This is a genomic window from Virgibacillus sp. LDC-1 (assembly GCF_030137545.1).
In the GTDB taxonomy this organism is placed as follows: domain Bacteria; phylum Bacillota; class Bacilli; order Bacillales; family Amphibacillaceae; genus LDC-1.
Genome location: NZ_JARUVL010000006.1, coordinates 115,344 through 162,961, shown reverse-complemented (window position 1 = coordinate 162,961; position 47,618 = coordinate 115,344). Strand labels below are relative to the sequence as shown.

At 36.7% G+C, this 47,618-nt stretch carries 52 protein-coding genes and 1 other annotated feature (1 of these 53 only partly in view); of the genes, 42 read left to right on the top strand and 10 right to left on the bottom strand.

Features of this window, described 5'->3' with window-relative positions:
• Nucleotides 1-174 precede the first annotated feature (174 nt).
• The 8 genes from sigK to sda form a co-directional block, all read right to left on the bottom strand.
• Nucleotides 175-891: an RNA polymerase sporulation sigma factor SigK gene (gene sigK, locus QBK89_RS07800; RefSeq protein WP_284140475.1), complete on the bottom strand. Its 717-nt coding sequence runs from the start codon at nucleotides 889-891 to the stop codon at nucleotides 175-177.
• Nucleotides 892-1,043: 152 nt separating this feature from the next.
• A complete protein-coding gene (gene mnhG / locus QBK89_RS07795; RefSeq protein WP_284140474.1) occupies nucleotides 1,044-1,409 on the bottom strand; it encodes a monovalent cation/H(+) antiporter subunit G in 366 nt (121 codons plus the stop codon).
• Nucleotides 1,390-1,701 (bottom strand): Na(+)/H(+) antiporter subunit F1, encoded by a 312-nt coding sequence (locus QBK89_RS07790; protein WP_284140473.1) that lies wholly within the window; start codon nucleotides 1,699-1,701, stop codon nucleotides 1,390-1,392. The genes mnhG and QBK89_RS07790 overlap by 20 nt, the downstream gene beginning before the upstream one ends.
• Nucleotides 1,698-2,174 carry a Na+/H+ antiporter subunit E gene (locus tag QBK89_RS07785; protein ID WP_284140480.1) on the bottom strand — a complete coding sequence of 159 codons (477 nt, stop codon included), beginning with the start codon at nucleotides 2,172-2,174 and terminating at the stop codon, nucleotides 1,698-1,700. Before QBK89_RS07785 ends, QBK89_RS07790 begins: the two co-directional genes overlap by 4 nt.
• A 6-nt stretch (nucleotides 2,175-2,180) precedes the next feature.
• A complete protein-coding gene (locus tag QBK89_RS07780; RefSeq protein WP_284140472.1) occupies nucleotides 2,181-3,656 on the bottom strand; it encodes a Na+/H+ antiporter subunit D in 1,476 nt (491 codons plus the stop codon).
• Entirely contained in the window at nucleotides 3,649-3,987 is a 339-nt protein-coding gene (locus tag QBK89_RS07775; protein ID WP_284140471.1) for a Na(+)/H(+) antiporter subunit C, read from the bottom strand. The genes QBK89_RS07780 and QBK89_RS07775 overlap by 8 nt, the downstream gene beginning before the upstream one ends.
• On the bottom strand, nucleotides 3,988-6,318 hold the full coding sequence (locus QBK89_RS07770; RefSeq protein ID WP_284140470.1) for a Na+/H+ antiporter subunit A: 2,331 nt from the start codon (nucleotides 6,316-6,318) through the stop codon (nucleotides 3,988-3,990). It abuts the gene before it with no gap.
• A gap of 299 nt (nucleotides 6,319-6,617) precedes the next feature.
• Nucleotides 6,618-6,779 carry a sporulation histidine kinase inhibitor Sda gene (gene sda, locus QBK89_RS07765; RefSeq protein ID WP_284140469.1) on the bottom strand — a complete coding sequence of 54 codons (162 nt, stop codon included), beginning with the start codon at nucleotides 6,777-6,779 and terminating at the stop codon, nucleotides 6,618-6,620.
• Between the two features lie 479 nt (nucleotides 6,780-7,258).
• Here sda and QBK89_RS07760 point away from each other — a divergent pair, with 479 nt between their 5' ends.
• From QBK89_RS07760 to QBK89_RS07710, 11 genes are all read left to right on the top strand, one after another.
• A complete protein-coding gene (locus tag QBK89_RS07760; RefSeq protein WP_284140468.1) occupies nucleotides 7,259-7,774 on the top strand; it encodes a YqeG family HAD IIIA-type phosphatase in 516 nt (171 codons plus the stop codon).
• A 2-nt stretch (nucleotides 7,775-7,776) separates the two neighbouring features.
• Nucleotides 7,777-8,877, top strand: coding sequence for a ribosome biogenesis GTPase YqeH (yqeH, locus tag QBK89_RS07755; RefSeq protein ID WP_284140467.1), 1,101 nt, complete (start codon nucleotides 7,777-7,779; stop codon nucleotides 8,875-8,877).
• A 10-nt stretch (nucleotides 8,878-8,887) separates the two neighbouring features.
• Nucleotides 8,888-9,736 carry a shikimate dehydrogenase gene (gene aroE, locus QBK89_RS07750; protein WP_284140466.1) on the top strand — a complete coding sequence of 283 codons (849 nt, stop codon included), beginning with the start codon at nucleotides 8,888-8,890 and terminating at the stop codon, nucleotides 9,734-9,736.
• 2 nt (nucleotides 9,737-9,738) lie between these two features.
• Nucleotides 9,739-10,029: a ribosome assembly RNA-binding protein YhbY gene (gene yhbY, locus QBK89_RS07745; protein ID WP_284140465.1), complete on the top strand. Its 291-nt coding sequence runs from the start codon at nucleotides 9,739-9,741 to the stop codon at nucleotides 10,027-10,029.
• A 40-nt stretch (nucleotides 10,030-10,069) separates the two neighbouring features.
• Nucleotides 10,070-10,642, top strand: coding sequence for a nicotinate-nucleotide adenylyltransferase (locus tag QBK89_RS07740; protein WP_284140464.1), 573 nt, complete (start codon nucleotides 10,070-10,072; stop codon nucleotides 10,640-10,642).
• Complete coding sequence (yqeK, locus tag QBK89_RS07735; protein WP_284140463.1) at nucleotides 10,629-11,201, top strand: bis(5'-nucleosyl)-tetraphosphatase (symmetrical) YqeK; 573 nt, start codon at nucleotides 10,629-10,631, stop codon at nucleotides 11,199-11,201. Before QBK89_RS07740 ends, yqeK begins: the two co-directional genes overlap by 14 nt.
• 4 nt (nucleotides 11,202-11,205) lie before the next feature.
• A complete protein-coding gene (rsfS, locus tag QBK89_RS07730; RefSeq protein ID WP_284140462.1) occupies nucleotides 11,206-11,562 on the top strand; it encodes a ribosome silencing factor in 357 nt (118 codons plus the stop codon).
• A 3-nt stretch (nucleotides 11,563-11,565) separates the two neighbouring features.
• Nucleotides 11,566-12,318: a class I SAM-dependent DNA methyltransferase gene (locus QBK89_RS07725; RefSeq protein ID WP_284140461.1), complete on the top strand. Its 753-nt coding sequence runs from the start codon at nucleotides 11,566-11,568 to the stop codon at nucleotides 12,316-12,318.
• Nucleotides 12,319-12,445: 127 nt separating this feature from the next.
• Nucleotides 12,446-13,036 (top strand): helix-hairpin-helix domain-containing protein, encoded by a 591-nt coding sequence (locus QBK89_RS07720; protein ID WP_284140460.1) that lies wholly within the window; start codon nucleotides 12,446-12,448, stop codon nucleotides 13,034-13,036.
• Between the two features lie 84 nt (nucleotides 13,037-13,120).
• Complete coding sequence (locus QBK89_RS07715; RefSeq protein ID WP_284140459.1) at nucleotides 13,121-13,693, top strand: ComE operon protein 2; 573 nt, start codon at nucleotides 13,121-13,123, stop codon at nucleotides 13,691-13,693.
• An 11-nt stretch (nucleotides 13,694-13,704) separates the two neighbouring features.
• Nucleotides 13,705-15,993, top strand: a complete 2,289-nt coding sequence (locus QBK89_RS07710; protein WP_284140458.1) for a DNA internalization-related competence protein ComEC/Rec2 — start codon at nucleotides 13,705-13,707, stop codon at nucleotides 15,991-15,993.
• A 78-nt stretch (nucleotides 15,994-16,071) separates the two neighbouring features.
• Here QBK89_RS07710 and QBK89_RS07705 read toward each other — a convergent pair whose 3' ends face one another.
• On the bottom strand, nucleotides 16,072-16,206 hold the full coding sequence (locus QBK89_RS07705; RefSeq protein ID WP_284140479.1) for a YqzM family protein: 135 nt from the start codon (nucleotides 16,204-16,206) through the stop codon (nucleotides 16,072-16,074).
• Between the two features lie 392 nt (nucleotides 16,207-16,598).
• Here QBK89_RS07705 and holA point away from each other — a divergent pair, with 392 nt between their 5' ends.
• The gene (gene holA, locus QBK89_RS07700; RefSeq protein ID WP_284140457.1) at nucleotides 16,599-17,615 is read left to right on the top strand and encodes a DNA polymerase III subunit delta; all 1,017 of its coding nucleotides are present in this window, start codon (nucleotides 16,599-16,601) and stop codon (nucleotides 17,613-17,615) included.
• 34 nt (nucleotides 17,616-17,649) lie between these two features.
• Here holA and rpsT read toward each other — a convergent pair whose 3' ends face one another.
• Nucleotides 17,650-17,916: a 30S ribosomal protein S20 gene (gene rpsT / locus QBK89_RS07695; protein WP_284140456.1), complete on the bottom strand. Its 267-nt coding sequence runs from the start codon at nucleotides 17,914-17,916 to the stop codon at nucleotides 17,650-17,652.
• Nucleotides 17,917-18,089: 173 nt separating this feature from the next.
• Here rpsT and gpr point away from each other — a divergent pair, with 173 nt between their 5' ends.
• The 30 genes from gpr to glyS all read left to right on the top strand — a co-directional run.
• Nucleotides 18,090-19,187 carry a GPR endopeptidase gene (gpr, locus tag QBK89_RS07690; protein ID WP_284140455.1) on the top strand — a complete coding sequence of 366 codons (1,098 nt, stop codon included), beginning with the start codon at nucleotides 18,090-18,092 and terminating at the stop codon, nucleotides 19,185-19,187.
• Nucleotides 19,188-19,353: 166 nt separating this feature from the next.
• Nucleotides 19,354-20,511, top strand: a complete 1,158-nt coding sequence (gene spoIIP / locus QBK89_RS07685) for a stage II sporulation protein P (protein WP_284140454.1) — start codon at nucleotides 19,354-19,356, stop codon at nucleotides 20,509-20,511.
• Nucleotides 20,512-20,524: 13 nt separating this feature from the next.
• Nucleotides 20,525-20,839, top strand: a complete 315-nt coding sequence (locus QBK89_RS07680; RefSeq protein WP_284140453.1) for a hypothetical protein — start codon at nucleotides 20,525-20,527, stop codon at nucleotides 20,837-20,839.
• Between the two features lie 388 nt (nucleotides 20,840-21,227).
• Complete coding sequence (gene lepA, locus QBK89_RS07675) at nucleotides 21,228-23,036, top strand: translation elongation factor 4 (protein WP_284140452.1); 1,809 nt, start codon at nucleotides 21,228-21,230, stop codon at nucleotides 23,034-23,036.
• A gap of 85 nt (nucleotides 23,037-23,121) precedes the next feature.
• Nucleotides 23,122-24,279, top strand: coding sequence for a radical SAM family heme chaperone HemW (gene hemW, locus QBK89_RS07670; protein WP_284140451.1), 1,158 nt, complete (start codon nucleotides 23,122-23,124; stop codon nucleotides 24,277-24,279).
• A 76-nt stretch (nucleotides 24,280-24,355) separates the two neighbouring features.
• The gene (gene hrcA, locus QBK89_RS07665; RefSeq protein WP_284140450.1) at nucleotides 24,356-25,387 is read left to right on the top strand and encodes a heat-inducible transcriptional repressor HrcA; all 1,032 of its coding nucleotides are present in this window, start codon (nucleotides 24,356-24,358) and stop codon (nucleotides 25,385-25,387) included.
• A 112-nt stretch (nucleotides 25,388-25,499) separates the two neighbouring features.
• Nucleotides 25,500-26,078, top strand: coding sequence for a nucleotide exchange factor GrpE (gene grpE / locus QBK89_RS07660; RefSeq protein ID WP_284140449.1), 579 nt, complete (start codon nucleotides 25,500-25,502; stop codon nucleotides 26,076-26,078).
• Between the two features lie 25 nt (nucleotides 26,079-26,103).
• A complete protein-coding gene (gene dnaK / locus QBK89_RS07655; RefSeq protein ID WP_284140448.1) occupies nucleotides 26,104-27,933 on the top strand; it encodes a molecular chaperone DnaK in 1,830 nt (609 codons plus the stop codon).
• 170 nt (nucleotides 27,934-28,103) lie between these two features.
• A complete protein-coding gene (gene dnaJ, locus QBK89_RS07650) occupies nucleotides 28,104-29,231 on the top strand; it encodes a molecular chaperone DnaJ (protein ID WP_284140447.1) in 1,128 nt (375 codons plus the stop codon).
• Nucleotides 29,232-29,300: 69 nt separating this feature from the next.
• On the top strand, nucleotides 29,301-30,245 hold the full coding sequence (gene prmA, locus QBK89_RS07645; RefSeq protein ID WP_284140446.1) for a 50S ribosomal protein L11 methyltransferase: 945 nt from the start codon (nucleotides 29,301-29,303) through the stop codon (nucleotides 30,243-30,245).
• Between the two features lie 9 nt (nucleotides 30,246-30,254).
• Nucleotides 30,255-31,013: a 16S rRNA (uracil(1498)-N(3))-methyltransferase gene (locus QBK89_RS07640; RefSeq protein WP_284140445.1), complete on the top strand. Its 759-nt coding sequence runs from the start codon at nucleotides 30,255-30,257 to the stop codon at nucleotides 31,011-31,013.
• Nucleotides 31,013-32,368 carry a tRNA (N(6)-L-threonylcarbamoyladenosine(37)-C(2))-methylthiotransferase MtaB gene (gene mtaB / locus QBK89_RS07635; protein ID WP_284140444.1) on the top strand — a complete coding sequence of 452 codons (1,356 nt, stop codon included), beginning with the start codon at nucleotides 31,013-31,015 and terminating at the stop codon, nucleotides 32,366-32,368. Before QBK89_RS07640 ends, mtaB begins: the two co-directional genes overlap by 1 nt.
• A gap of 173 nt (nucleotides 32,369-32,541) precedes the next feature.
• Complete coding sequence (deoC, locus tag QBK89_RS07630; protein ID WP_284140443.1) at nucleotides 32,542-33,210, top strand: deoxyribose-phosphate aldolase; 669 nt, start codon at nucleotides 32,542-32,544, stop codon at nucleotides 33,208-33,210.
• A gap of 141 nt (nucleotides 33,211-33,351) precedes the next feature.
• Nucleotides 33,352-33,528, top strand: coding sequence for a 30S ribosomal protein S21 (gene rpsU / locus QBK89_RS07625; RefSeq protein ID WP_284140442.1), 177 nt, complete (start codon nucleotides 33,352-33,354; stop codon nucleotides 33,526-33,528).
• 14 nt (nucleotides 33,529-33,542) lie between these two features.
• Nucleotides 33,543-33,989 carry a GatB/YqeY domain-containing protein gene (locus tag QBK89_RS07620; protein WP_284140441.1) on the top strand — a complete coding sequence of 149 codons (447 nt, stop codon included), beginning with the start codon at nucleotides 33,543-33,545 and terminating at the stop codon, nucleotides 33,987-33,989.
• A gap of 270 nt (nucleotides 33,990-34,259) precedes the next feature.
• Nucleotides 34,260-35,546 (top strand): NfeD family protein, encoded by a 1,287-nt coding sequence (locus QBK89_RS07615; protein ID WP_284140478.1) that lies wholly within the window; start codon nucleotides 34,260-34,262, stop codon nucleotides 35,544-35,546.
• Nucleotides 35,547-35,614: 68 nt separating this feature from the next.
• Complete coding sequence (gene floA, locus QBK89_RS07610; protein WP_284140440.1) at nucleotides 35,615-36,613, top strand: flotillin-like protein FloA; 999 nt, start codon at nucleotides 35,615-35,617, stop codon at nucleotides 36,611-36,613.
• A 30-nt stretch (nucleotides 36,614-36,643) separates the two neighbouring features.
• Nucleotides 36,644-37,183, top strand: a complete 540-nt coding sequence (locus QBK89_RS07605) for a hypothetical protein (RefSeq protein WP_284140439.1) — start codon at nucleotides 36,644-36,646, stop codon at nucleotides 37,181-37,183.
• Between the two features lie 139 nt (nucleotides 37,184-37,322).
• Nucleotides 37,323-37,604 (top strand): sporulation protein YqfC, encoded by a 282-nt coding sequence (gene yqfC / locus QBK89_RS07600; RefSeq protein WP_284140438.1) that lies wholly within the window; start codon nucleotides 37,323-37,325, stop codon nucleotides 37,602-37,604.
• A gap of 24 nt (nucleotides 37,605-37,628) precedes the next feature.
• A complete protein-coding gene (gene yqfD, locus QBK89_RS07595) occupies nucleotides 37,629-38,852 on the top strand; it encodes a sporulation protein YqfD (RefSeq protein ID WP_284140437.1) in 1,224 nt (407 codons plus the stop codon).
• Between the two features lie 23 nt (nucleotides 38,853-38,875).
• Nucleotides 38,876-39,835, top strand: a complete 960-nt coding sequence (locus QBK89_RS07590; RefSeq protein WP_284140436.1) for a PhoH family protein — start codon at nucleotides 38,876-38,878, stop codon at nucleotides 39,833-39,835.
• Nucleotides 39,836-39,880: 45 nt separating this feature from the next.
• Entirely contained in the window at nucleotides 39,881-41,248 is a 1,368-nt protein-coding gene (locus tag QBK89_RS07585; RefSeq protein WP_284140435.1) for a hypothetical protein, read from the top strand.
• Between the two features lie 2 nt (nucleotides 41,249-41,250).
• A complete protein-coding gene (locus QBK89_RS07580) occupies nucleotides 41,251-42,126 on the top strand; it encodes an HD family phosphohydrolase (RefSeq protein WP_284140434.1) in 876 nt (291 codons plus the stop codon).
• Nucleotides 42,126-42,590 (top strand): rRNA maturation RNase YbeY, encoded by a 465-nt coding sequence (gene ybeY / locus QBK89_RS07575; protein ID WP_284140433.1) that lies wholly within the window; start codon nucleotides 42,126-42,128, stop codon nucleotides 42,588-42,590. Before QBK89_RS07580 ends, ybeY begins: the two co-directional genes overlap by 1 nt.
• Complete coding sequence (locus QBK89_RS07570; protein WP_284140432.1) at nucleotides 42,580-42,948, top strand: diacylglycerol kinase family protein; 369 nt, start codon at nucleotides 42,580-42,582, stop codon at nucleotides 42,946-42,948. The genes ybeY and QBK89_RS07570 overlap by 11 nt, the downstream gene beginning before the upstream one ends.
• Before the next feature lie 188 nt (nucleotides 42,949-43,136).
• Nucleotides 43,137-44,039, top strand: coding sequence for a GTPase Era (gene era, locus QBK89_RS07565; protein WP_284140431.1), 903 nt, complete (start codon nucleotides 43,137-43,139; stop codon nucleotides 44,037-44,039).
• A 135-nt stretch (nucleotides 44,040-44,174) separates the two neighbouring features.
• The gene (locus QBK89_RS07560) at nucleotides 44,175-44,327 is read left to right on the top strand and encodes a YqzL family protein (RefSeq protein ID WP_284140430.1); all 153 of its coding nucleotides are present in this window, start codon (nucleotides 44,175-44,177) and stop codon (nucleotides 44,325-44,327) included.
• Between the two features lie 18 nt (nucleotides 44,328-44,345).
• Nucleotides 44,346-45,089 (top strand): DNA repair protein RecO, encoded by a 744-nt coding sequence (gene recO / locus QBK89_RS07555; protein ID WP_284140429.1) that lies wholly within the window; start codon nucleotides 44,346-44,348, stop codon nucleotides 45,087-45,089.
• A 54-nt stretch (nucleotides 45,090-45,143) separates the two neighbouring features.
• Nucleotides 45,144-45,317 (top strand) — a binding site (T-box leader).
• Between the two features lie 62 nt (nucleotides 45,318-45,379).
• Nucleotides 45,380-46,258 carry a glycine--tRNA ligase subunit alpha gene (gene glyQ / locus QBK89_RS07550; protein ID WP_284140428.1) on the top strand — a complete coding sequence of 293 codons (879 nt, stop codon included), beginning with the start codon at nucleotides 45,380-45,382 and terminating at the stop codon, nucleotides 46,256-46,258.
• On the top strand, nucleotides 46,259-47,618 hold the 5' portion of the coding sequence (glyS, locus tag QBK89_RS07545) for a glycine--tRNA ligase subunit beta (RefSeq protein ID WP_284140427.1). The gene runs 719 nt beyond the window's last position; 1,360 of the gene's 2,079 nt are visible here — the first part of the coding sequence; the start codon lies at nucleotides 46,259-46,261; its stop codon lies beyond the right edge, outside the window.

Below are 47,618 nucleotides of genomic sequence, written 5' to 3'. Positions count from 1 at the left end.
AAAGTGGCCATATCCAGAACTGGGCAATGGTTATGAACCAACTTCTTCTTCAAGATGAACTAAAAGATAGAGTGTTAAAGTATCTTGAGTAAATTAGAACTTACACACTTTATTTGACAAGCCCAAAACATATGAAAAACGAGCTCTTACCATTTGTAAGATGCTCGTTTTTACTTATTTTCTTTTATGTTCTTTTCTTTCATTTCGAAAATATTCATGGAACACTTTCATCAAAGCTCGCTTCTCGATACGAGAGACATAGCTTCTCGATATGTTTAATTTTTTTGCTATTTCACGCTGGGTCATTTGCTGGTAGTCATTCAACCCATAGCGATATATGATGACTTCACGTTCCCGGCTATCAAGGACAGTAAAATAGTCTTGCATTTTTTCAATTTCCAAATTTAATTGGATAAAGTCAATAACGTCTTCATTTTCCGCCTCTAAAATATCGATAAGACTTATTTCATTCCCTTCCTTATCCTGCCCAATTGGATCATGTAAGGAAACATCTTTTTTTACCTTTTTTAATGCTCTTAAATGCATCAGAATTTCATTTTCCACACAGCGTGCAGCATAGGTGGCGAGCTTTGTACCTTTTCCAACGGAATAGCTTTCAATTCCTTTAATTAATCCGATCGTGCCAATGGAAATTAAATCTTCCATTTCTTCTCCTGTATTTTCAAACTTTTTTACAATATGGGCAACCAACCTTAAATTGTGCTCAATCAATTTATTTCGTGCTGTTTCACTGCCTTCTTGCATTTCTTTAATGTATTTCGCTTCATCCTCAGAGGAGAGAGGTTGTGGAAAGGCGTGGTTTTTAACATACGAAACGAAAACGAGCGCTTCTTTAATGAGTAAGGCGAGGGCACTAAGAATTCCAGACAAACATATCCACCTCCTATAATGGTCGGCTGGGCAAAAGCCTATATATCACCATATGTGCCGTGAAGAGGTTTTGTGTCTGTCCATTAAAAGTGTACGAGTGGAATCCGACATGCATGAAAAAACGAAGTGACTAAAGATAGTCACTTCGCTTTTTATTGATTTCGTTTTATTGCATTTTCATAGGCATCATCGCGATTTTTCAATAGCGGCTTTACACCAGCGTGATGCGCAGCACGTGATATCATATGACCAGCGACAGGAGCGGTGATAAGGATAAAGATCAATGCAAGCAATAGCTTGCCGCTCACAATAGAATGCTCAACATATAAAAATAGGAAGGCCCCAATTAATATTCCTGCTAATCCTAGTGTAGAGGCTTTCGTAGCAGCATGTAATCGAGTATAAATGTCGGGAAAACGTACAATACCTAATGAGCTAGATAAAATGAAAAAGGTTCCGAGCAGTAAACTTAAGCTTATAATGATATTAACAACAATGTTAATCAATGTCTCGATCAATAATAACACCCTTTTCTAAGTATTTTGCGATTGCTACCGTCCCGAGAAAAGCTAGAATTCCTATTAACAAGATAACATCATTTAATTTCGTAGTTAATAAGTAGATTGCCATAAGGGCTGCAACTGCCATCAAATTAATGCCAATTGTATCAAGTGCCACTGCTCTATCTGCATTCGTTGGTCCCACAATAATGCGATAAACCAACAAAACTAACGATAAGGAGATACCAAAAAAACAAATGAACAATGTGATGTCGATGATTTGTTCAGTTGTTGCTAAAATAGAAGTCATCTTGTCACCTCCATAATTGCTTTTTCGAACGTATTTTTAATCGATTGAATGGATTCCTCAATATCGTCTATATCCATCGCATGGATAAAAATGGTTGAATGATCTCGTGAGATAGCAACCGATAGGGTACCTGGTGTTAATGTTATTAGGTTCGCTAGTAGGTTTATTTCCCAGTCTGTTTTTAAATCTGTTGGAAGGGCAAATATACCAGGCTCAATTTCAGGCTTTGGTGTATAAACTAATTTAACGATCTCGATATTGGATAGAAGCAATTCTTTAATAAACAACAGAATCAGCTTCAATATACTCAAAACACGATGCATATAAAATCGGCCAGGAATAAATCTTCGTAATAGGAATAAAAGAAATATCCCACATAAATATCCTGCAACAAAGCTTGCAAAAGAATAAGATTCACTCAAGAACATCCACATGAATGCAATAATAAGGTTAATTACAATTTGAAAAGTCATCATCCATTACTCCTTTAATACAGAATCGATGTAAATTTCCGGATCGAGCAAATAAACTGCAACTGAATCGATAGCCGGATAGATGAATTCTGCACCAATTCCGATAAAGATTGAGAAGAGAAGTAGAAACACAATTGGTGCGATAAAACCTTTTGTCGTTCTTTTCTCTACCAGTGGATTTTCTTCACCCCAAAAGCCTCTTATAAATATTTTCATGACAGAGTAAAGGATGAGCAGACTTGATAGCAATGCAATAATCACAATGAAAATATGATCTCCTTGAAGCGCTCCTTTTAAAAGGAGTAACTTCCCAATAAACCCACTAAAAGGAGGGATCCCAGCTAATACAAATGCCGAAATAAATAAAAGCCAACCTAATACTGGATAATGGTGAATGAGTCCACCCATCTTCCGTAAATCAGAAGTACCGGCAACATATGCGATTACGCCTACAAGCAAGAATAATGCTGTTTTAATAATCATATCATGCACTAGATAATAGACGGATCCACTTAAACCAGCTTGATTGAAAGTACCAATTCCCATCATAATAAATCCGATAGCTGGAATGATATTATAGGCGATAATTAGCTTGATGTTATTTGTGGATAGGGCACCAATAACACCGAAGATCATCGTTAGTCCTGCAATCCAAATAAAGGTTTCATGTGTTAAATCTATTTTATGGACGAAGATTAACGAAAACACTCGTAGGATCGAATAGATTCCAACCTTCGTAAGTAATGCACCAAATAATGCAGATATGACTGGATTTGGTACGATATAAGACTTTGGCATCCAGTAATAAAGTGGAAAGAGAGCAGCTTTCGTACCAAACACGAAAAACAACAGAATAGCAATAGTTGTTAAAATACCAAATTGCTCTACTTCCTGCACACGTTCAGCTATTTGAGCCATATTGACTGTACCTACAACACCGTATAGAAACGCGATGGCGGTTACAAATAAAACAGACGAGAATAAATTAATTAGTACATATTTTATCGATTCTCGAAGCTGAACCTTGTTTCCACCAAGGACAATAAGTGCGTAAGAAGCCATCAATAAGACCTCATAGAATACAAATAGATTAAATAAATCTCCTGTTAAAAATGCTCCTGATACTCCCGTAATAAGAAAGAAATAAAAAGGATAAAAATAATGTTTTTCCTTTTCAATCGAAAGGGAGTGTGGTGCATAGAACACCGCAGCGGTTGCGATGATATTAGTTGTTAGAACGAGTGTAATTGCTAACGAGTCAGCAACAAGTACGATGCCGTATGGTGCAATCCAATCTCCAGTTTCAAGCACAATCGTTCCATCCTGAAACACCTTCCATGCAATAAAGGAGACAACACCTAAGTTTACAACCGTTAAGATTTGTGTTAATGCACGAGATAAACGTACATTCGTATTCGTAAATGCAAGCAGAATTCCTGCGATTAACGGGATGATAATTGGTAGCACTGCTAAATTACTCATTTGTTTCACCCCTTAATTGTTCCATATTATCTGTGTTATTCGTTTTTGCAGTTCGGTATGCTAAAACAAGTAAGAGACTTGTTATTCCGAAGCTAATGACGATAGAGGTTAAGATCAATGCCTGTGGCAAAGGATCGGTGTAGTTAGCAACACCTTCCTCTAAAATCGGTGGCTTCCCACGCTTTAATTTTCCCATAGTTAAGATCATCAGATGCGCTCCATGTGATAGAAGCACTGTTCCGATAATAATACGCAGCATTTGCTTTTGTAATAAGTTATAAATGGCGGTAGCAAATAAAATACCGGCAAGTACAATGACAATAAACTCCATTTATTTCGCCTCCTTATCACGTAATTTAATGAGGCTGAAAATCGCAAGTGCCGCAATTCCTAATACCGTAATTTCAAATAGCGTATCTAATCCACGCATGTCGACGAGAATAACATTTACGATGTTATCTCCACCACCAAGCGAATAAGAGGTTTCAATAAAGTAATCTGAAATCGAGCTAAACCAGCTACTACTATGCGCAGAAATACCAACTAGAATTATTAAAGCACCAAAGCCAATGGAAAGGGTAGCATTCATCCATTTAGAAGCAATCGATTCCTCCCGTTTTTGTAGCTTTGGAAAATGATAAAAGCTTAGTAAAAATAAGACTACCGAAACTGTTTCAATAACGAGCTGCGTTAAGGCAAGGTCTGGTGCGCGATATATAACAAACAAAATCGCTACGCCATAACCAACGACACCTGTTATTAATATGATCGCGAGCTTATGGTTTGTAAAGATCGTAGCAATCGCAGCAATCGCGATAATAAACACAACTGCAAGCTCAATACCTGTCACATCAGCTAAATTATCATTACTTATTGTAAAGCCATCTGTTATAAACATAAAGCTTAGTGTAACAATGAATATTGTTCCAATAATGATGGCCACATAATTTTTTAATGAACCATTCATATAGAAGTTCGTGACCGTTGCAGTGTATTGATCTACCTTTTCTAACAGGCCATCGTATAGGTTGTTAAAGCTTAATTTGCCAGGGAAGAAGTTGTATATATTTTTCCAGTACCGTCGTGTGAGAAATAGGGCAAGACCAACACCAACAACAATTAATGACATTTTAAATGGTGTAATAAATCCGTGCCAAAAATAGACGTCAACAAATTCACTACTTGGATTTACTGCCGTTGCAGCATGAAGCAAAAATGATGCATTAAAGCTATTCGGGAATAGGCCAATTATAACAACTCCTGCAATAAGAAGCATTGGTGACATTAACATCCCAAATGGAGCTTCATGCGGCTTTTTCGGAAGTAGCGCCAATTTTTGTGGGCCTGTAAAAACTCCAAAAAAGAAATACATCGAATATACAAATGTGAAGATACTTCCAAACACAGCTAGATATGGAATGCTAGCAGTTAAAAGGCTAGCAATACCAGCTCCGCCATCTGGTAGTTTTACTGTTGCGTCAAAAAATAATTCTTTACTATAAAAACCATTTAAAAACGGTAATGGTACACCGGCCATTGAAAATGTTCCAAAAATGGCTAACGTAGCCGTGATTGGCATCAATGTTAATAAACCACCTAGCTTACGAATATCTCTCGTGCCTGTTTCATGGTCAATAATCCCGGCTACCATAAATAAGCTTCCTTTAAACGTGGCATGGTTTAAAATATGAAATACGGCCGCAAAAATAGCAATTTTTGTTCCAAAGCCGAGCATTGCCATAATCATTCCGAGCTGACTGATTGTAGAGAAAGCTAATATCGCTTTTAAATCTGTTTGTCGAACAGCCATATAGGATCCCCAGCAAAGCGTAATAATACCGACCGTACTTACAATGATATAAAACCATTCATATGTATGGAACAATGGGGAAAAACGCGCGATTAAAAATAAGCCTGCCTTGACCATTGTTGCTGAATGCAAATAAGCACTAACAGGAGTCGGAGCTTCCATTGCATCAGGAAGCCAAATATGAAATGGAAACTGAGCGGACTTTGTAAAAGCGCCTAACAAAATAAAAATGAGAATTAAAGGAAGATAGTTACTGTTTAAAACTAAATCAGCTTGTTCAATCATCCCTTGAATACTTGTTGTTTTCGTTACAATCGACAGAAGCACAAAGCCACCAAGCATACTTAAGCCACCGAATACGGTAATTAGCATCGATTTTAAAGCACCATATCTAGAGCGCTCTTTAAAATGCCAGTATCCAATTAATAAGAATGACGAAATGGATGTTAATTCCCAAAAGGTGTAAAGCACAAACACATTATCTGATAAGACAACCCCTAGCATAGCGGTCATAAACATTAATAAATAGACATAGAAGTGTCCTAACCGTTCGCTGCGGTCTAAGTAATAAATGGAATATAAAACAACAAGACTTCCAATTCCAGTAATTAGTAGTACAAACAATAAACTCAATCCATCTAAGTAGAAGTCAAAATTAATTCCTAATGATGGAATCCAATTATAAGTTTGCCGAGTTGGGGAAAAGTTCGTTCCAACAAATCGAACAAAATAAATAAATATACTTAAAGGGATAAGTAACACAAAAATACCTGTATGTATTCGATGCTTTATTTTACTTAAAAATGGAATAAAAAAAGCAAAGATAAATGGTAAGAGTACTGCGAAAATCATCTATTGAAAATCCTCCTTATAGTTGAAAATGACATAGCAGTTCATTCAGATCGCAAGCTAAATGAAAATGAAGGTCTTATGTGGTTGCAACAAGGGAACAACTTCTTCTAAAATTATATACTTTAATCCTATGAAAAACCATTAAAATAAAGGAAAAGCTTGCGAGGAAAATATTTGCTAAAAAAACAGTTAAATATAAGCTTATCATAATATAATTGGCGGAAAAATAAAAAACCCCCATCATTCACAAAAACGACAAGAGTTGCTGGAAGATATTTCTTATAGTGGAGTATTTGTTTTTATCTTGTAAACGACTCATACTTCGTGTTACAAGTAATTTTATGTGTAATACATCTTCTATTAATTTCTTCTATTATAAGCGCAATAAAATCAGGGCTTAAATGTAGCTCATTTGCTTTATGGTATGATTCAATTAATAATTCGTCCGACAAATGCTTCATAAATGCAGCCCTCCTATTAAAATCGTAAACAATGATAGAATCGATATATTTCGTAAAGCTAATAATAATTTAACACGATTCTCGTATCGGGACAAGACGTCAGTTATCTACATGCGATTGTAGATAACTTGTGTATATCTAAAGGTTTGCGCTATTAAAGCCTTGATATAACAGTGTGGATAATGTTGATATAGTTATCCACAATTCGAATAATGAGGGAATTTGTCGAACGTTTTTAACACGTGATTTACATTTTTACATAATTCTCCTAATCAAGTCAAAAAACTATACCCTTCTTTCATACGAGAAATTTTTTGATTGGCTAGTGAATTTTGTTTTATAATGCTAAAAGGGTAGTATCCGATTAGGATGATGTTATAATGTATAATTGCCATTACTAATTTAAAATAAACATCTGTAACGGTTTAATTCGAATAGATGCTAAATTCGTATGGAATGATAAAAATGAGGTGTATGAATTGCTAAATAAATTTCTACCAAATGAACATGTGAAAAGTATTTTTGATATTGACCCTGCTTCCTTAAAGGAGAAAGGAATAAAAGGGGTCATAACGGATTTAGACAATACGCTTGTTGCTTGGGATGTACGTGATGCAACATCAGAAGTAGTACAATGGTTTAAATTATTAAAGGATCATGGAATATCTGTTATGATCATCTCCAATAATAACCAGGACCGTGTTAAGATTTTTGCAGAACCATTAGATACACCATATGTATTCAGTGCCAGGAAACCATTGCGTCGAGCATTTGTTACTGCTGCTAAAGAAATGGGAATGAAAAAAGAGGAAATTGTAGTTGTTGGTGACCAGTTATTAACCGATGTTCTTGGTGGTAACCTAGCGGGTTTTTATACGATTCTTGTTGTCCCCATTGTGCAAACAGATGGAATGCTAACGCGTGTAAATCGAAAAATTGAACGACGTATCATGGACTATATGCGAAAAAAAGGAAAGATTACGTGGGAGGAATAAGATTGGATAACGTATATTGCATTGGATGTGGAGCAGAAATTCAAACTGCAGATCCAAATAAAGTAGGCTATACGCCGAAGTCGTCCTTAGAAAAGGAAAACATATTGTGTAAGCGTTGTTTCCGGTTAAAGCATTATAATGAAATACAAGATGTTCAAATAACTGATGATGATTTTTTGAATATGGTTAGTAGTATTCGAAACAATCATGGACTTATCGTACATATCATTGATATCTTTGATGTAAACGGAAGCTTAATTGACAGCTTACCTAGAATAGTTGGCAACAATCCGATTATTTTAGTTGGGAATAAGGTAGATTTACTTCCGAAGTCTACAAATCAAAACAAAGTAATCCAATGGCTCCGCAAAAGTGCAAAGGATGCAGGCATTCGTGTTGAGAATGTTTTTCTTATTTCCTCCAAAAAAGGGCATGGAATTGAAGAACTTAAAGAAGAAATAGAAAAGCTTCGAGAAAAACAGGATGTATATGTGGTTGGAACAACGAATGTTGGAAAGTCTACATTTATTAACCGCCTCATAAAACAAACTATCGGTGAAAGTGATGTTATCACAACCTCTTATTTCCCAGGGACAACGTTAGGCTTTATTGAAATCCCATTAGATGACAAATCTGTATTAATTGATACTCCGGGAATTGTGAATCATAAACAAATGGCCCATTATGTGTCAGAGCATGATTTAAAGGTGATAACGCCAATTAAAGAAATAAAACCGAGAGTATACCAGTTAAATGAAGGACAAACATTGTTCTTTGGAGGGTTAGCGCGTTTTGACTTTCTAAAGGGAGATAGACAATCTTTTGTTTGTTATTTTGCAAATAGCCTACAAATCCATCGTACCAAACTAGAAAATGCCGAAGAGCTTTATGCTAATCATCTCGGGGACGAACTGCTCTCTCCACCGGATACGAAAACGTTAGAAATATTACCACCATTGTCATCAAGTTCGTTTCGTATGAACGGTGAAAAGACAGATATTGTTTTTCCAGGACTAGGGTGGATTACGGTATCAGGTAAAGCGAGTGTAAATGCGCACAGTCCTAAAGGAGTATCAGTATCCGTAAGAAAAGCATTGCTATAGGGGGAATATCATGTCATTTCAATTAGGTTTAATAGGCTTTCCAATCCAGCATTCTATGTCGCCGTGGATTCATCAGCAATTTTTGCAACAAGCAGGGTTGGAAGGAAGCTATAAACGGATAGAAATACACCCTCATACTGATTTTGGCGTGGAAATTTCTCGTCTAAAAGAGCAGAAGCTTTTGCATGGCTTTAATGTAACTGTTCCGTACAAGCAAAGCATCATTCCTTATTTAGATGATATTGATCAAGATGCACAAGAAATTGGTGCAGTTAACACCGTTGTCTTAAGAAATGGACAATGGATCGGCTACAATACGGATGGTAAAGGATATGTTTCAGCATTAATTGCTAATTATCCAGAGCTTGCACAAAATAAACAGAAGCGGATTCTAGTTGTTGGTGCAGGAGGCGCAGCGCGAGGAATTTATTATGCGCTTTTATCAGAAGGATTTAGTCAAGTGGATATTGCGAATCGTACGATAAAACGGGCAAATGAAATTGCGAAATTAAACAAAGGTAAAACATCTACTTCGGTTTTGACGATAAAAGAAGCGGAAGATCGGTTAGCTGATTATGATATTATAATTCAAACAACATCAGTCGGCATGAAGCCAAATGAACAAGCCTCTCCCATACAATTGAACCATCTAAAAAGTACGGCGATTGTAAGTGATATAGTTTATCAACCATTGCTAACGAATTTTTTACAACAGGCAATAGATAAAGGCGCGCATATCCATTTAGGACATATGATGCTTTTAACCCAAGCACAACTAGCATTTCAAATTTGGACAAGAAAATCTGTTGCACTCGATAACATGAGCAAGCAACTAAAGCTTAAATTGGAAGGAAGATAAGAATGTTAACAGGAAAACAAAAACGATTTTTACGTGCAGAAGCACATCATTTAAAACCCATTTTTCAGGTTGGTAAAATAGGTGTGAATGAAAATATGGTCGAACAAATAAACGAGGCGCTTGAAAAGAGAGAGCTCATTAAAGTGAGCATTTTACAAAATTGCCTGGAAGATAAAGAAAGTGTAGCAGCACAACTTCAAGAAGGAACTGGAGCCGAAATTGTTCAAGTAATTGGAAATAATATTGTTTTATACAAGGAATCAATAGAAAATAAGCATATTAATTTACCGTGACCATGAATTGCTAAAAAGCTTTCATGAAGGAGAATATGTGATGAAGAAGCGAATTGGGATTTTAGGGGGGACATTTGATCCACCTCATATGGGGCATTTAATAATTGCGGAAACCGTAAAAGACACCATGGAATTAGACGAGGTATGGTTTATTCCCGCGAGTGAGCCACCACATAAATCGAAAGCGAATGCAACTGCTGAGGAAAGAGTTGCGATGGTTGAAATGGCGATTCATGAGAATGAAGCATTTAAAATAAATGACATCGAAGTGAATCGAAAGGGAACGTCCTATACAATTGATACGGTTAAAGCATTGCAATTACAATTCCCAGAGAATCAATTCTATTTTATTATTGGTGCAGACATGGTTGCCTATTTACCGAATTGGTATCAAATAGATGAGTTATTGGCGAATGTTACCTTCATAGGAGTGCAGCGAGAAGGATATCCGCTTGAAAGTAAATATCCGATTAAAACAGTTGATGTTCCTTTTATTCCGATATCTTCAACGATGATTCGTCAAAGGCTAAGCGAAAAAAGATCGATTCGTTATTTGGTACCACATTCGGTTTATTCTTTTATTGAGGAGCGGGGATTGTATGGAAACAAGTAAAGCATTGCGTATTGTAAAGCCGCATTTAACTTCTGCACGCTATGAACATACAGAACGCGTTATGGAAACTGCAGTTCATCTAGCCAAGCTATATGGCTCAAATGAGGAAAAAGCGGCTATTGCAGCCGTCTTTCATGATTATGCAAAGTATCGAAATCTAGATGAGATGAAGAAATGGATTTTATCATCGTACTTACCAAAGGATCTTCTTCACTATCATCATGAACTTTGGCATGGTCCTGTAGGATCATTGCTCGTCGAAAGAGAGCACGGGATTATCGATCCTGAGATAAAAGATGCGATATACTATCATACAACAGGCAGGGCTCACATGAGTACGCTTGAAAAAGTATTGTTTGTCGCAGACTATATTGAACCAGGAAGAAGCTTTTCCGGCTTGGAAGAGGTTAGGGATACGGCAAACAGAAACTTGGATAAAGCAGCATGGTTGGTTTCAAGAAACACAATTCAATTTTTAATGGGGAAAGAAAATACAATTTACCCAGATACCTTTCATGCATATAATGACCTAACAAACAAATTGAGTGGAGGTAATTAATTATATGAAAACTACGGATATGCTTAATATAGCAGCAGAAGCTTGCGATGATAAAAAAGCAGAAAATATTATCGCCTTGGATATGAAGGGAGTCTCCTTAGTTGCAGACTACTTTTTAATATGTCATGGAAATAATGAACGGCAAGTCCAAGCAATCGCAAGATCTATTAAAGAAGCGATGGAGGAAAAGGATATTCCATTAAAACGACTAGAGGGATTTGAAGAGGCGAGATGGGTGCTCGTTGATATTGGAGATATTGTATGCCATGTATTTCATAAGGATGAACGGTCTTATTACAATCTAGAGCGTCTCTGGGGTGATGCAGCCCAAGTTCAGCTAGAAATTAGTCAGGTTGATTAAGCGATGGCTTATGAACGTATGGCCAATATTTATGATCAGTTTATGAAGGATGCACCATATGACGATTGGGTATCTTTTACAGAAGAATTCATTGCTCGTTCTCCATTAAAAGTCACTTCAATTCTTGATCTAGGCTGTGGAACAGGAGAAATAGCACTTCGTTTAGCTCAAAAAGGATATGCTGTAACAGGAGTAGATTATTCAGCTGACATGCTTTCAATTGCGGAGCAAAAAGCAAACGACCAGCATTTAGATATTCATTGGGTCCATCAGGATTTACGAGCGTTAGATGGATTCACGATGGTTGATGTGGCGGTTTGCTATTGTGATGTAGTAAATTACATTACAACTACTGAAGAGTTAGAACAGGTATTTGGACGTGTTTCAAAAGCTTTGCGGCCTGGGGGATTATTTTTATTTGATGTACATTCCTTATTTCATGTTGAACATAACTTAGTAAACCAAACGTTTGCTGATATAGATGAAGAAAGCTCATATATTTGGTTTTGTTCAGAAGGTGATGAAAAAGGAAGTATGTATCATGATTTAACGTTCTTTATGCAAGATGGTAGCCAATATACTCGATTTGATGAAGCGCATTATCAGCGCACTTATTCAATGGATGTTTATACAGCTTTGCTACAACAAGCAGGTTTTGAGATTAATCAAATTACTGCGGATTTTTCATTAGAAAATAAAAAAATAGATGAAAAAGCAGCTAGATTATTTTTTATAGCTGAAAAAAGATCGGGATAATATAAAATTTCCGATCTTTTTTTAATTGCAGGGAATCTATCTATGTTTGTCGAAGAACATACTAAGCTCCCATTTCCACGTTTAATCCACGCTCTAAAAGCCACTTTTATAGAAGGATGTGTTTGTAATGCTTTCAATCGGTAAGAAACTCTTGTTTCCAATTATTATTATTGTTTTAATCCTGCTGTTTATTATCCTTACGAAGGAGGATCACGCACAACTAGCAGAACAACCTATAGATAGTAATCTTCCCTCCATTAATGATCCAGAGAAGGAAGACGCGCAATCAGTAACCGTATTAATCGATGTTAAAGGTCATGTGCAAAAGCCAGGTGTCTATGAACTAACTTCCAGTGCAAGGGTAAAGGATGTCATCGATTTAGCAGGAGGATTCACTGACAAGGCAGATCAAACTAGTATTAATTTAGCGCAAAAAGTAAACGATGAAATGGTTATTATCGTACCGGAATTAGGTTCTCCTGATGATAGCGATAACGGCGCAACTACCGGTAGTAAAGCAGGGAATAAATTAGCTATTAATCGAGCAACAAAAGAGGAAATCGAGCAATTAAATGGTATCGGTCCAAAAAAGGCAGAAGCAATTATTCAGTATCGGGAAGAGCATGGACAGTTTCGAAAGCTAGAGGATTTACTAGAGGTGTCTGGAATTGGAGAAAAAACGCTTGAAAGCATAAAGGATGCCATTCAAATTCCATAAAACATCCATTGACTGTCTAAATTAATTCCATGTAAACTAGCTTCAATGATGTTTTTTAAATTTTATACATATGAGGTGATTTTTTTGGAAAGGATTTCTTGGGATCAATATTTTATGGCACAAAGTCATTTGCTTGCTTTACGAAGCACGTGTACACGTTTAATGGTCGGAGCTACCATTGTTCGCGATAAACGTATTATTGCAGGCGGATATAATGGTAGTGTTTCTGGTAGTGTGCATTGTATTGATGATGGATGCTACGTTATTGATGGACATTGCGTCCGTACGATTCACGCAGAAGCGAATGCATTATTACAATGCGCGAAATTTGGTGTTCCTTCTGAAAATGCCGATATGTATGTAACGCATTTTCCATGCTTGCAATGCTGTAAGCAAATTATTCAAGGTGGCATTAAGACCGTATATTATGCGGAGGATTATAAAAACCATGAATATGCGATTCAACTATTTAAAGAAGCAGGCGTAAAAACAAAAAAGGTTCCGTTAGAATATTTAGCAGTGGATACACACTACATAGAAAAAAGAGCATATGTAGAAGGGTTGTTAGCGAAATTAGAAGCAAAGGCAGATTCCGATACGGATATAACAGCATTAAAGCACGAAGCAGACAAGCTGTTTCAGCTATCTGAAGAATAAGGTAACTATTGATGAAAGGTTATTGGCATATTGCTGCGTTCGCTGCTGTATCAAGTGCACTAACCGTTTATTTTAATAATTATTGGCTATACGTTGGATTTATTTGTTGGATTTTTTATGTATATGGAAGCAAACGGCTAAGGAGGTTTCCGCTACTTGCTTCCATCATCATCTCCCTTTTTTTCTTCGAGTACCTTCCAACGCTCTCTACTCCTCCACAGTCATCATCTCCAGAAGAAATACTCACTCTTACTGGTACGATCGTTAGTCAAGTCAATTGGACGGAAAAGAAAGTTGATTTCGTTCTTCATAGCGATTCATTAGATCAAAAAATAGAAACCGTTTCATTTTTAAAAGAACAAGCTAATGATCACATTACGCATTGGAAAACAAAGCTTCGATACGGAGCAGTATGTGAACTAACAGGGCGTTTTGCCGTTCCTGAGTCAAGTAGGAATCCAGGTCAATTCAATCATCAATTATTTTTAGCTAAAAAAGGTATTTCTTATCAGATTGTTGTCGATTCTTTGGATACTATTTCATGTGATGGCGCTTCGTTTATGGATCGTTTTTATCGTTTTAGAGATTTATTGCAAGGTTTTATTTCGCAGACATATAAGAAGGATTCTACTGCTTGGATTTTTGCATTAGTCTTTGGAGACGATTCAATGCTTTCCAAGACAATGATTCATTTATTTCAAAGGTGGAGTTTAGCTCACTTATTGGCGATTTCAGGCTTACATGTTGGACTAATCGTCGGGTTTGTTTTCTTTCTGCTTATCAAGCTGGGAATGACAACGAAGGAAAAGACGCAGTGGATAATAATTTTTGGGTTGCCTGTTTATGCTATCCTTGCGGGAGGAGAGCCTTCGGTATGGAGAGCTAGCTTAATGATTTGCCTTGCAGTTGGTTTGGCGAAAGCAAAGCTTCGTTATCCACTAACAGATGTGATAAGCATCGTGTTCCTTTTTCTTCTAATAGTTGATAAATACATTATTTATCAAGTAGGGTTTCAAATGTCTTTTTTAGTTGCATTCACATTAGTGCTTTCAAAATCATGGCTTGCGAAAACACCTTCCCCTTTTTTCGTTTTGCTAAAAATCAGCTTTATTTGTCAGCTGGTTCTATTGCCTATTCAATTCCTTTATTTTTCCACCTTTCATCCATTATCTATTCTTATCAATATCCTCGTTGTTCCATATTTCACGTTATTTGTTATTCCAACCGTTTTTATAATGGTGATTTTTTCGCCTGTACCTTTTATATCAACGGTAATTGACTTTATATTTACCTTTATCCATAAAGGTTTTGAAAAGCTTCTCATTGTCATTGATCAAGTTGCGTACTTTCCCTGGATGACCGGGAATTTTCCCATGTGGAGCGCATTTTTATATTATGGCTTACTTATTTTGTTTATGGTATTAGAAGAAAAACAAAAAAAGACAAATGCTTTCATTTGTGGGGTGGGATTAACTGTAATGGTGATGATCATTGTTGCGCGGCCTTATTTTTCCCCGATTGGAAAAGTTACGATGTTGGATATTGGGCAAGGAGATGCATTTGTCATCGAGCTTCCTTATCGCCGCGGTGTATTTATGATTGACGCTGGAGCGACATATTCATTTCATGATAGAAAGCCTACTGAAAGTGTATACAACAATATTATTAATCCATTTTTAACTTATCGTGGTATTCAATCAGTTGATGCGGTTTTTATTAGTCATGAAGATGTGGATCATATGGGAAGTGTAGGGTATTTGCTAAAAGATAGATCGGTTAAGCGAATTGTAGTAAGTGATCAATATGAGCTAAAGATGAAGGAGCTGAACGAATGGATGCAAGCAAAAGGAGAGGTTATTCGAATAAAGCCTTATCAATTGCTTGCCATTAAAGGGCAAACGTTCCATCTGTTATCTCCTACTCGCAATTTAGGAACGCCTAATGAAAACTCGCTCGTAATATTAACAGAATTTGGAGGGGAAAGGTGGTTATTTACAGGTGATATAGGGGAGAACACGGAAGAAAAGCTACTTTCATCTTTTCCAAATCTTTCGATTGATGTTCTAAAGGTTGCCCATCATGGAAGTAATACGTCCACAGGAGCACAATTTATTAAAGCAATTCAGCCAAATGATGCACTCATTTCAGTTGGCAGACATAATATGTATGGACACCCTGCAGAAGAAGTATTGCAAGTGTTAAAAGAGGAAGGCGTCCGTATTTTTCGAACAGATACAGATCGAGCAATCCAGTATCAATACCATGGTGACAAGCGTGTTTTTACTAAATATAAACCATAGATACTATTATGCAATAAATGATAAAAGAGACTGTTTACCAGTCTCTTTGTTAGCCATGTGAAGTTGTATGTAAAAAAATTAAGAACCTATAACACTAATTACAACACCGATTGTAAAAATAAGAATAAAGAATACAAATGATATCCCAAACCCTTTGATTGAATCAACAACATCGTTATTTCTTGATTGTGGATTTTTTTCAAATTCATTCATTGTCATAGTAACCCCTCCTATAATCACTTATTAGTATAAATTATTTACATAAAAAAATCCACTCGATTAATTGAAATTTTAAGAAAGAGATCATCAAACTGGTATTTATGGTAGGTATCCATTCTTCTGCAATGTAATCGACCCCATTATTAGAAAGACTTAACAGCTATATTTTAAACACTCCAGGTTAGTCTATAAATGATCAAATATCGTTTAAGTGACAGTTCCTAGGGCTGTGGTTTAAACGTTTATATAGATCAGGGAGGGAGAATCGAGGCATCCTCTCCCTCTCATTATTTTCTTGCGTTTCCCGATGCATCCGATTACCATTATAGATAGAGTGAAAATGACGAATGTCTTTTTATTTGAGTTTTTGAAAGATGGTGGATGGATTGTCCTACAATGAAATGCGAAAAAAAATAAAAGCAAAGCATATACCTGCTGTCAGTTTATTATATGGAACAGAAGCATATTTTATCCAAAACTTACAAGCGCTTTTTCTAAAGCATGGCATTGATGATGCTGCAAATGCTGTTACATATGATTTGGAAGAAACACCTATTCAAGAAGTAATCATTGATGCGGAAACATATCCTTTTTTTGGTGAAAATAAATTAATATTTATCCATAACCCAATTTTTTTAAAGGCGAAGCAGGACAAGCTTCCATTTGAGCATGATGTTACGATGCTGGAGAGGTATCTTGAATCACCTGTAGATTATTCAACGATCGTTTTTATTGCGCCATATGAAAAGTTAGATGAACGGAAAAAATTAACAAAGTTATTTCGGAAAACAGCTGCTGTTGCAGAATGTAATCCAGTAAAGTCAGAAGAAGTTGACAGATGGATTCACGGAATGGCGGAACAATTGCATATTACAGTTGAATCAGCTGCAATCGAAGTATTGCTGAGAGAACAAACAAGTAATTTGCAAATGTTGGAGAACGAGCTTACAAAAATGGCTTTGTATGTTGGAGAAAATGGTGCGGTAACGAAAGAAGTTGCGGAAGAGCTCGTATCGCATACAACGAATAGTTCTTCTTTACGCTTAGTAGATGCCGTAATGGAACGCAAATTACATCAAGCAGTAGCTATTTATAAAGATTTAGAAAAGTTAAAGGAAGAGCCGATTGCTCTAATTGGATTATTAGCTTATCAATTTCGAATGATACTACGTGTGAAGCTCCTAAAAGCAAAGGGATATAGTCAAGGACAAATACAAAAGAATCTTAGTGTTCATCCATATGTAGTAAAGGTGGCGTTAAGCAGAGAAAGTCAATTTACTATCCCAAGACTACATAAAATAATAGATAACTTAGCTAATGCAGATGCTGTAATGAAGCAAGGAAAGATGGAAAAAGGCTTAGCTTTCGAACTATTACTTCATGAGATGGTAACTGCAAGTTAAAATAAAAAACGATCCGCAATTGGATCGTTTTTTATTATGCACCAAGTTTATTTACTTGTTTTGTTAGGCGGGATTTTTGACGATCACCCGTATTTTTATGGATAATCCCTTTTTGTACCGCTTTATCAATTTTTTTGCTTGCTTGACGTAATGCTGCTTGTGCATTTTCTACGTCTTTTGCTTCTACAAATTTTTCAACCTGTTTAATTTGTGAACGCATGTCTGATTTATCAGATTGATTTTGTAAACGTTTTTTGTTATTTACTTCAACCCGTTTAATAGCAGATTTAATGTTAGCCAATTCTTTCACCTCCCAATGATACAACTCGTCAATAAAAACGAATGTAACAAGAGATATTTTACCAAAGCCGCTCCATGTTTTCAATAGCTTTGTTATACATTGCGCTTCAATTGTATGAATTTTGATAAATAGTGCACGATATGGATAGAAATGTATAAGAAAGGAAGAATGCTGTGAAAAAGGAAGCGGATAATTTTCAAGTGCGTACAGATTTAGCTATTGAAGCAAAAAATATGTACGTGGAAAAGGAAAATAAAAAAGAGGAAGAAATAAAAGGTGTTATAACAAAAGAAAGAACAGAAAACGATATTCGTATTGTTTATGTAGAAATTGATGCGGAAGGCTCCGAATTAGTTGCCAAGAAGCCTGGAACATATGTAACTATTTATGCAGATGGCGTGAAGCGACAAGATACAAAGCGTCAAGAAGATGCAGCTAAACTATTGGCAAAAGAATTAGAAGCGCTATTAAAGAAAAATAAAATAGAGAGCGATGCGACGGGTTTAATTGTTGGACTCGGAAATTGGAATGTGACTCCGGATGCGTTAGGACCGATGACGATAGAAAAGGTTATGGTAACGAGTCATTTGTTTAAATTAGAGTATGAAACGGTTCACGATGGATACCGTTCTGTAGCAGCGGTTACTCCTGGCGTAATGGGTGTAACAGGAATTGAAACAAGTAATATTATTCATGGGATTATCGAAAAGTTCAATCCTGATTTTGTTATTGCGGTAGATGCACTGGCTTCAAGGTCTATTGAACGAATTAACGAAACGATTCAATTATCTGATGCAGGGATTCATCCAGGCTCAGGCGTAGGAAATAAACGAAAAGAATTAAGTAAAGAAACGCTCGGTATTCCAGTTTTAGCAATTGGTGTTCCGACTGTAGTGGATGCGGTTACGATTACAAGTGATACCATTGATTTTATTTTGAAGCATTTTGGGAAAGAATGGCGAGACAAGGGTCGTCCCGCTCAAGCACTGGCACCTGGAGGCTTCTCGTTTGGAAGAAAAAAGCTAGCGGAAGAAGATATGCCTGACGCAGAAAAAAGAAATGCCTTTCTTGGAATGGTAGGAAATCTTTCAGACGAAGAAAAAAGAGCATTAATTGCAGAAGTGCTTACACCATTAGGGCATAATTTAATGGTTACTCCAAAAGAAGTGGATGGATTTATGATTGATATGTCACACTTAATTGCAAATGGTATCAATGCAGCACTTCATGAGAATGTAAATATTGATAACTTTGCTTCTTACTCACGATAAAGCAGATACACATCATGCGCCCGAAAATTGGGCGTATTTTTATTCTATTAACTCTAGTTAACGTGAAAGAATACGAGAATTTTTAGTTCTACCTTCCACTTGTTTGTCATAGATTTAAAACAGATGATCATTCCATGGCAACTTCAAAAGAGGTGAGTAGGACGAAATGAAACGTAAAAATAAAGGGAATATCGTTCCCTTCATGTTGAAAAGAAGTAGCTCGTATTTTGCTAGTGTTATTCTCTTGTTTATTTTTATTGGCGTATTGACAACAATCTCACCTGCTTATCGATTCTCTTCGAATACGGTAACAGAATGGACAAGTAAAATTGATAGTACGACGTTTTTATTTTTAATGGGGATGGAAAATAAAGCCTTTCAAGAAGCGTTTCCACAGGATAAAGTGCCTCCAGATGTTTCTTCAACGCTTTTTGAAATTGCTACAAGTATAAAGCCGAATGATCCAAGAAGTTTATTGGGAAATGAAATACCAGGTTTTTCTATATTTGATAATCGTATTTTGATTGCGGGTGAAGGGACGAATTATACAAACCTCCCCGTAGAATCGTCACCACCCTTAGAAGAAGTCTTGAAAGATCGTGAAGCGGTTGTAGACGGAGAAGATGAGCAAGCGGCCGACAAAGAAGAACAAGGAAAAAATAAAGCCTCAACAGGGGATAAAAATATTGTGTTTATTTATAACACACATAATCGAGAATCTTTTTTGCCGCATTTGCCAGGTGTATCCAATCCAGACGATGCCCATCATAAAGAGGTAAACGTCACAAAAATTAGCGAGCGATTAGCAAAGGGATTACGAAATGAAGGGATCGGCACTATTGTTGATCAAACGGATATTATGAATATGCTAAACGATAAAGGCTGGAAGTATGGGATGTCTTATAAGGCCTCAAGAGAAGTAGTAAAAGAAGCTTTAGCAACGAATAAAGACTTTCAATATGCTTTTGATATTCATCGTGATGCACAGCCTCGAAAAACAACGACGAAGAATATCAATGGAAAAGACTATGCAAGAATTATGATTGTTATTGGTGAGGAATATGCATCGTACGAGAAAAATCTTCAGCTTGCTACAAAATTACATTACTTATTGGAAAAAAAGTACCCTGGCTTGAGTAGAGGGATTTTACCCAAAAAAGGCGCAGGAACAAATGGCGTTTTTAACCAAGATTTATCAGAAAATGCTATTTTGTTGGAGTTTGGTGGCGTGGAAAATAATATGGATGAGCTATACCGTTCTGCGGATGCACTGGCAGATGTGTTTAGTGATTTCTATTGGGATGCTGAAAAAGTAAGTAATTAAAGGAGGAAAGAGAATGCGGTCATTCGTTGTATTACTACTATTAGTGATATGCTTTCTAGGTGGAATGTTAGTTGGGATGGATAAAATAAATGAAGTCGGAAATGCGCAATTAAATGAGGGCGTAACAAAAGATGCACAAGATGAAATGGTCGAACCCACCAAAGAAGAAAGTGACATCGTTACACAACAAGTAAATACTGTTTCGGTAGATGATCGTTTACCTACTCATTTTACGCAGAAAACAGCTGCATTTCTCGAAAAAAGTGTCAATCATTTTTATGAAGCTGTCGTAAATATCCTTTATCAAATTACACAACTATTTTTTTAGCTTCCGTAAAAGATTTGTTATGAAAAAATCAGTTGAATTTTTAATCTCTAGAATAGACTTCCTGAATACACCATCTAATCAAACAGTTGAAAGTGTAAGACTCCTTAAAAAGAAATGCGCTATTTCTGCGTATGAAGTTCGCTGTGAAGCAATGCTAGTTCTGTAGGAACGGCTCGAGCAGCGAATCCATTCGGAAAAGCGTACTTTCTTTTTTATTTCGTAAAGGGTAGAAAGATGGATAAACCTTGCATTCATTCTTGAAACAAAGGGCTGCAATTGCTATAATCAATGCTAGCAATCTAAACGAATAAAGCATTATTTGAGAAAATTTATTTCTTTTACACAGTTCGATAAAGTGGTAAAAGACACGTAGGAGTGAACTTCACGCATGGTGAGAAAACAAGCGAATGTACGCAACTTTTCAATCATTGCCCACATTGATCATGGAAAATCAACGTTGGCTGATCGAATATTAGAAAATACGAAAGCATTAACCCAACGAGAAATGAAGGAACAATTTCTCGATGCCATGGACCTTGAACGTGAGCGTGGGATAACGATTAAACTAAATGCAGTTCAATTACAGTATAAAGCAAAAAATGGAGAGGACTATATTTTCCATTTAATTGATACACCTGGGCATGTCGATTTTACATATGAAGTTTCGAGAAGTCTGGCTGCTTGTGAGGGGGCAATTCTTGTTGTAGATGCAGCACAAGGAATTGAAGCACAAACATTGGCAAACGTATACCTCGCACTAGACAATGACTTAGAAATTATTCCGGTAATTAATAAAATTGATTTACCTAGTGCTGATCCTGAACGAGTAAAGAAAGAACTAGAAGAAGTAATTGGAATTGATCCAGATGATGTCATCCTTGCTTCTGCTAAAGCCAACATTGGGATTGATGAAATATTAGAGCGAATTGTTGAAGCAGTGCCTGCTCCTTCAGGAGATGAAGAAGATCCATTAAAAGCGTTAATTTTTGACTCTTTGTATGACCCTTATCGAGGTGTAATCGCCTATGTTTGTGTGAAGGAAGGCTCAGTTAAGGTCGGCGATAAAATTAAAATGATGGCAACTGGTAAAGAATTTGAAGTAAATGAAGTTGGTGTTTTTAATCCAAAACCAGATGCAAAAGAAGCACTTCATGTTGGTGATGTTGGTTATTTAACAGCGTCCATTAAAAACGTAGGAGATACCAGGGTAGGCGATACCATTACATTAGCTTCTAATAAGGCAGAAGAACCACTTCCAGGCTATCGAAAGCTCAATCCAATGGTGTTTTGTGGATTGTATCCAATTGACCCGAATAAATATAATGATCTTCGTGAGGCACTAGAGCGGTTGGAATTAAATGATTCTTCACTGCAATATGAGGCTGAAACGTCACAAGCATTAGGCTTTGGATTTCGTTGTGGTTTTCTAGGCTTATTGCATATGGAAATCATTCAAGAGCGGATTGAACGCGAATTTAAGATTGATTTAATTACTACTGCTCCAAGTGTAATCTATGAAGTAGAGCAAACAGATGGAGAAACACTGCGCGTAGATAATCCATCAACAATGCCAGATCCGCAATCAATCGAAGAAATTAGAGAACCTTTTGTTAAAGCAACAATCATGGTACCGAATGACTACGTAGGAGCGGTGATGGAGATCTCGCAGAAAAAACGTGGCCAATTTATAAATATGGAGTATCTCGATGATATTCGAGTGAATGTGGTTTATCATATCCCGCTTTCTGAAATTGTGTACGACTTTTTTGATCAATTAAAATCACAAACAAAGGGCTATGCTTCGTTTGACTATGAATTAATTGGTTATCAGAGCTCAAAGCTTGTTAAAATGGATATTTTACTTAATGCAGAAACAATTGATGCTTTATCCTTTATCGTTCACCGTGATTTTGCTTATGAACGCGGAAAACAAATTGTTGAAAAGCTAAAGGAATTAATCCCCCGACAACAGTTTGAGGTGCCTGTTCAAGCGGCAATCGGAAATAAAATTGTTGCACGTTCAACGATTAAAGCGATGCGTAAAAATGTGTTAGCAAAATGTTATGGCGGCGATATTTCGAGAAAAAGAAAGCTATTGGAAAAACAAAAAGAAGGTAAAAAGCGCATGAAAATGGTAGGATCAGTTGAAGTACCACAAGAAGCATTTATGGCGGTGCTACAAATGAATGATGATTAACATATGTGGGACAACTTTATTGCAACAATAGCCAATAAAGTTTCCCTTTTCTTATTTAATGAGAACGCTAGAAAGTAGGGATGTCATGATACAAGCGGTCTATATCCATATTCCTTTCTGTCAGCAAATCTGCCATTATTGTGATTTTGCAAAGGTTTTTTATAATGAAGCAGTTGCCTCAGATTATGTACAAGCATTACGAAATGAAATAGAAGTAAATGTGACGGGGAATAAGCAGAAGGTACGAACGATATTTATTGGTGGTGGAACACCAACGGCATTAAGTGTTCCTCAATTATGGGTGTTATTTGATACGATTCACGAAAAGTTTGATGTCGATCATTGTGAAGAGTTTACGATTGAAGCAAATCCAGGTGATTTTGATGAAGAAAAGGTAATCCTTTTAAAGCACTATGGTGTGAATCGTGTTTCATTAGGTGTTCAGGTTTTTGATGACAGCATGCTCGAAGCAATCGGTAGAGCACATAAAGTAAAAGATGTATACGAAACGATAGAATTATTGCAAAAGCATGGTTTTTCCAATATAAGTATTGATTTAATTTATTCGTTACCAAATCAAACGGTTAAACAGTTTGAACAAACCGTAAATGAAGCACTATCATTTCACTTACCACACTATTCTTCTTATTCATTACAAATAGAACCGAAAACGATCTTTTATAACAAGCATCGCAAAGGGGAATTGCATCGCCCTGAACAAGAGGAAGAAGTGGCAATGTATGAGCTTCTAAAAAACAGCATGGAAAAAAACGGTTATACGCAATATGAAATAAGTAATTATGCGAAACCGGGATTTGAAAGCAAGCATAATCTAACTTACTGGAGTAATGAATTTTATTATGGCTTCGGTGCTGGTGCATCTGGTTATTTACCTGGAAAGAGAACGAGTAATATTCGCCCGCTTCCTGCGTATATCAAGCAAGCGCTGGAGGATGGACACCCGCTTTTACAAATAGAAAAAATTGGTTTCAAGGAACAGGTTGAGGAAGAAATGTTTTTAGGGCTTCGTAAAAGAGCTGGGATTGATAGAAATATATTTATAGAAAAATATGGTTTTTCTTATGATGTATTATATCGAGAAGCGATTGATAAACTAATCGAAAAAGAATGGATTGACGAAAACAACAATACATTGCGTTTAACTGATAAAGGATTACTATTTGGAAATGATGTATTTTCTCATTTCTTATTAGAAGATAAAGATATCGAGCGTGTGCGTTGACAAAAAAATAAGGATTTGTTAATTTATTATTAGAATTAGCACTCAAGGGATGTGAGTGCTAACAGAGGTGATCATCATGCTAACAGAAAGGCAATTATTGATTTTACAAGTCATTATTGATGATTTTATCGAATCTGCACATCCCGTAGGATCGCGAGTAATTTCAAAAAAAGGAAATATTCCTTATAGTGCAGCGACGATCCGAAATGAGATGGCAGATTTAGAGGAGATGGGTTATTTAGAAAAAACTCATACTTCCTCTGGTCGTATCCCATCAGAAAAAGGCTATCGTTATTATGTTGATTATGTCATCGCGCCGACGCTCAAGAAAACAAATCTTCACATTATGAAACATATTGTCCAGGATGGTTTTCTTGAAATGGAGCAGGTTGTACAAAAAGCTGCTGAGATTTTATCGGACATTACAAATTATACGTCGATTATTCTCGGTCCGGAAATATTTAATACTAAATTAAAGCAGCTGCAAATTATTCCATTATCACATCGTTCTGCAGTTGCAATTCTCATTACAGATGCAGGGCATGTAGAGCATCGAACCTTTACAGTTCCGGCACAAATGCAAGCGTCAGACTTAGAAAAAATGATCAATATTTTAAATAGTCGACTTCAAGGTGTGCCGATGCTTCGATTACAGCATGTTTTGCATTCAGAAATCATGGCGCTTTTGAATAAGTATGTAAATGATGTAGAGATTGCGTATGATTATTTGAGCTCCGTATTTTTTAGTGATCAGCCAGTTAAGCTGTACATCGGAGGAAAATCCAATATTTTAATGCAGCCAGAGTTTAATAATGTGGAAAAAATAAGATCATTTTATTCCATGATGGAAAATGAAGATGAGGTTGCAGACCTAATCAAATCCTCTCAAAATGGAATTAAAGTAACGATTGGAAATGAAAACAAGCTTGAAGCGATAAAAGATCTTAGCTTAATTACTGCATCCTATGATATAGGTGAAAATCAAATGGGAACGATTGCCTTAATAGGGCCAACGAGAATGGAATATCGAAAAGTAATAACGCTTATGAATGCCTTGTCTGAAGAAATGACACAAGCGTTACATCATTGGTATCAAGATAAGGAGTAAAGCTGGAGAGTAGCCCAAAGCTTTCGGCTACCTCTTCAAAGTGCATTTTTTTATTTTATTATTGCTTTATGGTATATTCGGTGATGGCAGTTTTATAATGGAGGTGGCACGGTTGGAAGAGAAATCAACAGATAAAGTTATGGAAGAAAATAAAGAGAACGAAGTAGAACAAGAAGTAATTATCGATGAGGAAATAAAAGAACAGAATCTATCTTCTGATGATGAGGCAGTAACGGATGACTTACATAAGGAAATGTTGCAGCTTCAACAAGAAAAAGATGAGATGTATCAGCGTTTACTTCGTATCCAAGCAGAGTATGATAACTTTAAGAAAAGAACACAAAAAGAAAAAGCAGCAAACCAAAAATATAAGGCACAGGATTTAGTAACAGAATTACTTCCTGCTATTGATAATTTTGATCGCGCCTTACAAACTGATGTGCCGGAAGAAGCGGAAAGCTATGTGGAAGGTATATCGATGGTGTATAGACAATTAATCGATGCATTAAAATCTCAAGGAGTAGTTGAAGTGCAAACGGTTGGAGAAGAATTTGATCCAAACTTGCACCATGCGGTAATGCAGGTAGAGGACAGTGAAAAACCGTCCAATATAATTGTCGAGGAGCTCCAAAAAGGTTATATGCTAAAGGATCGCGTTATTCGACCAGCAATGGTAAAAGTTAATAAATAGAAGTGTTTGAAGGAGGAAATAGAAAATGAGTAAAATTATTGGTATTGATTTAGGTACAACTAACTCATGTGTTGCAGTAATGGAAGGTGGAGAAGCGGTAGTTATTCCAAATCCAGAAGGAAATCGTACAACACCATCTGTTGTTTCATTCAAAAATGGAGAACGACAAGTAGGTGAGGTTGCAAAGCGTCAAGCGATTACAAATCCTAATACAGTACAATCTGTTAAGCGTCATATGGGTACAGATTATAAAGAGAAACTAGAAGATAAGGAATATACACCACAAGAAATATCTGCGATTATTTTGCAGCATTTAAAGTCTTATGCAGAAGATTATATTGGAGAAAAAGTTGAAAAAGCAGTTATTACTGTACCAGCATATTTTAATGATGCAGAGCGTCAAGCAACAAAAGACGCTGGAAAAATAGCCGGATTAGAAGTAGAACGTATTATTAACGAACCAACAGCAGCAGCTTTAGCATATGGTATTGATAAAGCTGACCAGGACCAAACGATTTTAGTATATGACCTAGGTGGCGGTACGTTTGATGTGTCCATTTTGGATATTGGAGATGGCACGTTTGAAGTAGTTGCAACAGCAGGTGATAATCGTTTAGGTGGAGACGATTTTGATAATGTAATTATTGATTACATGGTACGTGAATTCAAAAAAGAAAATGGCATCGATTTATCACAGGATAAAATGGCAGTGCAACGCTTGAAGGATGCTGCAGAAAAAGCTAAAAAAGATCTTTCTGGTGTAACGCAAACGCAGATTTCACTTCCATTTATCACAGCAGGAGAAGCTGGACCTTTGCACCTAGAAATGAATCTTACACGTGCTAAATTTGAAGAGTTATCCTCCGATTTAGTAGAACGTACGATGATTCCTACACGTAAAGCATTGTCAGATGCTGGTTTGTCTGCAAGTGAAATTAATAAAGTAATTCTTGTTGGTGGTTCAACTCGAATCCCTGCAGTACAAGAAGCTATTAAAAAAGAAACAGGACAAGAGCCTTCAAAAGGGGTAAACCCAGATGAAGTAGTTGCGCTAGGTGCTGCTATTCAAGGTGGTGTGTTACAAGGGGATGTAAAAGATGTTCTCCTATTAGATGTAACACCACTATCGCTAGGAATTGAAACAATGGGTGGCGTATTTACAAAGCTAATTGAGCGTAATACAACGATCCCTACAAGTCATTCACAAGTATTCTCTACGGCAGCGGACAATCAAACCGCCGTTGATATTCATGTCTTGCAAGGTGAAAGAGAAATGGCTGCAGATAACAAAACGCTTGGCCGTTTCCAATTAGGAGATATTCCTCCAGCACCAAGAGGTGTACCACAAATTGAGGTATCTTTTGACATTGATGCAAACGGGATTGTTAATGTACGTGCAAAAGATATGGGTACAAACAAAGAACAATCCATTACGATAAAATCTTCCTCTGGTCTTTCTGATGAAGAAGTCGATCGCATGGTAAAAGAAGCTGAAGAAAATGCGGATGCAGATAAAAAGCGTCGTGAAGAAGTGGATACTCGAAATGAAGCAGATCAATTATTGTTTACAACTGATAAAACATTGAAGGATTTAGCAGACAATGTTTCTGAAGAAGATAAGCAAAAAGCAGAAGCTGCAAAAGAAGAATTAAAGAAAGCATTAGAAACAGATAATCTGGAAGAAATTAAAGCGAAAAAAGACGCTTTACAGGAGCAGGTTCAACAATTATCCGTTAAACTATATGAACAAATGGCACAACAAAATCAAGCACAAGAAGGTCAAGAAGCAAATGCGGATGAAGATGTTGTTGATGCAGATTATCAAGAAGTAGACGACGAAGCGGATAAAAAATAATAACTACTTTACACAAAAAAGTCAAAGTCAGGAAATTCTTGGCTTTGACTTTTTAACTTGATAAATAAATAGATGCATCAAGCAGCAATATCTATCCTTGTTTGGCATTAATAAAGAAAAAATGGTAACATAAAACGTATGCAAAAGTGTATCGGGAGAGTGATTTACAGTTGAGTAAACGGGATTATTATGAGGTATTAGGTGTTTCCAAGGATGCCTCAAAAGAAGAAGTGAAAAAGGCGTACCGTAAGTTAGCAAGAAAATACCACCCGGACGTAAACAAAGAAGCGGGTGCCGCAGATCAATTTAAAGAGGTTAAAGAAGCTTATGAAGTTTTAAGTGATGACCAGAAGCGGAGCCAATATGATCAGTTTGGTCATGCAGGAGCTCAGGGACAAGGCTTTGGCGGCTTTGGTGGTGCACAGGACTTTGGTGGATTTGGTGATATTTTTGATATGTTTTTCGGTGGCGGCGGTGGCCGCAGACGTGATCCAAATGCACCTCAGCAAGGTAATGACTTGCAATATACGATGGTGTTGAACTTTGAAGAAGCGATCTTTGGAAAAGAAGCAGAAATAACCGTTCCAAAAGAAGAGGATTGTAATACATGTCATGGTTCTGGTGCAAAGCCAGGTACAGAGGCGAAAACCTGTTCACATTGTCATGGAACAGGGCAATTAAATACAGAACAAAATACCCCTTTTGGTAAAGTTGTAAATCGCAGAGTATGTCATTACTGTAATGGATCTGGCAAAATTATTCCTGATAAATGTACTACTTGCAGTGGGACAGGACGCATTACGAAAAACAAAAAAATTAATATAACCATTCCAGCAGGTATTGATGAGGGACAACAAATTCGAGTTGCTGGTAAAGGGGAAGCAGGAGTAAATGGTGGACCTGCCGGAGATTTATATGTTGTCGTAAAAATTCGCGATCATGCGTTTTTTGAAAGAGAAGGAGATCATATATATTGTGAACTACCACTCACTTTTGCACAGGCAGCACTAGGAGATGAAGTAGAGGTGCCAACTGTGCATGGAAAAGTGAAGTTAAAAATACCAGCAGGAACGCAATCAGGTAGAGTGTTTCGTTTAAAAGGAAAAGGTGCGCCTAACGTACGTGGTTATGGACATGGGGACCAACATATTAAAGTGCGGATCGTAACTCCTACAAAGCTAACAGATCGACAAAAGGAATTATTGCGTGAATTTAGTGATATTGGTGGAAATGAACAAATAAATGAAGAAGATGATTCGTTTTTCCAACGGTTTAAGAAAGCCTTTAAAGGTGATTAATAAAGGCTGACCATAACGATTCAAAAAGCTAAAACTGTGCACGTATTTTATGAAATGGGTGGTTTAAAGTTGAAATGGTCGGAAATTTGTATTCATACGACAAATGAAGCGGTAGAGCCGATATCGAATATCTTGCATGAGTTTGGCGCAGCGGGAGTTGTAATAGAGGATCCAATAGATTTGATGATTGACCGCGTTCCGTTATATGGAGAGATATTTGAATTAGATGCTAGTGATTATCCGGATGAAGGGGTATATGTGAAAGCTTATTTCCCTATTAATGAGCAATTAACAGAGAAAGTGGACGATTTAAGGCAAAGCATTGATCGTTTACGTCACTATGACATTAAGCTTGGTAAAAATCATATTATTCAATCAGAGGTTCAAGAAGAAGACTGGGAAACAGCGTGGAAAAAGTATTACAAGCCTGTGAGGGTATCGGATCATATCACAATTGCTCCGACTTGGGAAAATTATCAGCCGAGTAATGACGATGAAATTCTGATTGAATTGGATCCAGGCATGGCATTTGGTACTGGTACACATCCAACGACAATATTAAGCTTACGTGCATTGGAAAGCTTTATACGAAAAGGTGATGTCGTTATTGATGTTGGATGTGGTTCAGGAATTTTAAGTATTGCTTCTGCAGCATTAGGCGCGAATAAGGTATATGCGTATGATTTAGATGATGTTGCTATTAAAAGCACGCGTTTAAATATGGAGACGAATAAACAAGAAGCCAAAATCGAAGTACAACAAAACAATCTATTACAAAATGTAGCAATACAAGCAAATGTTATTGTTTCTAATATTTTAGCTGAAATTATTGTTCAGTTTGTGGAAGATGCTTGGAAAAATTTAAAGGATGATGGCTTATTTATTACTTCTGGCATCATTCAAGCTAAGAAGGAAATGGTCTTGAATAAGCTAAAGGATAGTGGTTTTTCAATCGTTGAATCAAACGAGATGGAAGATTGGGTATCAATTGTTGCAAAAAAAGATAAGAAGTAGGTGCATGCGTTGCAAAGGTATTTTATTCCAGAAAATAATTGGGATGGTAAACATGTTATCATCACTGGCGAGGATGCACATCATATTGTAAAAGTTATGCGAAACACTGTAGGTGATTTGGTTATATGTAATCATCCGAGTGGAAAAGCAGGGACGGCAAAAATTACCGAATTGAATGAGACAGAGATTACTCTATATATAGAAGAATGGTTAGAAGAATCTTCTGAGCTACCAGTGAAGGCAACAATTGTCCAGGGTCTACCAAAGGGAGATAAATTTGAACTTGTTCTTCAAAAAGGAACCGAGCTCGGCGCATATTCCTTCATCCCTTTTCAAGCGGAACGATCTGTTGTAAAATGGGATGATAAAAAGGCTCAAAAGAAATTAAGTCGGTATCAAAAGATTGTGAAAGAAGCGAGTGAACAGTGCCATCGAAATACCATTCCACATATTAAAAACAGAGTGACGCTTCCACAGCTCGTAGAAGAAAGTAAAAACTACGATGTGTGTGTTATCGCGTATGAGGAAGAAGCTAAAACAGATGTGCATCATTCCTTTAGCAAGCAACTTTCACAGCTGAAACCAGGTGAAAGCATCTTAATTTGTATTGGTCCAGAGGGTGGGTTTTCTCCAGCTGAAATCCATACCTTAAAAGAGCATGCATTTGTTCCAGTCCGATTAGGACGAAGAATTTTGCGGACTGAAACCGCAGCGCTCTATGCACTAGCAAGTATTTCCTATCATTTTGAAGAATTGGAGTGTTCGTAATGCCTACTGTGGCTTTTCATACATTGGGTTGTAAGGTTAATCATTATGAAACTGAAGGAATATGGCGGATGTTTAAAGAAAATGGCTATGAACGCGTTGATTTTGATAGCCAATCAGACATCTATGTTATTAACACGTGTACCGTTACAAATACTGGAGATAAAAAGAGTCGACAAATTATTCGACGAGCCATCCGTAAAAATCCAGAGGCTGTCGTTTGTGTTACAGGTTGCTATGCACAAACATCCCCTGGGGAGATTATGGAAATTCCAGGTGTAGATGTTGTAGTTGGTACACAGAACAGAAAAAACATGATCAAGTATATTGAAGAACACCAAAAAACGCGCGAGCCAATTAATGGTGTTTCAAACATTATGAAAAATCGTGTATTTGAAGAAATGGATGTTCCTGTGTTTACCGATCGAACTAGAGCATCGTTGAAGATTCAAGAAGGATGTAATAACTTCTGTACATTTTGTATTATTCCTTGGTCTCGCGGATTATTACGCTCAAGGGATCCAGAAAGTGTTATTAGCCAAGCACAAAAGTTAGTAGATGCTGGGTATAAAGAAATTGTTTTAACTGGGATTCATACTGCCGGGTATGGCGAAGACATGAATGACTATAATTTTGCTAAGCTATTAATAGATCTTGAAACAAAAGTAGAAGGGCTAAAACGAATTCGTATTTCTTCGATAGAAGCAAGCCAAATTACAGATGAGGTAATCGACGTATTAGATAAATCAGAAAAGGTCGTTCGTCACTTACACATACCTTTACAATCTGGTTCGGATTCCGTTCTTGCTCGTATGCGTAGAAAGTATTCGTCAAGCTTTTACTTCGAGAAAGTTGAAAAGATTCGTAAAGCATTACCTGATTTAGCGATAACGTCTGATGTAATTGTTGGTTTTCCCGGAGAAACGGATGAGGAGTTTCAAGAAACCTATGATTTTATACGTAAAGTAGGTTATTCGGAGCTTCATGTATTTCCATTTTCACGTAGAACCGGTACCCCTGCTGCTAGAATGCAGGATCAGGTCGATGAAGATGTGAAAAATGCGCGTGTAACGAGTATGATTGAGCTTTCAGATCAGCTTGCAAAAGAATATGCTTCACGCTACGAAAACGAAGTAGTGGAAATTATTCCAGAAGAACATATTCAAAATGCAGCTCATCCAGATCTTTTCGTTGGTTACTCAGATAATTATTTGAAAGTGCAATTTAGAGGAACCCCAGATATGATAGGAAAAATTGTACGTGTGAAAATAACCAAAGCTGGATACCCTATAAATGAAGGTGTTTTTGTTAGAGAGATGGAAAATGCAACACATGCATCCATAAAAGCAAAAGCTTAATAAAATGTTAGTAATAGTGTAAAAATCCATGAAGTGTGAATCATAATGCTTCATGGATTTCTTATATCTATATAAGTTAAAGATGAGAAAAGGCTTTCATTAGCTATTTTAACGGAAGCATGCTATGATAACGAAAGAGGTACGTACAACTTATACTGAAAGGGAGTAAAACAATGCAAAATTTAGCGAAATATATCGACCATACCTTACTAAAACCTGAAGCAACAAAGGATCAAATTGAAAAATTAGCAGTTGAGGCAAAGGAGCATTCCTTTGCATCTGTATGTGTTAATCCTCATTGGGTATCACGATGTGCAGAAATATTACAAGGGACAGATGTTAAAGTATGCACAGTAATAGGTTTTCCACTCGGTGCAACAACTACCGAAACAAAGGTGTATGAAACAAAGCAAGCAATTCAAAATGGTGCAACAGAAGTGGACATGGTTATTAATGTCGGTGAATTAAAATCAGGTAATGATGCATTTGTGAAACAAGATATTGAGGCGGTTGTAAAAGAAGCAAAAGGAAAAGCATTAACAAAGGTAATTATTGAAACAGCACTGCTTACAGATGAAGAAAAGGTACGTGTCTGCAAGCTCGCAAAAGAAGCAGGCGCCGATTTTGTAAAAACGTCAACAGGATTTTCTAGTGGTGGTGCGACTGTTGCGGATATTACATTAATGCGTCAAACTGTTGGACCAGAAATGGGAGTGAAAGCTTCAGGTGGTGTGCGTGATTTTGAAACAACAAAAGCTATGATTGATGCAGGAGCGACACGTATAGGTGCTAGTGCTGGTATTGATATAGTAAAAGGGAAGTCAGGTTCCTCTGATTATTAGAATGTGGTCCTCTCTTCGTATTATTGAGAATTAAGCAGTTGACCTGTAACAATGGATATATTATAATTACAAAAGGCATGTGATATCTTCTTACATATGCCTTTACATTCTGTTTTATGCTTCGGAGGGAGGGAAATTAGCATGTCAAATACAACTCGCGTTCGTAAAAACGAGTCTCTTGAAGATGCTCTTCGTCGCTTTAAACGTAGTGTGTCAAAAAGTGGTACACTATCCGAATATCGTAAGCGTGAATATTATGAAAAACCAAGCGTACGTCGCAAAAAGAAATCGGAAGCTGCTAGAAAGCGTAAATTCTAAAGAAGGTGCAAGAGATGTCATTATTGGAACAACTAAACACCGATATGAAGAAAGCCATGAAAAGTAAAGATAAGGAAACCCTTAGCGTTATTCGAATGGTAAAAGCTTCATTGCAAAACGAATCGATCAAGCTTGGTAAAAGTGAACTATCTTTAGATGAAGAATTAACTATTTTATCAAGAGAACTGAAACAAAGAAAAGATTCCCTCCAAGAATTCAGATCTGCTGGACGCGAAGATCTTGTTGAGAAGCTTAATGTTGAAATTAAGATTCTACAGGAATATATGCCAGCCCAGCTTACAGAAGATGAGCTTGAGGCAGTTGTTCAGGAAACGGTCGAAGAAGTAGGTGCATCTTCCAAAAAAGATATGGGTAAAGTGATGAGTGCCATTATGCCAAAAGTAAAAGGAAAAGCAGATGGTGCATTAGTCAATAGACTTGTACAAAAGCATTTGAACTAATTTAAATTAAAAAAGTCCTTGTCAACATAGACAAGGACTTTTTTAATGAAAAAACAAAGCGTTAACCAGAAAATTTCCTTTTGGATGTTTTGAAAAGAAATAAATTTCAATAATAGCTAATGTGTATCTATTCATGGTACTATGAATGGTAGTGAATATTTATTTCATTAAATGAAACTTTACAATTAGTTGATTCGTATTTCTTACCAAGGTAAAGGGGGTGTTTATTTGCTTGTTAGACGAGTAATTACATACATATTTGTAGTATTTATGTTTTTTTCTGTTTTTATGACTCATCCTACTTTTAGTTCAGCAAAAACAGAGGGAAGTGGCAAGCTTGTTTATGTCATTCCTGTGAAAAATGAAGTAGAACGTGGTCTTGAAGCCTTTCTAGCTCGTACAACAAAGGAGGCAACGGAAGAAGGTGCAGATCATATCATTTTTGAGATTGATACACCTGGAGGAAGAGTCGATGCGGCTGGTAAAATAGCGTCTTTACTGCAGGATTTAGAAATCCCAACCACTTCTTTTGTTGTAAGTGAAGCATTGTCAGCAGGTTCTTATATTGCTTTGAATACGGACACAATCTATATGAAACCACATACGCGTATGGGAGCAAGTGGAATTATCAATCAAGATGGAACGGCTGCCGATAAAAAAGCACAATCAGCATGGTTAGCTCAAATGAAGACAGCTGCAGAATCAAAAGGACGAGATCCGCTGTATGCTTTAGCTATGGCAGATGCAGATATTGACTTACCTGAATACGGAGCTCCGAAAGGAAAATTTCTAACCCTCGGTCCAAAAGATGCAGTGAAAGTTGGGTATGCTGAAAGCGTCGTATCCCATCGGACTGAACTGTTGCATGATTTAAACCTTACGAATGCAACCATCGTTGAAACGAAGCCCACCTTGGCAGAGGAAATTGCCCGATTTTTAACGAGTCCAATTGTCGTTCCTATTTTATTATCCATTGCTAGCTTAGGGTTAATTGTAGAATTATATTCTCCAGGCTTTGGCGTTCCGGGTACGATGGGACTTGTTGCACTAATCTTGTTCTTCTATGGCCATGTCGTGGCAGGTCTTGCAGGAATGGAAGCAGTCATATTATTAGTGCTTGGGATTGTGTTAATAATTGCTGAATTTTTTGTTCCGGGTGGTATAGTCGGACTCTTAGGTGTAGGAGCAGTTATTGGATCGCTGTTTGTGGCCGGTGCGGATGTCGGGCATATGGCAATGAGTATCGGAATAGCTTTCTTAGTAGCGATTATTGCATCTGTTATTCTCTTTAAAACAATCGGGATGGAAAAAGGCTTGTTCAGACATATTATTTTAAAGGATAGTACGAAAACAGAGCTTGGTTATGTATCATCGCAAACACGTCTTGAGTTAATTGGATTGGAAGGAGAAACGATAACACCGTTACGTCCTTCTGGAACCGCACTAATGGATGGCGAGCGAATTGATGTCATTTCAGAAGGAAACTTTATTGAAAAAGACCGAAAAGTAAAGGTTGTAAAAGTTGAAGGCGTACGTGTTGTTGTACGCGAAGTATAAAAGTGGTAATCAAAGGTCGTAATCGACTTTTTGATATAAAATAACACAATAATTAGGAGGAATGAATAATGGGTTTAGCTGAACTTATGCCGATTATCATAATCGCAGTCATTTTAATCGCAGTGGCGATTTTGTTTACTTTTATTCCGGTCATGCTGTGGATCAGCGCACTAGCTGCCGGTGTTAAGGTTGGAATCTTTACGTTAATTGGAATGAGACTACGTCGTGTTGTTCCAAATCGAGTTATTAACCCTTTAATTAAAGCACATAAAGCAGGTTTAAGTGTGACTACAAATCAATTGGAAAGCCACTACTTAGCAGGTGGTAATGTTGACCGTGTAGTTAACGCACTAATCGCTGCACATCGTGCCAATATGGAGCTAACATTTGAAAGAGCTGCCGCTATTGACCTTGCTGGTCGTGATGTTCTAGAGGCAGTACAAATGAGTGTTAATCCAAAGGTTATTGAAACACCGTTTATTGCTGGTATAGCAATGGATGGAATTGAAGTGAAAGCATTAGCAAGAATTACAGTACGTGCTAATATTGATCGATTAGTTGGTGGTGCGGGTGAAGAAACTGTTATTGCTCGTGTTGGTGAAGGTGTAGTAAGTACGATTGGTAGTTCAAGAACACATAAACAAGTATTAGAAAATCCAGATTCAATTTCACATACCGTACTTTCAAAAGGGCTTGATGCAGGTACAGCCTTTGAAATTTTATCTATTGATATCGCTGACGTTGATATCGGTAAAAATATCGGTGCGATTCTTCAAACTGATCAAGCAGAAGCAGATAAGAACATTGCCCAAGCGAAAGCTGAAGAACGTCGTGCCATGGCTGTTGCACAAGAACAGGAAATGGTTGCTCGAGTTCAAGAAATGCGCTCGAAGGTTGTTGAAGCAGAAGCTGATGTTCCAAAAGCACTTGCAGAGGCATTACGCTCTGGAAAAATGGGTGTGATGGATTATATGAATTATCAAAACATCAATGCAGATACAGGAATGCGCGATTCAATTGGAAAACTTTCTGAAGAAAAAGATGATCTTGAAGACGGTGATAAATAATAACCCTGACAATTTGTAAGGAGGGTTTGTATGGATTTTATTATGGATAACATCGTTATTATCGCATTAATTGTTGGTGGGCTGCTTAAATTTTTTGGTGATTCTACTAGTAAAGAGGATCAAAGAAAAGAAAGTTCTAATCCAACTAGAAATCCGAGACCTGCACAAAGTCCAAGACCAGTTCCTACTGCTTCTGAAAGAGGCCGAACTGTGCCTTCTTCGGTTGAAGTGCAAAAACAACATGCAGAGCAGGAAATGGTTACAGTTCAACCGGCATCTATTAAAGAGCAACAGCAGCAACAATTGGAACGCTTAGCAAATCGAGTGAACACAACCATGGATCATTCGATGCAGCACATAAATAAACAGCATACAGGAAAGCAAAAAATGAATGGAATGAAGCAACAGCATCAAAATTCTCACTATTCCATTCATAAGCGAAAAAAGCAGATGGAAAACCGGTTAACATCAAGAGGACTTGTAGACAGTGTCATCATGGCGGAAGTGTTGGGTGCTCCTCGAGCTAAAAAGCCATATCGAAACATCATAACAGATAGAAATAATAGATAAACAAAAAGTATCCTTAGGAGATTATCCTAAGGATACTTTTTTATGGATTCATTCACAGCATTGTTAGGGCACGCATTTTCCTTGTTCTTATCTGTTTAGATTATTCATAAACATAGAAGTGTGAGAGGGGGCTGCACGTATGAAAAATATACAACAACGAATTCGTCCACTTTTAATTAAATACCTTGCACTGCCTTCCGATGTCGTATTAGAGCTACCGAGGATAACCGTTATTGGACAAATCCATGCGTATATTGAAAATCATAAAGGTTTAGCTTTATTTACAGATGAAGAACTACGATTGAGAGCAACGAAAGGATATATCCAGATTAAGGGTTCTTCTTTTGTTTTAAAGATGATGCTACCTGAAGAAATATTATTAGAAGGAACAATTACCGATATTCGCTTTATTTCAGAATAATAGAGTGCTTTGGAGGAGGAGGAAATGAAACACACACAAGGGAAGTTTTTATCTGGTTATGTCACAATATTAGTGAAAGGGAATATGCCTGAATTGTTTTTTCAGAAATGTGTGGAACAGGGGATTTCAGTCTGGAATGTCCGAAAAAAAGGGGTAGATTCCTGCGTTGGAAATGTAAAATTGTCGGACATTCATGCAATAAAGCAGATTAAACGAAGAGGTAATTATCGAATTTCGTTTATTGGGCGTAAAGGGTTCCCTTTTTTATTTCATCGGTTTATAAAAAGAAAAGAAGTGTTATTTGGATTATTAATTGGCATATTTGCTATCATTTTTCTTTCAAATATTATTTGGAAGGTTGACATTAATGGATTACCAAAAGAAATAGAAGAAAAAGTAGTGAAACAATTAGAAAGCTACGGGATCCATCAAGGAGCGTGGACATTGTCACTTGGTACGCCAAGTGACATTCAAAAGAAGCTAATGCGCGATGTACCGGAATTGTTATGGATAGGCGTGCAAAAAAAGGGGACAACCTTTCAGCTTGAAGGAGTAGAAAAGCTTATTGTAAAAGAAGATAAGGTAAAAGGTCCACGACATTTGGTTGCTACAAAAAAAGGAACAATTAAAAAAATGTATATATCAAAAGGGGTTCCCCAGGTCGCAGTGAATGATTTTGTAAAGCCTGGTGATGTACTTGTTTCAGGAGTATTAAATCAAAGTGAGGAGAATAATAAGGAAAAGGATAAGAATAAGGTATTCGTAGCTTCAGAGGGACAAGTTATCGCAAATACATGGTACGAGGTAGCAGTATCAATTCCACTTGAAGCGAAATATGAGGTGCTCACTGGAAAACAAGAAAAAAGATATTACATGGGTATTAATGATTTTCAAGTACCAATTTGGGGATTTAAAACACCAGAATATGCAGATATCTTTGTAGAACAAAACGAGAATCCGATTTACTTTTTAAAATGGAAGCTTCCCTTTCAGTTTATTGAATCCAGTATTAGTGAAAAAACATATCACACAACGAAGCGTACCAAGGAAGAGGCGATTCAAATTGGTATTGAACAGGCTAAACAAGAACTGGTATATGAATTAGGTCCAGATGCCAAGGTAATATCGGAAAAAGTTTTGCATGTAACCACAGAGCGTGGTAAAGTTAACTTAGAATTATATCTAACAGTCGAAGAAGATATTGTAAAGGAAGTACCTATTCAGAAGAACAGTAAGGATGGAGACTGAGGTATTTATCAAGGAGATTGATTATGACAGATAACTTACAATTGATTGATTTACAGTTAACTAATTCAAATGAAGCGCTTGAATTATTTGGAGCGAATGATAAATTCTTAAAGCATCTTGAGGCGCAATTAAATGTATCGATTATAACAAGAGGCGAGCAAGTAGGTGTGACTGGAACGGATGAGAGTAAAAGCCTTGTCCAACAAATATTGTTAACACTATTAAACGTTATTCGAAAGGGATTAACGATTTCCGAACGAGATATTGTGTACGCAGTTGATTTAGCTAAACAAGGGAAGCTTGCGCAATTCGAAACATTATTTGAAGACGAAATAACGAAGAATTCAAAAGGAAAATCCATTCGGGTAAAAACACTTGGTCAAAAGACTTATGTAGCTGCGATAAAAACAAATGACTTGGTATTTGGAATTGGACCTGCTGGAACAGGAAAGACGTATTTAGCGGTAGTAATGGCTGTCCGTGCATTAAAAAACGGTCAAGTTAAGCGGATTATTTTAACGCGACCAGCTGTAGAAGCTGGTGAGAGTCTTGGCTTTCTGCCTGGCGATTTAAAAGAAAAGGTAGACCCGTACTTACGCCCTCTATATGATGCACTTCATGATGTTCTTGGTGCAGAACATACAGCAAGGCTCATTGAACGCGAAACAATTGAAATTGCTCCACTGGCATATATGCGTGGAAGAACGCTTGATGATGCATTTGTTATTTTAGATGAGGCACAAAATACAACACCAGCGCAGATGAAAATGTTCTTGACTAGGCTTGGATTTGGGTCGAAGATGGTTATCACAGGAGATGTGACACAAATCGATTTACCAAAGGGAGTTACTTCGGGCTTACAAGCAGCTGATCGTATTTTGTCTAAGATTGAAGGGATATCGTTCATTCACCTTAGTCAGACAGATGTTGTGAGACATCCACTTGTACAACGAGTTATTGATGCATATGAACAGAGTCAGTAATACAGTATCCACTTAGTTCCTTAATAAATGTAGAAGGTGGCTGCCATGAAATCAAAAATTGTAAATGCTGTTAGATTCATAAAGCGAACAAGATCTAAATGGGTGACCGTCATAGTACCATGCTTATTGCTTGGTGCTTTCCTTTTTTTGATTTCATTAGACAATATTTACACGAAAACACTAGATATTGAACGATTTAATAATGCGAAAGAGACGATACGATCTCCAATTACAATAGAAAATGAGCAAGAAACAGAACGAAAGACACGAGAAGCAGTTCAATCTGTTGAGGATCGATTTGATATTTCAACCGAAATTACAGCAGAGAGAGTTGCTTATGTAGAAGAGATTTTTGATGCGATTACAAAGCTTGAGGCCGGATATAAAGCAGAAAAAACGAAAGAAGAAAGCCCGATTTCAACGCAAGAAAAACTGATGAATTTAAAGCAAATCCTATCCGCGGAGATCACAGAAAATGTAAATGATAGACTTTTGGTGACCTTGATTGAGACACCTAAAAAGGATCGTGATAAAGGAGAAGAAGTTTTTGTACCTGCGTTAAAAAAGGTAATGGAAAAAGGAGTTCGGGTTGAGAATATAAATAGTGCGATGTCCGAAATTAAGCAACGCATTAAATATAGTTCTTTAAATGATAATTTGAAAAAAGCGTTGCAAGCGTTGAGTGAATTTGCAGTCATCGATAATTCGTTTTTTGACGCGAAAAAGACGATGGAAGCACAAAAAGAAGCGGCGGCAAATGTAGAGCCTGTCGTTATTCGAGCAGGAGAAATAATTGTACGTGAAGGGCAAACAATCACCAATGAGAAATATGAAGAATTACAGCTTGTTGGATTGTTAAATAATGAGCGAAACGTTTATCCATTAGTTGGTTTAGCTTTCTTTGTTTTGCTAATTGTGAGTATTATCGGCTATGAAGCATACATTTTAGATAAAAGAAAACAATTGAATTTAAAGAAAATGACCGCTATCTTATTAATTAGTATTTTTGTAATTACATTGATGAAGGTTGTTAGCATATATACGACCCAGACGAATCAGCTTTATTTAGTCGTACCAGTAGCAACAGGTGTGTTATTGCTGAAACAACTTCTTAATGAGCGGCTAGCTATCGTCTATGCTAGTTTATTTTCTATTATCGCAACTATCTTATTTAATGGCGAAATAGCTGGATCATTGAACATGGAAGCAGGCATTTACTTTTTCTTTTCTCAAATAGCTGCAATTATTTTCCTTGCTAATCCAAAGGATAGATTGGCAGTTATTAAAGCAGGTATAGGAATGTCTGTTATTAATATGCTTGCTATATTATTATTTTTATTTCTATCCTTTGAAAAATATGCCTTCTCTAGCTTAATGATACAACTCGGTTTTGGCGTATCATCNCAGGTATAGGAATGTCTGTTATTAATATGCTTGCTATATTATTATTTTTATTTCTATCCTTTGAAAAATATGCCTTCTCTAGCTTAATGATACAACTCGGTTTTGGCGTATCATCGGCCTTTTTATCTGCAGTATTAACGATTGGATTACTGCCGTTTTTTGAAACGGGGCTTAATATCTTAACGGACATGAAGCTATTACAGTTATCTAGTCCGAATCAACCATTATTAAAGAAAATTCTTCTGGAGGCACCTGGAACCTATCATCATTCTGTAATGGTAGCAAATTTAAGTGAAACAGCTTGTGATGCGATCGGAGCCAACGGGTTGCTAGCAAGGGTGGGAGCCTATTATCACGATATAGGAAAGACATTATGTCCGCATTATTTCATAGAAAACCAACTTGCAATTTCAAATCCGCATGATCGGATTGCTCCGAAGGAAAGTGCAGAAATTATTATTAGCCATCCTTATGATGGAGCAGATATGTTGAAAAAATATAAGCTGCCACGGGAAATTATTGATATAGCAATGCAACATCACGGTACTTCCTTATTAAAATTCTTTTATTATAAAGAAAAAGAGCAGAATCCAGACGTTTTGGAAGCGGATTATCGCTATCCGGGTCCTAAACCACAAACGAAAGAAGCTGCTATCATTTGTATTTGTGATTCTGTAGAGGCAGCTGTACGGTCATTACAGGAACCGACAAAAGAAAAGATTGATGATATTGTCGCTTCAATTGTTAATGACCGTTTATTGGACGGGCAGTTTGATGAATGTCCGATAACAATTAAAGAGTTAAATGAAGTGCATCGAGTTATTCAGGAAACACTTAAGGGAATATTTCATTCTAGAATTCAATATCCAATGAAGGAGGCAAACTAATGCATATTTATTTCCATGATAATACGAAGTCGATACCATCAGAATATGTTGACATGCTTCATCAATTACTTCAATTTGCAGGTAAAAGGCAAAAGATTCCACAGGAAGCAGAAATATCGATTAATTTTGTTAATAATCGAGAAATTCAAGAACTAAATCGAAATTATCGAGGACAAGATAAGCCGACAGACGTCATTTCTTTTGCTTTACAAGAATCTGTAGAGGGAGAAATAGAAATCCTTGGGGAAGAAATTCCTCTAGTTTTAGGTGATATTGTTATCTCAATCGACAAGGCAAAGGAGCAAGCAGATGATTATAATCATTCTATCGAGCGCGAGCTTGGCTTCTTAGCTGTCCACGGATTTCTGCATCTTTTAGGTTATGATCATTTGAATGACGAAGATGAAAAGGAAATGTTTCAACTCCAAGATGAAATATTAGGTGCATTTAATCTTGAGCGATAAAAAGCGCGGAATCGGGTTTCGTTATGCATGGAGTGGGTTGAAGCAAATTATTCGAATGGAAAAAAACTTTCAAGTTCATTTGGGTGTTGCTTTTTTAGTGATTATTGCAGGTTTTTATTTTCAAATCAGTCGTTTTGAGTGGATTGCCGTAATCATTTCGATTGGAATGGTACTCATTTGTGAAATGATAAATACGGCGATAGAAAGCTTTTTAGACTATGTACGCCCACAAATTCATCCAGCTGCAAAGTTGATTAAGGACATTGCAGCTGGTGCCGTATTAGTAGCAGCAATGATGGCTGTCGTTATCGGATGTATCGTGTTCCTTCCGAAAATAAAGATATTACTTGGTTTGTAAGGCTGCCAATTGTTGGAGCCTTATTTTTTATGAAAGGAAAATTTGTTGTTTCAAAATTTGGCAATGAAGATTATAATTAGGAAGGTTTTGTCGAATTCATGAAAGCATGTGTTTTTTATAGTATGATAATAATAACAGAATGAACATGCTTTATTTAACAATTTTTATTACGTCTTGGAGGAAGCAATGTGAAAACAAATTATAAATCAGGATTTATCGCTATCATTGGAAGACCCAATGTAGGAAAATCAACTTTCTTAAATCGTGTAGTAGGGCAAAAGATTGCCATCATGAGTGATAAAGCGCAAACAACACGAAATAAGATTCAAGGAGTACTTACACAACAGGATGCGCAGTTCGTATTCATTGATACACCCGGTATTCATAAACCAAAGCATCGTCTAGGGGATTTCATGGTCCGGATTGCAGAGAACACTTTAAATGAAGTGGATGCCATTTTATTTATGATTGATGCAAAGGAAGGGTATGGAAAAGGGGACCAGTATATCCTAGATCTACTACAAAAGGTTCGTAAGCCAGTATTTCTAATTGTAAATAAGATTGATTTAGTTCATCCAGAAGCGTTATTACCGCTTATTGAATTGTATAAAGATAAATGTGAATTTGAAGAAATTATTCCGATATCCGCTTTAGAAGGAAATAATGTCGATCATTTATTAGATGTATTAAAAGTTCACTTGCCTGAAGGGCCGCAGTATTATCCAGAAGATCAAGTAACAGATCATCCTGAACGATTTATTATAAGTGAATTAATTCGAGAAAAAGTGTTACATTTAACCCGTGAAGAAATACCACATTCGATTGCTGTAGATATTGAAAACATCGAAGAACGCGATAATGATACGGTATTTATTCAGGCTGTCGTGATAACAGAAAGAAAATCACAAAAAGGAATATTAATCGGAAAGCAAGGAAGCATGTTAAAGCAAATTGGGAAAAATGCCCGTAAAGACATAGAAGCATTGCTTGGTAGTAAGGTGTATTTGGAGCTTTGGATTAAGGTTCAAAAAGATTGGCGAAATAAACAAAGTCAGCTAAATCAATTTGGTTTTCGGAATGACGATTATTAAACATGGTAAATTTTTTTACTAATTGTTTTACGCAGGATGGAAAATCTAAGAGCGTAGACAGTTCTCGGGAGCTTTTGCTTTGTCTAACCTTATAAAATATATCCGGATAATGGATGAAGAAAGGTGGGTTTTCTTGTGATCGACTTGACGTGGAAACTTTTTAGTCAAACAGGAAATATTGAAACCTATTTATTATTAAAAGAGTTAGAAAAAGAATCAGATACAAGGGAACTCGAACTTTTAGAACGCTCTGAGCCATCAACCTTTAGCTCAAAAAACATGCGGTAGTAAAAAGGATGAACAGATGTGCTTGAGAAAATTGATGGAATTATAATAAAAACATCGGATTATGGTGAAACGCATAAAATCGTTACGATTTTCAGTGAAAAAATAGGAAAGTTCTCAGCGATTGCCAGAGGGGCAAAAAAACCTAAAAGCAGAATGGCTGCTTTAACGCAGCCATTCATCCATGGACAATTTTTTGTTTATTTGTCAAAAGGTCTAAGTACTATACAGCAAGGAGATATTATTCACTCCTTTCGTTCCATCCGTGAAGATATTATTAAAACAGCATATGCTGCTTTTTTGCTTGAATTAACTGATAAATTAGTAGAAGATAAAAAGCCGAACATATATCTCTATCAGCAGCTTTTCGCAACAATGAAATGGATTGAAAATCATGATGATTATCAAATTCCGGTTATGATGTATGAGTTAAAGTCCTATCAGATAGGCGGTTTTTTACCAACCGTGGATAAATGTGTGCAATGTGGGAGTAAGCAGTCGCCATTTGCGTTTTCTGTTTTAGAAGGTGGCTTTCTTTGTAAAGGATGTATGTCTAAAGATATACAGGCGGTTTCACTGTCCAATTCAGTAGCACGGCTTTTTCAGCTTTTCGCACAGGTAGGCTTAGAAAGAATTGGAAACATCTCAATGAAAGAGGAGAACATTCAATTGATTCGACAAATACTTGATCAGTATTATGATCAATATGGTGGTTATGCATTGAAGAGTAAAAGGTTTCTTAATCAATTAGACCGTCTTTCCTAGTAATTTAAGTTGACGAATACGAATGAATAGCGTATCATTTTTACATAATAATTATACATTGCTACGATAGAGAAGAGTACGTTATGTGACCCTTGCAAAGCGAGTCCAGAGGTGGTGGAAGCTGGATCATGAAGCATATCGGAAGGCACTCTGGAGCAATATTGCATATAAAGTGGCTTCCAATTCGGAAGCAAATAGGGTGGAACCGCGGTTATAACCGTCCCTATGTCTACAATTGACATAGGGACGGTTTTTTGATTTTAAAAGAAAATAGAGTGGAGGATAACAATATGAATATTCAACAAATGATTTTAACGTTACAAGAATATTGGTCAAAGCAAAATTGTATTTTAATGCAGGCTTATGATGTGGAAAAAGGGGCTGGCACAATGTCGCCAATGACGCTCCTTAGGAGTCTTGGTCCTGAACCATGGAATGTAGCTTACGTGGAGCCATCAAGAAGGCCAGCGGATGGACGATACGGCGAAAATCCAAACCGACTATACCAGCATCATCAGTTTCAAGTAATTATGAAACCTTCACCAGACAATATTCAAGAATTGTATCTAGAATCACTTAAAGCGCTTGGAATAAATCCGTTAGAGCATGATATTCGTTTTGTTGAGGATAATTGGGAGAATCCAACCCTTGGAGCAGCTGGTCTTGGATGGGAAGTTTGGTTAGATGGAATGGAAATAACGCAATTCACTTATTTCCAACAAATTGGGGGCTTAGAAGCAAATCCAGTTGCAGTTGAACTGACATATGGCATCGAACGCTTAGCTTCTTATATACAAGATAAGGAAAATGTATTCGATTTAGAGTGGACGAAAGGATTTACAGTGCGAGATATCTTCTTGCAGCCTGAATACGAGCATTCAAAATACACCTTTGAAGAATCAAGCACAGATATGTTATTTCAATTATTTACAATGTATGAAGAAGAAGCGAGAAAGACAATGGAAAAAGGGCTTGTTTTTCCAGCTTATGATTATGTTCTCAAATGCTCGCATACCTTTAATTTGCTCGATGCCAGAGGAGTTATATCTGTAACAGAAAGAACCGGCTATATATCTAGGATTCGCAACTTAGCTAGAAAGATTGCAAAAGCTTATGTAGAAGAACGAGAAAAGCTTGGATTTCCTATGCTGAAAAAGGAGGAAAAATAAATGGCAAAGGACGTTTTATTCGAAATCGGACTAGAGGAATTACCAGCTCGGTTTATTGATGATGCAGAAATGCAGTTAAAAGAAAAAACAGAAAGCTGGTTAAAGGAGTTACGTGTTGCTTTTGAAACAATTACCACATATTCGACTCCTAGACGATTAGCTATTCTAATTCAAGGCTTGGCTGAAGAGCAAACGACGGTTGAGGAAGAAGCAAAAGGGCCTGCTTTAAAAATTGCTCAAGATGCTGATGGCAATTGGACGAAAGCTGCAATTGGTTTTACGAAGGGTCAAGGCAAAACAACCGCAGACATATATACGAAAGAAATAAAAGGAATTTCTTATATATTTGTTAATAAACGGATTGAAGGGAAGCCTAGCTTCCAATTATTAACGCAGTTTAAAGAAATTATTGAGTCTCTTTCCTTTGCAAAAAATATGAAGTGGGGCGTTGAAAAAATACGCTATGCTCGTCCTATTCGCTGGCTAGTAGCTTTGTATGGAGATGAAGTTATTCCTTTTGAAATTGCTAGCGTAACAACAAGCAATATAACCTACGGGCACCGATTTTTAGGAAAAGAAATGGTAATTCACCATCCTGTTGATTATGAAAAAATTCTTGAAGAACAACATGTTATTGTAAATCCTAAAAGAAGAGAAACGATAATTTTAAATGAAATTAATGCAATTGAAGCACGTGAAGGATATACTATTCCAATTGATCAAGCATTGTTAGATGAAGTGCGCAACCTTGTCGAATATCCCACAGTGTTTGTTGGACAATTTGATAAACAATTTCTTACATTACCTTCTGAAGTGTTAATTACCTCCATGAAGGAACACCAACGATACTTTCCTGTGAAATCAAAGACGGGAGAACTGCTTCATTATTTTATAGGAGTAAGAAACGGGGATAGCTTTGCATTAGATAAAGTAGTTAAAGGAAATGAGAAGGTACTTCGTGCAAGACTTTCTGATGCCCAATTCTTTTTTGATGAAGATAAGCAGCATTCAATAAATGATTATTTAGCAAAATTAAAGCAAGTTGTCTTCCAAAAAGATTTAGGTACGATACATGATAAGGTGCAACGCACAAGTAATATTGCCAAGCACTTAGCTAATCTATTACATTTAGACGCTAAGCAAACAGAAAAAGTAGTTCGTGCAGCAGAGATTAGTAAATATGACTTAGTTACGAACATGGTAAATGAATTTACAGAGCTTCAAGGAATTATGGGCGAAAAATATGCCCTGCATTTTAACGAGGATGAGGATGTTGCTAGAGCAATAGCAGAGCAATATTTACCAAAACAGTCGAATGGTGCTTTGCCTGAAACACTTGTCGGTGCTGTATTAAGCTTAT

What these genes read in the sequence shown, in the direction of transcription:
- sda (WP_284140469.1), bottom strand. Translation starts at nt 6,779, where the DNA reads ATGAAGCATTTGTCGGACGAATTATTAATTGAATCATACCATAAAGCA.
- QBK89_RS07590 (WP_284140436.1), top strand. Translation starts at nt 38,876, where the DNA reads ATGACAGATAACTTACAATTGATTGATTTACAGTTAACTAATTCAAAT.
- dnaK (WP_284140448.1), top strand. Translation starts at nt 26,104, where the DNA reads ATGAGTAAAATTATTGGTATTGATTTAGGTACAACTAACTCATGTGTT.
- yqfC (WP_284140438.1), top strand. Translation starts at nt 37,323, where the DNA reads ATGAAAAATATACAACAACGAATTCGTCCACTTTTAATTAAATACCTT.
- QBK89_RS07680 (WP_284140453.1), top strand. Translation starts at nt 20,525, where the DNA reads ATGCGGTCATTCGTTGTATTACTACTATTAGTGATATGCTTTCTAGGT.
- deoC (WP_284140443.1), top strand. Translation starts at nt 32,542, where the DNA reads ATGCAAAATTTAGCGAAATATATCGACCATACCTTACTAAAACCTGAA.
- rsfS (WP_284140462.1), top strand. Translation starts at nt 11,206, where the DNA reads ATGAAAACTACGGATATGCTTAATATAGCAGCAGAAGCTTGCGATGAT.
- QBK89_RS07725 (WP_284140461.1), top strand. Translation starts at nt 11,566, where the DNA reads ATGGCTTATGAACGTATGGCCAATATTTATGATCAGTTTATGAAGGAT.
- QBK89_RS07705 (WP_284140479.1), bottom strand. Translation starts at nt 16,206, where the DNA reads ATGAATGAATTTGAAAAAAATCCACAATCAAGAAATAACGATGTTGTT.
- glyQ (WP_284140428.1), top strand. Translation starts at nt 45,380, where the DNA reads ATGAATATTCAACAAATGATTTTAACGTTACAAGAATATTGGTCAAAG.
- QBK89_RS07720 (WP_284140460.1), top strand. Translation starts at nt 12,446, where the DNA reads ATGCTTTCAATCGGTAAGAAACTCTTGTTTCCAATTATTATTATTGTT.
- yhbY (WP_284140465.1), top strand. Translation starts at nt 9,739, where the DNA reads ATGTTAACAGGAAAACAAAAACGATTTTTACGTGCAGAAGCACATCAT.
- QBK89_RS07785 (WP_284140480.1), bottom strand. Translation starts at nt 2,174, where the DNA reads ATGACTTTTCAAATTGTAATTAACCTTATTATTGCATTCATGTGGATG.
- lepA (WP_284140452.1), top strand. Translation starts at nt 21,228, where the DNA reads ATGGTGAGAAAACAAGCGAATGTACGCAACTTTTCAATCATTGCCCAC.
- hemW (WP_284140451.1), top strand. Translation starts at nt 23,122, where the DNA reads ATGATACAAGCGGTCTATATCCATATTCCTTTCTGTCAGCAAATCTGC.
- QBK89_RS07770 (WP_284140470.1), bottom strand. Translation starts at nt 6,318, where the DNA reads ATGATTTTCGCAGTACTCTTACCATTTATCTTTGCTTTTTTTATTCCA.
- mtaB (WP_284140444.1), top strand. Translation starts at nt 31,013, where the DNA reads ATGCCTACTGTGGCTTTTCATACATTGGGTTGTAAGGTTAATCATTAT.
- QBK89_RS07580 (WP_284140434.1), top strand. Translation starts at nt 41,251, where the DNA reads ATGTCTGTTATTAATATGCTTGCTATATTATTATTTTTATTTCTATCC.
- spoIIP (WP_284140454.1), top strand. Translation starts at nt 19,354, where the DNA reads ATGAAACGTAAAAATAAAGGGAATATCGTTCCCTTCATGTTGAAAAGA.
- QBK89_RS07620 (WP_284140441.1), top strand. Translation starts at nt 33,543, where the DNA reads ATGTCATTATTGGAACAACTAAACACCGATATGAAGAAAGCCATGAAA.
- QBK89_RS07780 (WP_284140472.1), bottom strand. Translation starts at nt 3,656, where the DNA reads ATGAGTAATTTAGCAGTGCTACCAATTATCATCCCGTTAATCGCAGGA.
- yqeK (WP_284140463.1), top strand. Translation starts at nt 10,629, where the DNA reads ATGGAAACAAGTAAAGCATTGCGTATTGTAAAGCCGCATTTAACTTCT.
- QBK89_RS07605 (WP_284140439.1), top strand. Translation starts at nt 36,644, where the DNA reads ATGGATTTTATTATGGATAACATCGTTATTATCGCATTAATTGTTGGT.
- QBK89_RS07615 (WP_284140478.1), top strand. Translation starts at nt 34,260, where the DNA reads ATGTTTTTTTCTGTTTTTATGACTCATCCTACTTTTAGTTCAGCAAAA.
- QBK89_RS07740 (WP_284140464.1), top strand. Translation starts at nt 10,070, where the DNA reads ATGAAGAAGCGAATTGGGATTTTAGGGGGGACATTTGATCCACCTCAT.
- rpsU (WP_284140442.1), top strand. Translation starts at nt 33,352, where the DNA reads ATGTCAAATACAACTCGCGTTCGTAAAAACGAGTCTCTTGAAGATGCT.
- QBK89_RS07710 (WP_284140458.1), top strand. Translation starts at nt 13,705, where the DNA reads ATGAAAGGTTATTGGCATATTGCTGCGTTCGCTGCTGTATCAAGTGCA.
- ybeY (WP_284140433.1), top strand. Translation starts at nt 42,126, where the DNA reads ATGCATATTTATTTCCATGATAATACGAAGTCGATACCATCAGAATAT.
- QBK89_RS07790 (WP_284140473.1), bottom strand. Translation starts at nt 1,701, where the DNA reads ATGACTTCTATTTTAGCAACAACTGAACAAATCATCGACATCACATTG.
- floA (WP_284140440.1), top strand. Translation starts at nt 35,615, where the DNA reads ATGGGTTTAGCTGAACTTATGCCGATTATCATAATCGCAGTCATTTTA.
- yqfD (WP_284140437.1), top strand. Translation starts at nt 37,629, where the DNA reads ATGAAACACACACAAGGGAAGTTTTTATCTGGTTATGTCACAATATTA.
- QBK89_RS07775 (WP_284140471.1), bottom strand. Translation starts at nt 3,987, where the DNA reads ATGGAGTTTATTGTCATTGTACTTGCCGGTATTTTATTTGCTACCGCC.
- aroE (WP_284140466.1), top strand. Translation starts at nt 8,888, where the DNA reads ATGTCATTTCAATTAGGTTTAATAGGCTTTCCAATCCAGCATTCTATG.
- hrcA (WP_284140450.1), top strand. Translation starts at nt 24,356, where the DNA reads ATGCTAACAGAAAGGCAATTATTGATTTTACAAGTCATTATTGATGAT.